This window comes from Thermoflexibacter ruber, from assembly GCF_900113045.1.
In the GTDB taxonomy this organism is placed as follows: Bacteria; Bacteroidota; Bacteroidia; order Cytophagales; family Thermoflexibacteraceae; genus Thermoflexibacter; species Thermoflexibacter ruber.
Map to the genome: position 1 here is coordinate 1 of NZ_FONY01000044.1, position 41090 is coordinate 41090.

Consider the following 41090-nt stretch of genomic DNA (forward strand, 5'->3'; position numbering starts at 1 on the left):
ATATTACTGCACTAAAAGAAGAATTTGCAGAAAGAAACTTGCACTTAATCACTAAGTTAAGAGCTAATATGAAGAAAAATCAAGTATTAACAGAACCACAAGCCTATTATTTAAGGCATAGAGGATTGATAGAAACTGCTTTCGATGTACTTAAAAATCAACTAAATATAGAACATTCAAGGCACAGAAGCCCTAAAAATTTTCTTATTAATTTGCTGGCAGGCTTAATTGCTTATACATTTTTGGAAAAAACACCAAACATAAAAGCATATCCACAAAAATTAGAGGACAAACAAATTGTATTTATTCAAGAAAATGTAAAATAATTCACGTTAATATTAGTAAAGCAAGAGGGAAATACAGTGGCAGTAGAGGTACTTCCAAGACGCAAAGCGGTGTTATTTGCCATAGTAAAAGTTCCTGTGGCGTTTCCTCTGATTTGAAATCCATTATCAACTACATCTCCATTGAGAATGGTAAAGTTTCCAGCAATACTAATTCCTGAGTTGAGCGTAAGGAGTTTCCCGGGAGTTGTTGTGGATTTGTCAATTATAAGATGATAAAAAGGGCTGGTACTACAGCTACACTCCGTACAACTCGCTGCTGGGGGTTCAGGAACTCTAATGACTTGATTATTGCCTTTACCGTCAAAAGTTACTGTTCCTGTACCAGCAATAAAAGTAGCTTGGGGCAGACTGGAACTTGGGGCTGGAGTACTGATTAGCCAGTCCCCTTCTATATTGATGTTTCTGTTGTTTGCATTCAAAGTACCGTATTGCAAAGTCAATCTTCCATTGGCACCATTGTCAATATTAGCATCATCTTGCAAGACCCAAGTGTCGTTATTATTGAATAATAAATTGCCAAAAAAGCGAGTTCCTTTGGTGGTAATGGTTTTAGTAGTCGTAACAGAAGAACCCAAAAACTCTAACCTTCCTGCAAAGTTGTTCGTAGTTTGCATCCCATTCCATTCCAAAGAGCCATATATTTGGATAATAGTGTTTGTATTCCCAGCAATTGTTCCTGCTCTTGTATTATTTTGCCAAGTCATATTCCTACAAAAAACAACATATCTATTTACCGTACAAATCCCACCAGAAGGGAAAGAATTATCTGTAAAAAAAACATTGTCATTGGGTGTAGGAATGCAGCCAGAGGCAGGTCCCCCATCACTAAAAGACCACTTAGCACCGTCTGTCCAGTTTCCACTTCCCCCAATCCAATAAAAATCTCTTGGCATGATAGCACTCGGAAAACTTATATTCAGGTTGTTACCAATATCAGAACTAAACTCTGCAGTTACAGCACCTGTACCTGTGGCATTAATGTCTTTTATTATTACATATTGCCAAAGTTGATTTTGAGTAAAGTTCAGGTTAGCTCTTACTCCATTGATGTTGGAGCTAAGACTTATCCAAGATTGGCAGTCCACAATTGCATTTAAAAGATTATTAATTACTGTAGTCTGACCACCTGCAAATCTGATTATGTCGTATCTATTTAAAGTCAAATTATCAAAAGTACTGTTATTATCGCTAAAAGTAACAAGTGTGTTTTCATCTACCTCTACATTTTTAAATGTATTCACTCCTGCAAAAGTAAATACACCATTTCTGCCTATGAAAAGCAAAGTTCCTGCTGAGGCAGTAGAAAAATCTACATCTCCGTTAAAGGCAACAGAGGCATTAATACCCGCTCCTGCATTGTCCCCAAAAGTTACATTCTGGTTAAAGTTTGCACCACAATTAAAATTCACATTGTTATTGAGCCAAAAACTTACTAAACCATCAAATCTATTATTGCTGGTAACTGCACTACCATTAAAAGTTGCATTGACATTATTTTCAAAAGTAAGATTACCACTAAAAATTTTGGGAGAAGTCCCATTGAATACTATACTCTGTTTTTTTACCGTAATTTCTTTGAAAGTAATTGTTTCGGTTCCTGTTGAGCTATTTACTGTAACTGTACGTGCCGTCGGGTCTATATTAGAAAATAAAAAATTAGGAATAGTTTTAGTCGTTGTTCCTACTTCTATGGTGATATTTCCGTTATTGCTAAAATCCAGCGTAGAGGTGCCTTCATTGATAGTAATATTTGTCCCTCTCAAATCAAGGGTAGTTCCCCCTAAAGTCAGCGTAACATTTGAGCCTGTAAAGTTAATATTCCTTGCCACGTCAGCAGGATTATTTGCGTTGATTCGCCCACATACTACATTTTGATTGTTCATATTCCATGTACCTGCAAAGGCTTCAATGTTGTTGATGACATTCATCGCATCATTGAGTTGCCACTCTCCACCAATACCTGCAAATCGAATAGTATTAAAGGCTTTACCTGCCATAGTGATAGTATTGCCGGGGGCAGTAGAAGTAAAAAATACACTGCCCGAGAAATCTCCTGCTGTTCCTGTTTGTATCATAGCAGGCGAAAGCACGAGGGAACCTGCAATATTTAGGCGATTAGTACCTCCCATTTTAGGGTTATTGGTTACACCCGTCCAGTCCATATTTCTGCAAAATGCTTCTAAATTGATAGTAACTGTTTGTCCTGCTGCAGTAAAGGAGTTAGCATCAAAAAATACATTGTCAATAGAAGTAGGCGGGCATGCACCGCCAGCCCCTCCTGAAGATAGCGACCAATTAGCCGCACTATTCCAATTTCCGCTCCCCCCAACCCAATACAAGTTGCGGCTGGCTGTAGGGAAAGAGATATTCAGATTATTACCCAAGTTAGCACCTGTTACTGTAAGTATCCCTACGCCTGTTTTATTTATATCTCTCACAGATGTAAAATTCCACGTCTGAGTAGTAGCCAAATTCACATTAGCTCGCACTCCTGCAATATTGGAACTTACAATGATGGGATTGGCACAGGAAGCACTCATCGTAAAAACGCCACTGACTACAGACGGTGCAGTAGTACTAAAACGCCAATTTACTCCTGCATCAATGGTTACGTTTGTAAAATTGTTAATCCCTGTATTGGAGAAAGTAATAGTAGAAGAAGCACCTACGTTAATTGTATTGGCAAAGGTTTTATTGGAGGCACCTGAAAAGTTAATGATACTATTCGTTCCGATATTTAATGTATTATTAAAAATAACTACCCCTGTAAAGTTAGCGGCTGTGGTATTATTTCCAAAAGTAACTGATTGATTAAAAGTATTGGTATTATTAAAAGTAGCTGTCGCTCCCGTACCAAAAGTAACCGTTCCATTAAAGACGGAGGCAGTAGCCCCTCCATTGAAAACAGCAGTTATGTTATTTGCAAAAGTGAGATTACCATAGTTTTTCTGACCATTGCCAGTTACTGTAAAAGTCGCATTATTCTGATTCACGCTAATATTTCTGTATGTAATCAACTCTGCCCCGTCTTCACCAGCAAGAGTAATATTATTAGAAGAATTAAAAATAAGTGAAGGAATTGTTTTTGCTCTTAGTCCAGGGATAACAGACACTGCTCCAGTGTTGGTAAAAGTGATATTGGCAGCTACATTAGAAACTACAGTCAAAGAGTCATCATTCCCTCCTAAACTCAATACCTCTCCTGAGCCAGTAATAGTAACTGCGGAGCCTGACAGATTGAGAGTTCGTTTCTTGTTATGGCTTTCATCTGTAATAAGCCTACTACATGTTACCCCCACATTATTAGTATTCAATATACCTTCTAACAAACTCAATGTACTATTGACCATAAAATTATCCTGTAAAACATACCCTACATTAGGCACACCTGTACTCACGGTAAAGCCCACATTAGTAAAGCTCTGCCCCGCAGAGGTAATAGTTTGTCCTGCATTAAGAGCCGAGAAAATAACTTTGCCTGCAAAAGCATTACTCATTGCAGCGATAAATGTCAAGTTACCATAAATGGTCAGCGTCAAAGAGGCACTACCCGTCAGAATAGGGCTATTGGCTGCCCCTACCCAAGACATATTCCTGCACTGCGCATTGATATTAATAGTTACTGTTTTACTTGCAGGCGAAGGGAAAGAATTGGCATCAAAAAATACATCATCACCGATAGTAGGTGGAGTAAGATGAAAAATACCACCTCCCGAAGTAGTAGCCCAATGACTTACATCGCTCCAATTTCCACTACCACCTACCCAATAATAATTTGCACCTATTACGCTATGGACATTAATCAGTAAAATAAGTAGCGACAAGGAATATTTTGAAAAACAATATCTTCTTTTTTTATTAGCCGTAAACATTAACATAGGCGTATATTTTTAAAAACACTTTACTTTTAAAGCATCTCTACTAACATGTTGTATAATAAAGTAAAAGGATAGTTTGTTAGGTTTGTGTAAAAAGCAAAGGCATTTATATACTTATACCTTTGTTACAAATATAACGAAATTTTTGCTAAGTAGATATGCCCTAATAGGGACTAAATGATAGAAAACAATAAAATCTTGAATATTTCCTAATAAAATCACAAAAAAGTACAAAGCTATGCCAAACCATTTATGTCCCAAATAGAAATACTCTTATCATCGGAACAGGCAAGCAAAAGACTATCCACCCAGAGCAATTTATTTACTGAAGTACTATGCCCTGCATGCCTTGCTTTGTCTATGACTTTCAAAAGTTTAAACTGCTGAGCATCCCATAGTTTGATAGACTTGTCTTTGCTACAAGTGGCAAAATATGGCAAGGTAGGGTGGTAGGCAATATGATTAATGGTGAACAAATGAGCCACAATAGATTCTGTGAGTGAATAGTTGTTATTCACTGCCCATACTTTCAAATGTGCATCTCTACTACCACTTAGCAAATATTGATAATCAGGAGAATATATAAGAGAAAAAACAGAATTTTGATGGGCGAGGATTTCATGTTTTAAAGCTAAGGTACTCAAATCCAATATCCTAATAAAGCAATCGCTATAACCCACAGCAAGTTCCCGCAAAATAGGGTTGATAGCTATACACCTAATACTTTTCTCGGAAAATTTTATATGAATATTAGTAGTCAAATTATTGACATTCAAGACTGAAAGCGTACCATCTCCACAACCTACAAATAATGTTTCTTCATAAAGCTGAACATCAAATATTGCTGATTGAGTAATAGACGCAGAGGTAATCTCTTTATTATTCTCTAAGTCAATCAAATGCACCCCTGCATAGTTTTGTCCTACAATGAGCCTGTTAGTTCCCTTTATGAAATATATGCCATAAACAGAATTAGGAAATCTTGCAATTAAAAAACCATTTTCTGTATCTTTCAAATCCCATTTCACTACGAATCCATCGCTACCCGCTGAGAATACCTCCTTGGTAGTATTACCTTGTACTAAAGCGTAAATACTATCTCGATGTCCCGTAAGCAAATGATGTTTTCGTACAGCGATTTTACTCATTATTCATCTATAAGATTCTTCCCAAAAATTTCTAAATGTAATTGCAAAGTTATGACTTGCATGTTAAAATAGCATCGCATTTTTTTATACTTTATTTACATATTTCTCCTATTTTTTTTAACTTAGTAAATTCTTTAAGAAACATTTTGAAAACCAAAGCTAAACATCTCTATTTACACGACTTAAAACTTACTTAGCACATAAATATTATGAAACCGATAAAGTTTTTATTAGCTTTTCTCCTACTTTTTATTGTTTGTATCATTGCTGAGCCTTTGTCTTTTGCCAAAAAGCGTGAGCCTATCCCTATGAAGCAGTTTGACGCTACTCTGGCAATTTGTGAAAGATACTACGATGATGGGGAGTACGAAAAAGCCTTAGACCAATGCACACGCATGGTCAATAAACTGAAAAGACAATCCTTAGGCTATGCAGTGGCATATATCCAACTCTACCAAGCCAAATACTATGAGGCAATGGGCAACTATCTCAAATTTGAGGAAACCATACGCGACTTATTAAAAAATAAAAAACTTATCGGGGGGCAGAACGCAGAGTTTGCCTACGGCTTGGCGCAGTTAGATGTAGCTGGCTTGTATGCCGAATATTCTTACATCAATCGGGCTGAATTATTTTTAGACAGCGCAATTACCGCCTTGAAACTCAAAGTAGATGCTAACGGCAAGGTAGGTATGCCAAGCAATGACGACAATATCAAAGCCAATGTGCTTACTACCTATGCCAAGATTTACTACGAGAGAGGACAGATAGACAAGTTGCTCAGAATCATGCCTGAACTCATCAAGGCTAAAGAAGCACTGATTTCTGACCAAGACCAACGCTACTATGATGTTGTCAATCAGGAATATACTACCAAGGTCTTAGACCCTATAGAGATAGATCGCCGAAAAAATGAAGCAGCAGAGATGATGACACTTTGGGGAGATGTTTTGCGACTAAGAGGCGATTACAAAGGAGCAGAAAAGCAATTGGAAAAAACTGATGAATGGATAAAACAGAACCTAAACAAACGGTCTATTGCTTACATTCGCAATCAGCACATTATGAATCTATTGAAAATCGACATGGGAGAGCGAAAAGAAGTTACTCAAAAAATGATGGAAAAAAACTTCTTTACTGCGGAAAAGCGAGTGAGTACGGTGCATAAGCTATACTTGCAAATCCATGAAAGTATGATAGACAACTACATAGACAGTAGATACATCAAAAGAAGTAAAAAACAACGATGGGAACTACGCCAAAATACAAAAATGTACTATGGGGTGGATAGAACTCAGCATGCTGTTTCTCAAAGATTAGATGCCAAAGCAGATTTTAGGTCACAAGACTATAAAAATGCCTATAACGACTTATTAGCACTCTACCAAAATGCAATCAAAGTCCCAACAAACCATATAGAAAGAGTACATCTCTTGCAGCTACTTTACGAAGTTGCCTTAGCCTACGATAAATACCAAGAAGCCCTTGTTTACCTAACCGAGCAGATAGAAACCATAGAAAGAGTCTTAGGTAAGCAATCTCTGCGCTATTACTATGCCCAAATGGAGTTAGCAAAATATAATGCCACTTACACTAATAAGTTTGAGGAAACTAAGAAAATTATAGACATGAATTTCTTTGGAAAAATTGCCCAACAAATCACTAAAGAGCATAAGGATTACACAAAGTTTTTAAATCAATTAGCTGATTATCATATTCTTACCAATAGGTATGATTCCTCAGATTATTGGCAAAAGCAGGCAGTACAAATTGTAGAGAAAAAGTTTGGCAAAGAGCATATAGAGTATGGAACGCAGTTAGCCCGTCTTGTAAAAATACAAATGCTCAGAGGCAACTATACCGAAGCAGACAAAAATGCAAACATGGCTTTAGAGATTTATCGGGCAGAAGAAAGAAGAAACAATAAAAACGTACTCAATAAAATCTTCACAGGCAACCAAGACCGCCTTTTCAATGCTATGTACGCAGAAGTATTGCAAACTGCTGCTTCTTACTATGCTACTGTGGGGCTTTTTGGGAATGCCCAAAGTGCTTTGACTTTGGCGAACCGCTTATTTAGCAAATCTAATACCTCTATTGCTAACTCCTCTGCCTTAGACGAACTGGCTTACCTCTATATCAAAATGGAGCAAACCGAAAAAGCAAAAGATATTTTAGAAAAAGCAGAAAGTTTTAGAAAACAGCGATACGGCGAAAATAGCCGTTTTCTTATCAAGCCCTATAACCAATTAGCAAGGGTATATCTCTTTGAGGGGGATTATATCAAGGCAGATGAATACGTAAATAAGGCTTTGACCATTGCTGTTAAAGAGTTTGGGGAGAATGGACTGCAAACTACTGAAAGTATTACTATATTAGCAGAAATCGGGGCAGCAGCAGGCGATTACGAAAAAGCCAAAGTAGAAATCACTCGCGCCCTTGATATTTTGACTAAGGAATTTGGCAGAGATAATATCATCATTGCTAATCCACTGAACGAGTTAGCTATTATTCGCTTCTTGAACGGTGAAAATCTAAATGATATTGAAAAACAGCTGGCAGAAGTCAAAGGCATCATTTCCAAGACTTTAGGAACTACTAACCCGCTCTACGCCAAGGCAGCAGTAACTTTGGCAAGTGCCTACATAGAAAACAAAAAATTTGATGAAGCCCGCAAAGAATTGGACGAGGCAAGCAAGATTTGGGTACGCATTTTTAAAAATAACCGCAATACAAACAATGCAGAAATTTTTGAACTTTTAGGGGACATAGAATCCAAAAAAGCAAACTATAAACAAGCCGAGTACAGATATTTGGAGGCAAGAAAAATTTACGCCACTGTCTTGAATACCCGCCACCCACTTTATACTCGCTCCTTGAGTAGATTGGCGCGCTCCTCTTTCAGTGCAGGCGACTTACTTAAATCTCAAAGATACATAGATGAAGCCATTACCCAATACAAGTATTACATTACCAACTTCTTTCCTGCCCTTAGCGATAGAGAAAAAGTTAAATATTGGGGGGCTATCAGACGAGATTTTGAGTTTTACGACAACCTTTTGGCGAAACGGGCTAAAACAGACCCAGGCGCTATTGCAATCATGTATAACAATAAGTTATTGACTAAACCCTTGTTAGCAGGTTCTACCCAAAAGATTCGCAATGCCATTGACCAAACTAAAGATAGCACCTTGATAAAAAGCTATGACAGGTGGATTGAGCAAAAAACTTACTTGACTAAGGTGCTGGCAATGAGCAATGAACAGCAAAAAGAAGCCAATGCTGACCCCAAGAAAATTCAAAAAGAAATAGAAGATTTAGAAAAAGTCCTCAGCCGTAAGTCAGATATTTTTAAGTCCAAAGAGAAAGAAATTACGTGGACAGAAGTACGTAATGCTTTGAAAGCAGGAGAAGTTGCTGTAGAAATAGTGCGATATAATTATTTCGATAAAGCCTTTACCGACTCAGTAGTGTATGCCGCTTTGGTACTTTTCCCTAATGAACCCAAAGCCCCTAAGCTTGTGCCTATTCCAGAAAGTAATAAGCTGGAAACCAATTATATCAAACTCTATCGCAATGCAGTCAAGTTTGGTATCCAAGACAAGCAATCCTACTTGCGTTATTGGAAAGCTGTAGATGATGTCATTCCCCCTAACTCGAGAGTTTATCTGTCAAGCGAAGGTGTTTATCCTCAAATCAATATAGAAGCAATGCTCAAAGAAGACGGAAAGTATGTAATTGATGACGAGAATATACTCTTGCTGACGAGTACACGCGATTTGGCAGAGGCAAATAAAGCAGGCAAGGTAGCCAATGATATTATCATCGTAGGAAGCCCTATTTTTTACTCTGATTTAAAGCCAGAAGACTATTTGAAAATTAATAATAGAAAAATTCCACAACTTCCCGGTACATACACAGAAATTCAGGGATTAGCAGACTTGCTTAAGCAGTCTAATAAAATGCCTAAGGTCATGCTTACTACCCAAGCCAATGAGGATTCACTGAAAACACTACTCAAAACTCCTCCTAAAGTATTGCATATTGCCACACATGGATTTTTCGAGCCAGACTTGGTAGATAATAGTTCTGAAAATTTGTTAAGTTCACAAAGAGCAGTAAACAGCCCTTATTTGCGTTCAGGTATTCTCCTTTCCAATGCAGGCGAACTCATGGCAGAAGGCAATGTATATCAGTACAATAGAGCCGCAGGTGTATTTACTTCGTATGAGTGGAGAGATATGAACTTAGACGGTACTCAGTTAGTCGTCATGAGTGCTTGTGAAACAGGGCGTAGCGATGGCAAAATTGGGGAAGGGGTGTACGGATTGCAACGTGCCTTGCAAGAGGCTGGTGCAGAAAGCCTGATTATGAGTTTGTTCAAAGTAGATGATGATGCTACCCAAAAACTCATGCAAATCTTTTACAAAAATTGGCTTGTCCTCAACCAAGATGTAAGAGTTGCCTTTGTTAATGCAAAAAAAGAATTGCGTGAAGATAAGAAATTTGCTGACCCGCGATTCTGGGGAGCATTTGTCATGATAGGAAAGAGCTAATTTTCATACTTAGAGCATGGTTAGTACAGTTCCAATAGCTGACCATGCTCTAAGTTTATTCTGTTAAAAAATTTTCCATTTGTGCTTCCCAGTTATACTCCTTGAAACTGATAGTATAATCTTTCAAGTTTTGATTGAACAAGTTACCTAATATATTTTTAATCCCTTTTTTGCCACCAAAATCTCCCTTGAACCAACCCAATATCTTTGAAGTATATATTTGCTTTTTTACTTGGTCTATTTCTGTTTCAGCAAGTAAAAAAGAGCGAGTAACTTTTTCCAATTGTTCATTGATTTTTTCATATCGGTAAAAAGCAATAGGCGGACAACTTTTCGCCCCACAGTTCAAAGCAAAGTGAATGCGGTAATCAATCGTTTCTACAGCCAATTTTTTTATGAGCGAAGAAGCAAAAATATTTTTCACATATCCTAAACCATACTTCCATGAGTATTTTCGCAAAATACCATGCTCAACGTCGTCAAGGCTAAAATGCGTATTGGCAATAGGAATCAGCTTTGCTGTAAAAATTTCAGGTTTGCGTTTTTGTTCTCTTGTATAAAGTAGCTGATAATAAGCATTATAAATATTTATCCAAAATGTCTTTTTGGCATTATCATCAGAAAGTCCATCTTTGAGTATATCAGTTGAAAGGTTAAATATTTCTTTTTCAATAGGTTGTGTTTCTTTTTTTGTTTTTACAAACAGTAAGAGCTGCTCGGAAAGCTCGACAAGTCGTAGATTGGTAGGTTGCATTGCAATATTTTTTTGTTGAAATTGGGGACAGAAAGCTATGTACCAATGAATAGATAAACTAAAAATTATCTGTATAGTTCCCATTTTGTATTTTTACATAGCGTACTCATATATCAGTTTTGATACTTCAGAAAGCATTTTCGTTCCTTTGTCAAAGTCCTCCATTTTTCGTGAGAGCAGGACTAACACATACTTTTTTCCGTTCGGTAAGTAAACAATAGCAGAGTCGTGATGCACGCCTGTAATCGTACCTGTTTTGTGAGCAACTTTGACCTCTTGGGGCAAAAGTGCGGGAATTACATCGTTGAATTTTTGATTTAAGAGAATTTTTCGCATTTCTTCACACGCCTTTACATTCAGTACCTGATTCATTGCTATTTTCTCCAGCAGCAAAGCCAAATCGTAGGCAGTAACTGTATTATTCATGCCTTTTCCAAAAGCTTTGCTATCTTCCACACCTCTAAGCACTTTCATTTGATTAATACCTAAGGAATGTAAGGTTTGTGTTACATTTTCTGCCCCCACTATTTCTATGAGCATATTGGTAGCAAGATTGCTACTCACTGTAATCATCTCATAAACAAGCTGATAAATAGTGCGTTTCTGTCCCAAGCTGCTATAAAGCACCTCCTCGCTGTCATCAGCTACATCTAAGCTATAAGCACTGCTATCTACAATGCTTTTAAATTCATTTTTTAGTGTTAAGGAATCTGTCAAAGCAAACTTTCCCTCCTGTGCCTGCTTGAATACTTCTAACATCACTGCCGTTTTCATGGTACTTGCGGCATGAAAATCGGTAAAAGCGTTAATAAAAAGTGTATCTGAGGGATTATCTAAGTCTTTGTAAGCTAAGGCAAATTCGCCTTTAATGCTGGCAAACTTGGCTTGTATTTGTTTTTTTAGGTCGTTCATTTTGCTATGCTTTGGCTCGCATGAAGTAATAAGAAATAACAGCGAAAGCAATATTTTAGTAAGAGCAGGAAAATTATTTGGCATTTTTCGATTTTCTAATTTTTATTACTTTACATAGCGTAATCCCCTGTTTTTGAATTTGATGCGATAAATGCTTGTGTTACAGGTAGCATACAGAGTTTTTCCATCAGTATCTCCCCAACCAACATTGGCAGCAGTTTCTGCGAACTGTACAGCACCGAGATATTTCCCTTTGGGGGAAAAAATCATCACTCCGTCGGGACCTGTGGCATATACATTACCTTTGACATCTACTTTCATTCCGTCCATGTGTCCTTTGCCATTAATAGCAGAAGCATCAAAAAACAATTTCTTACTTTTTACCGAGCCGTCTTTATTGAGAGTATAGCTAAACCATTTTTTGCTGATGTCTGCTACATAAAGCGTATTGCCATCTGGGGAAAGCACAATTCCATTAGGTTTTGCCAAAGTACTATCTATTACATAAAGTTGTCCATTGGCATAGCGATATACTCCATTAAAACTGATTTCTCGCTGAGGTTTATTGCTATTTTTTTCCAAGCCCCATGAAGGGTCGGTAAAGTAAATGGTTCCGTCTTTTCTACAAACAATATCATTCGGGCTGTTTAGTTTTTTCCCTTGATAAGCATTGGCTAATACAGTTTGGGATCCGTCTTTCTCTACCCTTACTACTTGCCTGTTTCCATGCTGACAGAGCAGCAATCTGCCTTCTTGGTCATACGCTAAGCCATTCGTTCCTATCTCGCCTGTGGGAGAGTCTGTGCCAGAATAGCCACTTTTTTCCATAAAGACTTCTGATTTACCATTTGCATCTATTTTATAGATGCGATTGGCAGGAATATCGCTAAAAATCAGGAATCCATCTCTATGCCACAAAGGCCCCTCGACAAATATAAAACCGCTTGCTACTTTTTCAGCTTGAGCATCAGCACTGATGATTTTATCAAAGTCTTTGTCTATTTTTTTTACCGTTCCTGACTGGGCGTACAAGGAAGCCAAACTAAACAAGTGGAGTAGAAAATAAGTGGTCAGTTTTTTCATTTTCATTATTTCAGATTAATATAACAAATAGGAAAGACGTAACTTATTACAATTCCTTTCGCAAGCGAGCCACAGGAATATTCATCTGTTCGCGATACTTGGCTACTGTCCTGCGTGCAATGTTATAGCCTTTGTCATTGAGCATTTTTTCCAATTTATCATCAGAGTATGGCTTGCGTTTGTTCTCATTATCAATGATTTCCTTCAAAATGTACTTGACTTCTTTACTACTTACGTCTTCGCCTGAATCGGTCGTGATGCTTTCAGAGAAAAAGTATTTGAGTGGATAGATACCAAAGTCTGTTTGCACTGTTTTGCTATTAGCTACCCTTGATACCGTAGAAATATCCATATTAATTTTGTTAGCAATGTCTTTCAAAATCATAGGGCGCAGTTTGCTCTCATCGCCTTCCAAAAAATAATCATATTGATATTCTACAATCGCATTCATCGTTTTTAGCAATGTCTGCTGTCTTTGTTTGATAGCATCTATGAACCACTTTGCTGCATCTAATTTTTGCTTGACAAAGGTTACAGCCTGCTTCATAGACTTATCTTTCTTGCTACTTTTCTCATACGTATCGAGCATTTCTGCAAACGAACGGCTAATACGTAGGTCTGGGGCGTTCCTTGCATTGAGCGAGAGTTCGAGCTTCCCACTATTATTTTTCAAAATAAAGTCTGGTACTACGTATTGGGTTTTAGTATAAGTAGTTCCACTCTCTCCCGGCTTGGGATTCAGTTTGATAATGACATTGACAGCTTCTTTAAGTTCTTCTTCTGTAATATCCAAGCGTTTTTCTATTTTTGGATAGTGTTTTTTAGTGAACTCCTCAAAACACAAGGCAATAATTCTTAGTGCATTGTGTACAGCAGGGTTATTTTGGTCTTTGCGTTTGAGTTGGAGTTCTAAGCACTCTTGGAGGTTGCGTGCTGCGATGCCTGGTGGGTCAAAAGTCTGGATTTGCCTTAATACTTGTTCTACCTCTAACTCATCGGTTTCTATGTTTTGAGTAAAAGCTAAGTCATTGACAATGCCTTCCAATTCTCTACGAATGTAACCTTCATTGTCTATGCTTCCGATGAGTTGAGTACCGATGATGAACCTACGCTCATCTAAATCCAGATATTCCAACTGCTCCATGAGCGAATCTATCAAAGAATCTTCCATGCGGATAGGCATTTCCTTATCCTCTTCCATGCTTGGACCGTCACCTTGCATTTTGTAGCCTGCATCATCATCATTGAGATACTCCCCTACGCTGATTTCCTCTATGCTTTCTGTATCTTTGGAAAAGTCATCTTCGTTGTCTAAGACTTCATTATCTATATCCCCCAAATCATCGTCAAACTCATCGGTAGTATCATCAGTGCTATCCACTTCATTTTCTCCAAATTCCTCATCGTTTCTGCCTTCCTCCAAGGCAGGATTGCTGGAGAGTTCTTCTTCTATACGTGTTTGCAACTCAGCAGTAGGAATCTGTAACAGTTTAATAAACTGTATCTGCTGAGGAGATAGCTTTTGGGTAAGTGTTTGTATTTGACCTAACTTCTGCATACTACGCCATGAGTGAAAATCGTTAATGGTTCAAGTTTTAATCCTTCGTTTTTATTTTTAAAGGATGGATTATGATAATTTCTATTTTACAAACTTAGTAGTTAAGTTTTAAAAAATCAACTTATTGGCTTGATTTTTGTTAAAAGAAGATTTCTATTTTTGTTAAAAAATCTTATATTTTTAAAAAATTTTAGCCTTCCTTCTAAAAATCTTATCAAAAGAAAGGGAAATATTGCTGGAGTTGTCTATGATATTTCCTTGTGTAAAAGTCTGTTTTTGAAGTGTATTGCCTGTAAATACCTCAACAATTTCTAAGTTAGGAATCACTAACCAGCAGGATTTGACCCCTGCATTAAAATATTCTTCAAACTTGTCTATGAGTTCTTGTACCCCTTGGGTCGGGGATAATATCTCTATAATCGTAATTGGGGCTGACTTGACCGTAATCTCATCATGCCGCCAATTTTCCTCACTAATTGGGTAGATAGCAATATCAGGCTCGTAATTTTTATCATTCATTTGGATAGAGAGTTCAGTAAAAACATCATAAACTTGCTCATAGCCAATATTAAGCAAAGTTGTAATTCGCCCTTGAAGTTTTGAATGATTTTTGCTCGGCATATCTATACTGACCTCTATATTTTCCTTGACTATACTCATTTTGTAGCTTTTTCACCAAAGATAAGTAATTATACAGATTAATCTAAGAAGTAAAGCCTATTTTTTTCCTACTGTTTGTGATAGGTTGTATGTGTACTTCATTTTGATTATAAATCTCAGTAAGTAAGGTATCTTTCTCTATCTCACTATTGTAGCCCAGAGAATCTGCTAATTTTTTAGCTTTATCTTTTTGCAATTCCTTAAACTCATAAATCGCTATCAATCTCCCTTTACGCATGAGTGCCTTGTCTATGCGGGTAATGTGCGTATTGAAAGTACACAAAATCTGAATGTTAAGGCAGTCAGAGAGTAAACCATCAGTAATATTGAGCAAGTTAGAAATAGCCGCACTGCGCGAACTTCCTCTGTCCTCTATGATATTTTCCGCATCTTCTATTATCAAGATAGAATTGGAGTTAGAAATGAGCAAGGGCAAAAAATCTGGCGAAGCAATCTTAGGAGCAAACTCTGGTGGAATATAAATCATTTTCTTGTTAATCAAGGAAGTAAGATAGCGAATATAGCTGGTTTTACCTGTTCCGGGTAGCCCGTGCAGTAGTACCAAACCCTTGTCATCTTGGGTTTGCAAACGTTTGAGTATAACCTCATGGATAGGTAGGAAATCATCATTATAATTCATAGCAAGGTCTATGTTGCTCTTTCGTACTTCAAAATCTCGCAAAGCCAAGTAACCATGACTTTCGTAAAGCAAAAATATCTTGCTCTCTGCTTTGGGAATCTCACTACAGTCTTTGATGACTCGTGTAATTTTTTGTAAATCTTCCTCATTGACCCTATCATCATACAAAACTTTAGTTGTATCGGCATTATCATCATAGCCAAAATAAACTAATAAATTAGGGTGGATAGTAACTAAAAAAGAACGCAGATGGCGTTTGTCTTCTTCTTTGCTGTAGCGACGATACGTCCAAATCTGTTCATGAGAAAGTTGATAGGTTTCTTTGAGGGTAGCTAATAGTTTTTCTCCATCTATGTCCTCTGCAAAAGATAAAATATTGGGGAGAAATTCATTAGTGCTAATAAAAAGCTGACCCGGATTAAGTTGGGAATTGTAATCTATGATGTCTTGCAGGTGGTACTGAACAGCTACGTTTGGGTGTATTTTCTTTAAAATATGATTTTTCATCAGGTTCTAATATGGGTTAAAAAAATAGCCAGCTACAAATTTAGTATTTTTCAAAACTTTAACAATTTACCTCAACCAAAATCAGTAAATTTCGTAACTTTGAAAGACCTAACTAAAATAAACATACGCATTATTGATTTAGTTAATCGTTCAAAGTGTGTTAAAAATCCGTATAAGATGAAATATTTAGGCGTAATAGTTTTTTTTCTTGCTCATCTATTTTCTTCTTTCACCTTCGCCCAAGACCACCAAAGGATAGAATTTGAAGCAAAATACCAAGCAGATAAATTTAACAATTTTCAGCTTGTTCCTCTCAAAAAACAAGGTTTTGTCTTGTTCAGAGAACATACCAAACAAAAGGGTAATTGGGTTTTTAGTCTGTATGATACCTGCTTGAATAAACAATGGGAGAAAAATATCCAAGTAAATCCCAAGTTTGTCTTCCAAGCTAAGCAAAGAGATGGAGAAAATATTTATCTGCTCTTTACTAAATATCAAAAAAGTGATTTTCAAATAGTTCAGTTCAATACGCTTACGCTTCAGCTCAGTTTGCATACTATACAAGGTTTGAAAAAATTTGGTTTTACAGGTTTTAGAGCGATGAACAATGCCTTTTTTGTCAGTGGGGTCATTGGACAAACTGCTTTGGTCTTGTATTTTGATTTGTTAGAGAAAAAAACAAGGGTGTTACCTGCTTCTTTGACAAAGGATTTGGAAATAGACAGCATAGAAAAAGACAGCCTCAACAATGTGCTGCATTTTACTATTGCAAGTGAAAAACGCACAGACTATGAGTTACTTATCAAATCCTTTGACACCCAAGGTAACTTAGTCAATGAAATCAAAGTAGGCAATACTAATGAAAATAAACTGATTTCAGGAAAACTCTCCGTCTTGGACAACGGGCAAAAAATTGTTATAGGAACTTACTCTGACGGTTCTTCTTCTTTGGCTGATGGAATTTATATTGCTGGTTTCCAAGAAAATAATACCCAAGAATACATACAGTTTTATCCTTTTTCTCAATTTGAGCATTTTTTTGATTTTATTCCCAAAGACTTTCAAAGGAAAGTTTCTAAGAAAAAACAAAAAAATAACACCCTCAAAGGCAAAGATGTACGCCTGCAATATCGCCTTTTAGTCCACAGTCCTATTTTGCGGAAAGAGGATATTCTGCTCATTGCAGAGGCTTACTTCCCTTTGTACCGCTACAATCCCAAAGTAGATTGGCAGGGAAGGCGCGAGGGGGTAACTTCTGAAATTGTTTTTGATAGCTACCAACATACTCACGCTTTGGCGTTGAGTTTTAATAGAAAAGGAAAATTGCTCTGGGACAATATTTTTAAAATAGAACAAGTCAAAAACAAGGATTTACAAAAAATTATCCAAGTGCGTGTCCGTAAAGATAGTTTGGTTTTGCTCTATGGAGCAGAGGGCTTTATCAAATCCAAAACCATTGAAAAACAATCAGTAAAAGACAGCGAAACCAAAGTGCCTATTCCTATCAACTCTCCACACGACCAAATCAAAAAAACGTACAGCAATGAAATTGCTTTTTGGTATGAAAAGCATTTTTTGGCTTGGGGATACCAAGCTATTGGCAATGAAAAAGGTACACCTAATGCTAAGAACCGGAAAGTATTTTTTGTGGCGAAGGTATTGTACTAAAATACGGAGTATATGCGAATGGTTAGGTTTCAATAGAGCTTTTATTATTTGATTTTCAATGAATTACTTTCTTAGGCTTAGATGGTTAATTTATCTAAATTGTTACTAACTACTTATGGAACACAGATAATACTAATTTTGCAGATAAAACACTGATTTTTGCGTAATTTATTAGTGAAAATCCATATAATCTGTAAAATCTATGCTCTGAGGTTATTATGCAAAAAAGTTATTCAATTAACTTACTGATTATACGTAAGTAAAAACTCTAATAAATATCTGTTCCTACTTTACTCTCCGCCTTCGTTGGTCTTTTGACCAGCGAAAAGGCTACAAAGCGCAGAGATATGTTTGTTGGTGAAAACATCAACAAAGGAATTAGAAATAAGTAATCAGCCCAATACACTTACACAAATGTATTAACTTTTCTTACAATCCTATATGTTTTATGTTAAAATAGAAACTTAGTTTGGGATTGAGCGAACTTTGTATCATAAATTGCCTCTATACGCATTTGGGCATAACCAGCACTTGTAGTCATGCCCTTGCCACCTATACCCGTGCAGATAAATATTTTATCTGAAATAGTGTGTTCAAAAATTCCCTCAGGGTGCGAGGCATAATAGCCTACCCAATAGCTTTGCATCTGCCAAGTAGGGAGGTCTAAAATCTGCTTCGCTTCGTCTATCATCAAATCGTTCAAATAAGTATTGATGCCAAAATCCAATGATTCTGTGTCTTTTACCCCGGCGTACTCGTGTGTATCGCCTATGATGATAGAACTGTCTATTCCTTGCTTAAATAAAATATGGATTCCGTATCTTTGGAGTTCAGGTTTAGGATTTTCTGCCAAAACTTTTTCGTAAGAGGGGCAAGCATGAAAAGCCTCATACCTGCGAATAGTAAGCCCCGTAAGAATAGCCCCTTGCAGATTGACCTCGGGCATAGGAACGGTTCGCATCATTTGTAACTTGCACAATTTGATGCCACTATTGGCAAAAAGTTCGGGAAAAAGGATTTTAAATTCGCTTCCATTACAGATAATGACTTTTTCTGCTGTGTATTTTTGCCCTTTGCTATCTATGACTTCGCAAAGCCCGTCTTGAATGTCGCAGTGTTTGACAAGTGTAGTATGCAAAAAATCTAAGTGATAGTCATGTATCAGAAAATCAATTACTTTTTGAATCATCTCTCTTGGCTCAACGGTGAGTTCTTGTGGGAAATACAAGCCTCCTACGCAATAGCTTTCTTTTAATCGGTCTATTTTAGCTAAACATTCCTCTTTGTCCAACAAATAAGAGGCATATTCTTTTTCTTGGTAAATTTGATGCAACTCATTGATTAACTGCCACTCTCCTTCGTTGGAGGCGATATAAGTTGCCCCATTTTCTCTGACGGTAATATTGGTTTTTCTTTGAATTTCTTTATAAACCTCTAAACCTATCTTTCCATACTTCCACCAAGGTTCCTCTTGCCCAGAGGGGACAACCTGCCCAAAATTACGAACACTGGCAGAGGAAGGGGTATTGTCTTTTTCTATCAGCAAAACAGAAAGCCCTTTTTTAAGGGCATGGTAGGCATGAAAAGTCCCTAATGCTCCCCCGCCAATAATGATGAGATGGTATTTTTTTGAATACATAAACGGTAAATTTTTAGCTAAAATTAAAATACTTGGCTTAGATAAAAAGGCATAAATGAGTATATTTAACAAAAAGTTCTTATTGAGAGGCAAAGATTCTTTTTAAGGCTTCCCTTCCTTCAAATTCAGTTCAAATAAGGTGCTTACATTGCGATTGAAAGATTATAAAAAACAAATACATTGAAACTTATCAAGCAATTCCTTTCTAAATCATCTACTTATGCTTTTGTCATCTATGCAAGTTTGGCGGCATTTAGCACCTATTCTTGTATGTATGCCTATCGCAAGTCATTTTCTGTCGGAATTTTTGAGGGAATGGAGTTTGGGGGCATAGACTATAAAAGTTTGCTCATTATCGCCCAAGTATTGGGTTATATGTCCTCTAAGTTTTTGGGAATCAAGATTATTTCCGAAATGAAATCCAGCAGTAGAATGTGGGCAATTCTTTTACTCATAGGTTTTTCAGAGTTAGCATTGGTGGGTTTTGCTTATATCCCTACTCCTTATAATATTATTTGTTTGTTTCTGAATGGCTTGCCTTTGGGAATGATTTGGGGCTTGGTATTCAGTTACTTAGAAGGGCGAAAAACTACAGAAATCTTGGGAGCAGTCTTGTCTTTGAGTTTTATAGTGGCTAATAATATTGCTAAATCGCTTGCTCAAACCCTGCTCCAACAAGGGATTTCAGAGTTTGCTATGCCGTATTTGGTAGGGCTAATCTTTGCTGTGCCTTTGTGCATTTCTGTCTTTTTGCTTAACCAAGTCCCCCCCCCAACTCAAGGAGATGAAGCAGAAAGAGTAAAAAGAGTGCCTATGAACGCACAAGCACGTTGGCAGAGTTTCCAATCTTTTGCTTTTGGGCTTACCTTGCTGATAATCAACTATATGTTTTTAACTGCTTATCGAGATTTGCAAAGCAATTTTGCCTCTAATATTTGGCTTGCTTTGGGCTATGCAGAAGTTCCCTCTATTTACATTACTACTACCTTGCCTATTACCTTGATAGTGTTGGCAATGATGGGTTTGCTTTACTTGGTCAAAGACAATTTCAAAGCCCTTTTGTCCATTCAAGGCATGATTATTTTGGGCTTACTCATGATTGGTTTGGGAACTTTTGCTTTTGAGCAAGGATTTATTTCAGGGGCATCATGGGTAATTATCACAGGTACAGGGACTTATCTTTGTTACATTCCTTTTAACTGCTTTTTGTTTGAGCGCACTATTGCTTCTTTTAAAATTGTAGGAAATGCAGGTTTTTTTATCTATCTGGCAGATTCTTTTGGCTACTTGGCGAGCGTAGGAACTTTGCTTTACAAAAACTTTTTTGAAACCCAATTAAGCTGGTATCGCTTTATTATCAACAGCAGTTATGCGCTTACTTTTGTTGGCTTAATAATTTCAATATCAACAATTTTATATTACTTGCATAAGCAGAGAACGTTAGTAAATAAAATAATTTTATCTTCTGAAATTCAACTAAACTAATTGATATGAGCATAAAATTAGCGGTCTTTGACATAGCGGGTACTACCGTTAAAGACTCCAACAATGTGCATGAAGCGCTACAAAAAGCCTTGCAAAGAGCGGGTTTTCATTTTACAGTAGAGGAGATTAATCCTTACATGGGTATTCCTAAGCCTTTGGCTATCAAATATCTATTAGAACAACGCCCTACAGCTAAACACTTGGTGGAGGACGAGGATTTTATTCAGGAGGTACACAAAGATTTTGTAGCAGAAATGTTACTTTTTTACCAACAAGCGGCAGAAGTAATAGAAAAGCCTTTTGCCTCAGAAGTTTTTAAAACATTGAAAAGCAAAGGCATCAAAGTAGCCTTAGATACAGGATTCTCAAGAGAAATTACTGATGCTATCATTCAGAGATTAGGCTGGGACAAGGGCGGTTTGATAGACTTTTCAGTAACGAGCGATGAGGTAGCGAATGGCAGACCATATCCTGACCTTATTTTTAAAGCCATGCAGATAGCAGGTATTGATGACAGTCAAGAAGTTGCCAAAATAGGTGATACATCTTCCGATTTGCAAGAAGGCACTACGGCGGGTTGCAAGTATGTGATTGGCGTTATTACAGGAGCATTTAGTAGAGAAGCTCTTGAAAAAGAACCACATACGCATTTGGTAGCTGATTTGAGGGAAGTTTTGACTATTGTATTAGCATAGATAAATGTTATACTCAAAATAAAATGATTTTTCAATCCCCTTCTCTTGCTGAGAAAGGGACTTTGGTTCTCTGACATTTTTTCCAATGAACAATACTATATCTAACTTTAAGCCCGTAGGGCTGTCATCTTGGTAGAAAAAGGTAAGCCCAACCTCCAGCAACTCCGTAGGCGTGAAATATGCCACCGCTACGCGGTTTTATTCATTATTTTCTACAAAAATAGCACACCTACGGTGTTAGTCAAAGGCAGATGAAAGTCCAATGCTTATATAAGTTTTACACAGAAAGTGTCAGAGAACCGGGACTTTGGAGTAAAGAAAATTTCAAAACCACTTTTGATTGAGTATAAAAGCACATTTGTCCAATTCTAAGTATTTACAAAACAACACACATCACCCAAAAATTGTACCTTTATAAAAGTTAAAACTTCATAAAGGTACAGTGTTTTTATTTACCTTCTTCGCTCGCTTTCAATAATTTGCTGATATAATTTTTCAAAAGAATCATTGTATTTTTTATACAAACCCTCGTAGAGTTTAAGGCGTTCCTTAGCAGTTTGCAGTTCTTTTTCATCAAAATCGCCTTGACTTACGCTTCCCTTCTCCAAAGAGGCTTTCTCCGCTTCTAACTTCTCTACTCTTCCTTCTTGCCTTTGCACCAGCCTACCGTAAAGCACAGATAATTGGTTCAATATCAACAAACTTCTATCTTTAAGGCTGCTATTGCCAAAGTTGCTAATTCTGTTTTTAGCCAAATATTCCAATACTTCCATTGACCTCCTGCCAAGTGTATCGGCTAAGTCCTGAGCGCGTTTGTCCTCTCCAAGTAAGTGGAAAAGCTCGACATAGCGAGGGATATAGTAATCATAAGGAATACTCTTATCTGGGATTTGTGCTAAACTCCACTCTAATACTTCTTTTGCCTTGTCTTCTTTTCTTTCTACATAAAACTGATACGCTAAGCGATAAAAAGCATTGCGTTCATTTGCTCCAAACTTTTTGTATTCCTCATCATGGTAAACATTAGGGTCGTCAAAACCTCTAAATTGGAATTTCTTGATATTTTCATACATAATGCCTGTATCTACTTCTCCTAAATCCCCTCCATCAGTTCTGTAAGGCACGATGCGGTATGCCAAACCTTCCATTTGCAGGTAGTTTCTTAGCTCTATTGCTGTGGTATTAGCAGAGGTATTATTAAAGTAAAGAGGTCTTTTCCAATCGCTTGTAGCTAACATGTCCAAAATCATCAAGTCGCTTTTGAACAAAGCCCCGCTTCCTTGACGCAAGCCAAAACGCATTTGACGGACTATTCGCGATTTCTTATTCTCCGGAACAACATTCATTTGAGCCACTGCCGCACTATCCACATTCAGCACAAAGTTCTTAGAAGGCAAACTTGCTGTACTTCCCCCACCTTGCAATTCTACCATAATGTTTGGATTAGATTCTTTTACCCACTTCATGTAAGTCTTTAAGTCTATGCCCGCAGCCAACTGCTTGTATTCTGTTCTATCTAAATAAGGCACATAGTCATTTGTTCCTGATTTGTACTGGTCATATTCCAAAGAAATAGGCAGAGGTTCAGATTCATACATCTGACGTTTCAATTGGTTAATGTACCAGTCTGTACTCAAATAGCTCAATACCACTACCCTCACGTCTGTCCTAAATCCTTCTACATCTTGCACATACCAAAGAGGGAAGGTATCGTTGTCCCCGCCTGTAAACAAGACAGCATTGGGCGCGCAACTTGCTAAGGTATTTCTCGCTTGGTCTATGGAATGGTAGCGATTGGAGCGGTTATGGTTATCCCACCCTTTGGCACCCATGATAGTAGGTACAACCATGCAAAGTGCAGTAGCTATCGCAGGGCGGATAGTATCATTTTTTATCAACTTTTTAAGCCACTCACTAATGCCAATGACCCCAAAGCCAATCCACATTGCAAAGGCATAAAAAGAACCTACATAAATATAATCTCTTTCTCTTGGCTCCACGGGCGGCGAGTTCATGTAAAGCACCAAAGCAATGCCCGTAAGGAAAAATAGCATCATGACTACGGCAAAATTTTTCTCGTCTTTGCTCAATTGGAAAAACAAGCCTAACAAGCCCAAGACCAAAGGAAGCATATAAAAATTATCTCTTGCTTTGCTTCTTGCCGCTTCGGGAGTTTTGTCATTGCTTGGGTCAAAAGGCGTCAACCAGCCAGCCTCTTTGTCGTCCCCATCTCTGCCCGCAAAGTTCCAAAGGAAATAGCGGAAATACATGTGTCCAAGTTGATACCTAAACAAATAAGTCAAGTTGTCTATAAAATTTGGTTTTTTCCTACTTTCTGGAATATTTGCCCATTCTCTGTATAGTTGCGGGTGGTCTTCGCCTTGGCTGTGCATACGTGGCAAAAGCATTTCGTTAGAATACACTGCTTCTGTTTTGTAATCATAAATTTCGTACTTGTCTTTTCCCTTGCGGTACAAAGGCTCTTTTTGTACGACTTCTAATCTTTCAGAGGCAAAAGTACGTCCGTAAAGCAAAGGTCTATCGCCGTATTGCTCTCTTTTCAAGTAAGATACGAAAGACATCACGTCTTCTGGATTGTTTTCGTCTATAGGAGGGTTGTAGTTAGAGCGAATCAGCACTAAGCCATAAGAGGCATACCCTATCAGCACAAAAGCAAAACCCAACAAAGCAGTATTTAAAATTTCATTTTGTTTTTTAATGGAATAAATAATGCCGTAAACCACCGCACCTAAAAATAAGATAGCAAAGAATAAAGCCCCAGAACCAAAAGGCAAGCCAATGCCATTGACAAAGAAAACTTCAAACTTCCCTGCAATAGTCGGCAAACCGGGAATGACAAAATACATAATAAGGATAATGATGCCCCCACTAATTGCCATAGTGCTTATCAAGCCCCAAAGGGTGATGGTAGGATATTTTTTATAGTAATAGACCAAACCTAAAGCAGGAATAGTTACCAAGTTGAGCAAGTGAACCCCAATGGAAAGTCCCATCATATAAGCAATGAGAATCAGCCACTTATTTGCCAATATAGGATTGTCTATGGTTTCCCATTTGAGCATCGCCCATACTACGAAGGCAGTAAAGAAAGACGACATACCGTACACCTCTGCTTCTACGGCAGAAAACCAAAAAGAATCAGAGAAGGTATAAGCCAACCCGCCTACTACCCCTGCACCTATCAAAGTAATCTGCTGTCCTAAGCTATATTCTCCATCATTTTCAGGAGCGGGAATTAGCTTTTTCCCTAATAAAACAATAGACCAATAAAGGAAAAGAATAGTAAAGCTACTTGACAAGACAGAAATCATATTTATCCAAAACGCTACTCTTTCCACCTCTCCCATAGCTAAAAAGGAGAACATTCTGCCCATGAGCAAGAAAAAAGGCGCACCGGGGGGGTGAGGCACCATGAGTTTGTAAGAAACAGCGATAAACTCCCCACAATCCCAGAAACTTGCTGTTTCCTCGACAGTTAATACATATACAGTAGTGGCAACAATACATACAAGCCAGCCGACTATGTCATTTAGTTTTTTGAAACTCATTGAGTTAAGTAATTATATAATAAGATAAGATGCTACAACTTTTGCACAAAGCTATAAAAGTTTCTGTAAAAGAAAAAATATAGTACATTTACATTCAGATTCACACTAATTATAAAACAATAGCGAAACAGACGAACAGTAGGCAAGTAATGGGTGATGATTACAATTGTATGATGGTATTTTATCTACCTGTTATTAATTTGATGAGAAAAGTGTTTTTTGAATAAAAATCTGTATTTATCAGCCCAATCCGTATTATCGGTGTTCTGTTTTGGAACACTGATGACACAGATTGTACCGATGAAAACGGATTTTTTTAACACATAAAATTATCATACATTTAAAAGCACCACCCTTTTACTTTTTAGTATAAATAGTTACTAAGATTGTAAGAAAAGTTAATACATTTGTGTAAACGTATTGAACTGATTACTTATTTCTCCTGAAAAATAGTAAATAGGCAATGATGAGAAAAAATCATAGTATTATCAGGGCATTGCAAAATTGCGAGCTTTTTAAGCACTTGCCAGAAAATGAATTAGAGGTGATTGCCTCAAAGGTAAAAATGCGCCAATTTTTTCCTGATGAGGTCATCGTTTGGCAAGGTAATCCCAGCGATAGTTTATTTTTAGTTACCAATGGTATCGTAACGGTCAAGCGCATTATCAACGAGAATGAGGAGCAGATTCTCAACTACCTGATGGCAGGCAATACTTTTGGAGAAATTGGGATTTTAGAAAATAAGCCTCGTTCTGCAACAGTTGCCGCTTTGAGTGATGTTGATGTAGTGGTTATTAGGAGGGCTGATTTTATAGATATTTTATACCAATTCCCATCTGTAGCGATTGAGTTGGCAAAAATGTTGGGCAGATACTTGGTAGATTCCAACCGCCGCCGTAGCAGAGGCAATTCCAATATCAAACTTATTTTACTTTTTGATGTCTTTGGTAGCTTAGGAGCAACCAGTGTGGGCATAAGCTTAGCCAAAGTATTGCACCAACGCACCAAGCATAAAACAGTTTATACGGAATACCCTGTCCCTCAAAAGCTCATCGCAGACTTGCACATAAGCAGAAAAGAAAAAATCTACCAGCACCCCGCAGGTTTTGATATTTTGCTTTCTCAAGAAGAAAGATTCTTTTCTGACAAAGTCAAAACTACCATGATGCTCGACACGCTTATCAATGATTATGAGAATATTATCATTACCCTGAATGAAAATATAGACGAAAACCAAGATGGGATAGTCGACCAGGATATAGCTATGATGCTCGATTATGCCAAACAAATTATTATGTTCTGCCCTCCCGAACCAAGTGTTTGGGGACATGTCGAGGAGATTCAGAAGAAACTACGCAAACGCATACGCACTAACGAAACAAATATTTTTACTCTTATCAATTATTGTAGTAAGGAGTACAAGGACGTAGCCTTTCCTTACCCTGTAGATTTTCAACTACCCTATCTTACTGCTTTCCCCCCGCTGCGCGATATGCACGCTAAGGAAGTATCTATTCCTACCCCTTTGTTGGATATTTTTGGTACTTTGGCGGATAGGCTGGAGCGAACCAACAATATTGCTATGTATATCCCTACTACGGTAGATGTGGACAAGCAAATAGATACTACGCTTTATGTAGAAAAAACTTTGAAGTTTTTTGGAGAAAGGTTTGGCGGCGCTACCAGCAAGCAAGCGCAAGGCGTTTGGAATAGCGAACAGGTAGGACTGGTTGGGGAAACTGTTTTTATTGTCAATTCGTATGTTACCCAAGCTGATTTGAACAAATATTTGGACGAGGTCATAGATTACGTCAAAGAGATTAAGGTAGAGTTGAAACAAGAAGCTATGGCATTAGAAGTAAACCAGAAACTTACATTGATTTAATATGCAAAAAATCAATCTTATAGATGTGGGTGCTTTAGACGGTTTTGACTTGCCATGGAAAAGACACCAAGACAAAATCGGTTTTGCCCTTACTTTTGAGCCAAACGAACAGCCCGTTTTTGGAGAAAAAATTATCAAATACAACTCTGCGATTTGGGATTATGATGGCGAAGGTAAGTTCTACATTATTGGGAGCATTGGACAAGGCTCATCACTTTTAGAACCTAACTATGAGTGGGTGAGAGAAAACTTTGACCAAATCAGAAAAGAAGGTAACATCAAATTTAATGATACTTGGTGGGAAAGAACAGTAATAAAAAAAACTGAAATGCTCAAAGTCAAGCGATTGGATACTGTTTTAACAGAAGTAAATGAAAAGCTACAAAGCGAAGGCAAATCTCCTATCCGATTTCACTTCCTTAAAAGTGATACACAAAGCGGGGAATACTATGTACTAAAAGGGGCAGAGAGTTTTCTCAAAAATGATTGTATAGGTTTAGAAATAGAGGCTTTTCGCTACCCTATGTATAAGGGCGTGGTCATTGATACAGAAGTAAAAAAATATTTGGAAGATTTGGGCTTTGAGCAAATCGGTTGGACAGGCTATATGTATTCCTTTCATGCTGCTTGCGATTACCTTTTTGTGAAAAAGAATCCTAAAAATACCGAGGAGAAAGTCCTAATTGAACTTGTCAAGTCAGTTTATCAGCCTAAAGGCAAAGATGGTATCATTAAAAAAGCCTCTCTATATGAAAAAATACACCATAGAGTAGATAAGTTGAGCCACTTCTTAAAAAAGTTCGTCTAATACATGTGAAGTAACTTTAAACAAACTTTCAATGCTTTATCACAAGCTATTCCCTATCATTACAAAGCCGTTCCAGTAATAAGGCATGGCATACTTCTTATCTTTGAGCAATCTTAACTTGGAGCGACGCAAGGCTTCTGACTTGCTCATTTTTCTGTTTCTTGAAAGTTGAGTGTAAAAATCTACAACCAATTCTTTGGTAGCCGTATCAGTAACTTTCCAAAGAGAAACCATGATGTTTTTTGCTCCTGCATAGAGAAAACTGCGCGCCAAGCCAACTATACCTTCTCCTTTGATTACTTTGCCAAGCCCTGTTTCACAAGCACTTAGCACTACCAAGTCTGCATTGAGTTGGAGGTTATATACTTCGCTTGAGTGAAGAATTCCGTCCTCTTTATCATTATTTTGCTTGTAAAGAATGATACCTGAAAGTGCAGGATTTTGTGTATTGACAAAGCCGTGGGTGGCAAAGTGAATGTATCTATAATCTTTTAAGTCCAATCTTTTTAATGCCCCTTCTGTGGCTTTCTCCCCTTTAAAAATTTCTCTTTTATTTTTATCAAAAAGTTGGGCTATTTCATCTACTTCCTGCTCGGTAGCGGGCAAGGGATTGAGAAACTCCTCTTGGTAATCTCGGCGAGCATTTTCGTTCAAATCTATTGGCAATACTTCTAAATCAGATTCTGATACTTGTTTAGTGCTTTTCTTAGCACTCATGGGCGTAGCCAAAAGATTTCTTGTTCTGTTTTTAAAAATAGGAGCAAATGCCAAATAATCATGCTGAGGTGTTTGGGTTTGCTCAGACTTATTGAGCAAAAGTAAAGAAGAATACGAATAAGCAAAATTGTACTTTTTTAATAAGTAAGGCATCTCAGCAAAGTTGTCTATGGCTATATTCTTCTTTTCGAGTTTCTTTGCATCTATCAATGCCTCTAAGGAAACAATGCCCAAAACTGCATCAGGAATAATGAGCAAGTTTTTTCCAACTATCAAATTTTCAATAGGTTCTATCAGTTTTCTGTAAAGTTTTATCCCATAGTCATACGCAGGCTTTTCCAATTTATAGTACAAACTGCCTCTAAAAGCTCTCAAATCTTTCTCAAAAGTAGGCTCTTTGGTAAGTTGGGTTACATGATACCCTTTTTCTGAAAGTGTGAAAATATAAATAGATTCATTCCCAACGAAATACTCTACTAAGGTAAGTTTTTCTTTTTTCTTGTCTTTCTTGAGGGTATTTTCTAACTCATGGAAATCCACATCGCTTACTTTGTATTTCAAATCGTAGTATTTGGGGTAGGTTTTTTCCAAGTGGGCGATGAGTTGGTCATACTTGGTCTTATACTCAAAAATCTTTGCTTTCAAAGTCTTGACTTTGTGTTTATCTGCACTTTCTTTGCTGACTTCTTCTTTGGTCAGTGCCTTATCTAAGCGATGCAGTTCTTCCCTTAGCTCATATTCTTTGCTTAGGAGGCTGTCTGGGATTCCTGCTATTTTGCGTGCTTGAACATCAGCTATGGCACTTCTGAGGACACCTGCCTTACTTTTTTCAGAAAAGATAAATGCCTCTTGGTAAAATCTCTTGTCATTGAGCATATTGGAGAGTTGCAAGCACAGTTTAATTCCCTCTTCGTAGATAGGTACGGTATATTCTGCCAAAAGAATCTTTGAACCTTCGGACTTGTAGCTATTACGCATTTTTTCAATCAAGTCCGTAGCAAGTTCGTAATGTGCTAAAGCATGATTCAAGCAATTCACTTTGGTTTCGTTAGGTACAGCACATTTCTTGAGCAAGCGAGCCTTGCTGTCCAAGACTTTAAGCAATAAGGGTTCTGAGAGCGTTTTTTCTATGGAAGGCAAAGCAAGGAAGTTAGTATCCTCAAAGTCAGGAATAAGAGCTGTCATAGCCTTTTGCAAATAGTGCAATGCTTCCATGTCTTGGTTCATCTGCTCCCTAATTCTGGCTAAGTGGTAGTAGTCTTCGGCTACCGCAGGGTGTTTCTTACCTAAGACTTTTTCATAGACTTTGATGGACTTCAAAGTATAGTCTATGGCGAGTTCCCAGTTGTGGGCTTTCTGTGCTAACGCTCCTAACTGGCTATAAATCTTTCCTATATATGGGTGTTCCTTGCTTTTTAGTACATTGCTGTAAATGGCTAAGGCTTTCAAAAGATGCTCTTTTGCCAAAGAATCCTGCCCTATTTCCTTAAAAAGAGACCCCAAACTGCTATAAATAGAGGCTGTAGTAGGGTGATTTTCTTTCAAAGATTTTTGAGCAATATTTAAAGCCTCTTCATAATATTTCTTCGCCTTTTCGTACTCTTTTTTCGTGAAATGTGTATCTCCTAAGTGTAATAGATTTTCTGCCTTCTCGGGGTGATGGGTATGGAGTTTTTCTTGGCGAATTGCTAAGGCTTTTTCCTGATAATGAATAGCTTGGTCTATATCTCCTTTGGAAGCATACGTAACTCCTAAGTGGTCAAGCACACTTGCATATTGCTCTGAGGGTATATCTTCTAAGGTTTGTAAGGCTTTCTGCTCATATTCCAGTGCCGCATCAAACAATCCGCTCTTTTGCTTGCTAATACCAATGTTCAGGTTTGCTTTGGCGATGTGGCTAAGATTATTCAAAGAATCCTTACGCCAGAAATTCAGTGCTTTTTCTTGGTAAACTGTAGCAGAGTCGTATTCTCCTTTGGCATCAGCAATGAGTCCTGTAATGTGCCAATTTAAAGCTATCATCGCACTGTCTTTGCTGTATTGAGTAGCTTTTCGCAGATATTCAAGGGCTTTTTCGTAATCTCCTATTTTTTGGTAGTTGTCTGCAAGGGTTTGAATAATGGAGGCAAGGGTAACTACGTCTTTGGATTTGTTCTTTTGCAGTATTTTCAAAGTCCTGTCCATACTTTCTGCGGCTTGGTAGTAATAGCCCGAAGCTAATAGTATTTTACCTTCATTTAAGTAGGCATCTGCCAATTTTTTCCATGAAGGCTTAGATTTATCTACTTGCAAGCGTAAAGCAACTGCTTTATTTGCATATTGCATGGCTAAGTCGTAGAGGTGGAGTTTTTCTACGATTTTGGATTTCCAAAGGTAAGCATCAGCCGAGAGGTCTAAGGCAAGGGGACGCATAGACATTCCCACTTTGGCTAATTTTCTACGTTCTATGGTTGCTAAAACACTGTCAATAAAAAACTTAGCAGGTTCGTAATTTCCTTTTTCAAAATAATTTTTTGCCAAATTACTTAAACATACCGCATGCAGGGTGTAGCGCCCTCTCTTAGCAAACTCGGGAGCAGCTTGCAAAAAGTAGGTATTGGCACTATCAGTGCGTTGTTTATTTTGGAAGTGGAGTGCTTTGTAATAAAGATGATATGCTCTGTCCAACTTGTTAGGCTTTACCTCTTGCCCATACACATCTAAACAAAGTACAACCCACAAAAACAGTAGCAGTTTTAATTTCATCTTAGCTTTTGGTTTAAAGAACCTAAAAATCTATCCGAATAAACGCAAATATGATGACTAAGGACTATTTAAGTCATAAAAAAAGTGTAAGTATAATGTAAGATTTTTATTTTTTATAAAATGTAAATTACACAAAATACTTAGGCAAGAAACTAAAAATAGTGATATTTCTTGGAATAGTACAAATTAAAATTTTTTTAATCTAAAAATTAGTCGCAAAAAATGTGTTTAGGATAATTCCTTTTGACAACTTACTATGGTAGCTTTTAAAGGGAAATTAAATCAATTTGCTTGCGCTTAGATTTGCCTATTTTTAGTAAAGAGGGAACTTTTATATTTGTAAAAAGTCCCTTTATTTTTGAGTCATTGTTAAGTAATTCAACTTTCTCAAACGTTCTTTAAAATTAATTAGACATTTTTGAATATTTGTATTAAAATAAATTGTTATGTCAAAGTAAAAAGATACATCAAACCTCTAACAGAATCCCGACTTGCAGAGTTGTAATAAGGTTATAAATACAGGGAAAATAATCTTTTACGCAGACCTGTCAGGCGATTATTTTAAGTAGTCAAGGGTAAGTAAGTAATTCAACAAAAATAATCGTTCTTTCAAAATTTGTAACTAATTTATAACTAATACTTTATAATTTTAAAAAGAACGCATAAAAAAGTTGACTTAAGTATGACCATTTATATTTTAAATCGTGCCATTACGCTAAATTTCTTTTGGACAGCAAGTTTAGTACTATCTATGCACTTCTTTGGCTTTTTCTTGATGAATTGGGAAGTAACAAGGTCTTTTTTTGAGGCACTTACTCCCGCTAACTTACTTGTTTCTGGCTTTGTATTGTTGGCATTCCACCCATCTTGGAGTAGAAAGTTTACTCTTGCTTGCTTATTAGTATTTTTGGGTGGTTTCTTTATCGAGGTAGTAGGGGTACATTCAGGGCTTATTTTTGGAGAATACGTCTATGGAGAAGCCTTAGGAATTAAGATATTAGGTGTGCCTCTTACTATTGGGTTAAATTGGTTAGTGCTGATTTATGCTACGGCATCTTTAGTAGCAGATTGGCAAGTCCCTATCATCTTTAAAGCATTCATTCCTGCTGTCTTAATGACCACCTTAGATTATTTGATTGAGCCTGTGGCTATTGTACATGATTTTTGGCATTGGTTTGGACACCCCGTCCCACTGAAAAACTATGTAGGCTGGTTTATCTCTGCTTATGTATTAGCATGGGTATTTTTCTATCTCGACGCACCTAAAAAAAACCGAATGGCTTATGTTATTCTTTTGGCTCAACTATTTTTCTTTGGTATGCACTGGCTTTGGGCATTTGACTAAATAAATATTTTTATTGCTCATTCCCTTTAAATTCATATTTTTACGTTGCAGAGATAGCTATACAAATTTCATGTTACCTTTTATGTATCCTTATCAACCCATCATTAATATCGCCGAAATCTGTTCTCAACATGGTTTGAAGCAGGTAGTTCTTTCTCCAGGTTCCAGATGCGCCCCACTTACTATTGCTTTTGCTCGCCATCCTGAAATTAGTACTTATATTATTCCTGATGAGCGCAGTGCCGCTTTTATTGCTTTGGGCATGGCACAGCAACTCAACCAACCCCTTGCTTTGCTCTGTACCTCTGGTTCGGCAGGTTTGAACTACTACCCTGCTATTGCAGAAGCTTATTACCAACAAATTCCGCTTTTAGTATTGACTGCGGATAGACCCCCAGAGTGGATAGACCAAGCCGATGGGCAGACGATTCGCCAAAAAAATATGTATGCCAATCACATCAAGGCAAGTTACGAACTGCCTGTGGATTACTCGCATCCTGACGCAGTTTGGCAGATAGAACGCACAATGAATGAGGCAATTAATCTATGTAAGGCTTACCCTCCAGCCCCTGTGCATGTCAATTTGCCCTTTAGAGAACCCCTCTACCCACCTGAAAACTTTGAAATGAAATTTGATAAAAGTGTAAAGATTTTTAAAGAAACAAAGAGCGTTCCTACTTTGCCACAAAATGCCTGGGAGGAGATTTTAGAAGTATGGAATCTGGCAGAGAAAGTATTGGTAGTGGGTGGGCAGAATAGATTGGATACTGAATTGTGCGATGGCTTGCAAAGTAAATTGGGCATCGTACTTATTGCAGATGTTATTTCAAACTTGCACCCTTGCCCGATAGATAAAATCCATTTCCAAGATATTTTTTTAGCTAACAAAGAAATCCAACAAAAATTGGGACAAGCCGATTTGCTGATTACTTTTGGGAAATCTGTGATTTCTAAAAACTTAAAATTGTATCTAAGGAATCAAAAACCGAAACATCATTGGCACATACAAGAGGCGGGAAATGTCCCTGATACTTTTAAAAGTCTGAGCAGGGTGATTAGAACTACACCTACTTATTTTTTTAATAATCTTGCTCAAAAGCAAAAAACTAAACCTCACATTATGGGAAGAAGACTTGCATACCTCAATTCATGGACAGAGCAAGAAGTTTCGTTCATCAATCGTCTAATACTTCCCATAGATTTCTCAAAAAATATTGCTGATATTTTTGAAACATCAGCTTTTAATGAGAAACCTTTGTCTGAGCTGGAGGTAGTGAGTGCAATCATGAAAAATATTCACCATGCAAATTTGCATTTGGCTAATAGCATGACGGTTCGCTATGCCAACTACTTGCAACTGCCCTCCAATAGCAGCGTAGAAGTATTTGCTAATCGTGGGACAAGCGGCATAGACGGTTGCCTTAGTACAGCAGTAGGTCATGCCTTAGCCCAACCTGACAGAATGAATGTGCTAATTATAGGAGATTTAGCATTTTTTTATGACCGCAACGGACTATGGCACAACTACCTGCCTAAAAACCTAAAAATTGTTGTCCTGAACAATCACGGGGGGGGTATTTTCAAAATGATAGATGCTGGTAGAGTCCCCGAGGCTGATGAGTATTTTGTAACCAAACAATCCCTTAAAGCAGAACGCACTGCGATTGATGCAGGCATAGAATACTTTTACGCTAATAGTAGGTCTGATTTTCAAAAAGTTTTAAAAATATTTTTGCAAACCAATGAAAAGGCTCAGCTATTAGAAATCGAAACCTATATAGAGGAGAATATGCAAATTTTAAATGAATACAAGAAAATATAGAAACTACTTTCTCTTATTTTATTTGCTTTAACTCTGCTAACAGACTTTCTAAAATTTTGGCTCTGTCAAACTCCTCCAATGCAAGCTGTCGACTGCGACTGCCTATAGCCTGCTTTTCTGAAAGTGTCATTTTTGAAAGTGTTAAGATATTTTTTTTCAATGAGTTAAAATCATTGGGAAGGCTAACAAAACCTAATTGGTGTTGTTCAACGAGAGAGGCACCTTCGCCTCCCCCACAAAACAAAATAGGTAAACCAGTGGCCATCGCCTCGTAAATCTTGGAGGGTACTGTCCCTAAAACCACTGCCTTCTGAGCAATGAGCATCGCATCAAAGGTAGGTAAAAGCTTGGCAACTTCTTCATGCTTGACAGCCTCATGTAGGGAAATCCCTACCTCAGGATTTGATGCCACAAACTTAGCGATTTGATTTTTCTCATACCCATCACCAAAAATATGTAGTTCAGCATTTAATTCCTTAAAATTCAGGTTTTTACAAATAGATAGAATACCCTGAGCAATTCCAAGCAAACCTGCATATACTATTTTCAAAGGAACATTTCTCTGCTCAATGAAAGTTAGTGGTTGGAAAAGTTGGCAATCTACCCCCGTTCTATATAGAAAAGTAGGAGTTTGAGGCGCAAACTGTCCAACATACGTCAAAATTTCTTGTGATTGACCTATGCAAAGTTTTGCACTACGATATAAAAATTTTTCAATGGCATGGGCTATACGGTAAAGACCATTTTTAGAGATTTTTCCTAAATCTAATAAGGCACGAGGCCATAAGTCAGAGATGTTCAGAACAAATCTTGCTTTGTAAAAATTTGATAAAAAGTACGCCGACAAGGCTAAGAGCAAAGGAGGTGATTGGACGATGACTATATCAGGCTTTTTTTGCCTTTTAAAAAAAATAGAAAACAATACAGAAAAAGAAAGGCTTGCCATACTTAGCAAGCGAGTTGTTAAATTATTGGCATTGGACGGGTAAAGTGGGAAATGCCTTACTAAGACCCTTTCATCATAGACTTGATAAAAAAAATAAGAGGAATAAGTTGGGAAAATCTTTCCCGTTGGATAGTTAGGCATAGCAGTCAAAACCTCTATTTGATACCCTGCTTTGGAAAGCCCCTGTGCCATATACCTCATGCGAGAAGCACATGCCCCCTGCTCAGGTGGATAGTTAGGAGATATAATAAGAATATAACGGCTATTAGACACTGAAAAGTTGCTAAAATACTGATTAGGCTACAAAAATGAGAAAAATATAAAAAAAGATAGAGCTATGACTGACAAATTTGTTTGGAAAGTATCATAAACCTATTACTTAATATACATAAAAAAAATTATTACTATCTTGCTAAGCAAGTTTTTACAAACATCTTAGTTCTCGAATTAACTATTTGATTTATGAAAAAATTACTATTTATTTTACTCCTACTTTATTGCTTTGCTGCCTCAGCACAGCAAAAAGGTGGCAAGCAGACTGCACTCGTCAGCACTAAAAAGCCACTGACCCACAGCGTATATGACTCTTGGAAAGAAATTGGCTTTCGTGCAGTTTCTAATGATGGGAGTTGGGCAGTTTATACCGTCAATCCCCAAGAGGGAGACGGGAAGGTAATTTTTTATAACCTGAAAACCAATCAGATAGACTCTGTCCAAAGAGCTTCTCAAGTAGAGATTTCCCAAGACAATCAGTTTGTTGTTTTCAAGATTGCTCCCCCTTTGAAGATTATGAAGGACTTGAGACGACAAAAAAAGAAAAAAGAAGACTTACCCAGAGATACTTTGGGGATTTATAACTTGCAGACTAAGCAGTTGGCAAAAGTAGCGAACTTAAAATCTTTTAAACTTCCCGAAAAAGCAGGGGCTTGGCTTGCCTACCAAATAGAGCAAATAGAAAAAAAGGAAACGCCTAAAAAAGACACTGCCAAAGAAGTAAAAAAAGAAGAAGCTAAGAAACCTGCTAAACCCAAGAAAAAGGAAAGCGAAGAGAATGGTTATCGCCTTGTAATGAGGAAGTTAGCCAATGCTAAGGAAACAACTTTTGACTTTGTGAAGGAATATAAGTTTGACAAATTTGGAAAAAATCTAATTTTCAGCACTACGGGCAATGACAGCACCTTGTTGGCAGGGGTGTATGTCTATGACCTGCAAAGTGAAAAACTGAAACCGCTTTTCAGGGCTAAAAAAGGTAATTTCAAGAACTTAGCCTTTGATGAGAGTGGCAGTCAAGTGGCTTTTGTCGCAGACTTGGATACGACTAAGACGCAAGTTCGCTATTTCAAACTCTATCATTGGAAAAATGGACAAGATTCTGCTTTGGCAATTGCTGATACTACAAATATTACCAAAGGTCTGTTGGTTAGTGAACACTACGTGCCTAATTTCTCCCAAAACGGGGCAAAGCTATTTTTTGGTATGGCGAATAAACCTGTGGTGCAGGATACGACCTTGCTTCCAGAGGAAATAGTAAACTTAGATATTTGGCATTGGCAGGACGATTACATCCAGCCACAACAAGGCAGAAGATTGGAGCAGGACAAAAAACGCTCCTATCTTTCTGTTTATCATGTAGATAGTAAGAGAATAGTGCAGTTAGCCACCAATGAAGTTCCCTCTATTAGTTTAGCCAATGAGGGCAATGCCAACCTTGCTTTGGCAAGTTCAGATGTCCCATATCGCCGCCTGACCAATTGGGACATCTCGGGTTTTGAAGACTTGTATTTACTTGATTTGCAAACAGGTAATAAAAAACTGATTCAACAAAAAATCAAAGGCGATGCGGCAATTTCTCCGCAAGGAAACTATGTGTATTGGTTTAGCTTGCCTGATACGGCTTGGTTTACCTATTCAGTGAAAAGTGGGCAAATTTTCAAACTCAATCAAGGATTAAAAGAAAAATTTGCAGATGAAGAAGACGACCACCCCGACTATCCTCTCGAGTATGGCTTTGCAGGTTGGACAGAAAACGACCAAACTTTTTTAGTCTATGACCGCTATGACATTTGGGCTTTTGACCCCGAAAATCGCAAAGCCCCAGTGAATCTGACCCAAACAGGTAGGAAAGAAAAACTCGTTTTCCGCAACATTCGCCTTGACCAAGAGGAAAAATTTTTCAAAGCAGACCAAACGCTTTTACTTTCAGTTTTTGATGAAACTACCAAGCAGTCAGGTTATTACAGCTTAAATCTGAAAGACAATAGCAAGCAAAAACTGCTTATGGACAACTATCGCTTTTCTACTTTCCAAACTCGCAAGGCAAAAGATGCCAGCGTATTGCTATTCACCAGAGAGAGTTTTAAAGACTATCCAGATTTGTATGCTACTGATTTGACTTTCAAAAACATAAAGAAAATTTCAGAAGCAAATCCACAGCAAAAAGACTATGCTTGGGGCAGTGTAGAAATGTACTCTTGGCTTTCCTTAGACGGTATTCCTTTGCAAGGTTTGCTTTACAAGCCAGAGAATTTTGACCCGAAAAAGCAGTATCCAATGATGGTGTATTACTACGAAAAAAACTCAGACAATATTCATAATCACATCGTTCCTGCGCCTATTCGCTCTGCCATTAACTACACTTACTTTGTAAGCAATGGTTATCTTGTTTTTGTTCCAGACGTAGTTTATCGCATTGGCTATCCTGGGGAAAGTGCCTATAACTGCATCATGCCTGCCGTTACCAGCCTGATAGAAAAAGGTTTTGTAAATAAAGAACGTATTGGTATTCAGGGGCATAGCTGGGGAGGCTACCAAAATGCCTATCTCATTACCAAGACCAACTTGTTCAGAGCCGCAGAGGCAGGCGCGCCTGTGAGCAATATGGTTAGTGCTTATGGTGGAATCCGTTGGGAATCAGGGTATAGCCGTATGTTCCAATATGAAAAAAGTCAAAGTAGGATAGGTGGAACTTTGTGGGAAAAACCTTTGAGATTTTTAGAAAACTCTCCTATTTTCTTTGCAGACAAGGTAAATACGCCCCTTTTGATGATGCACAATGACGAAGACGGGGCTGTGCCTTGGTATCAGGGTATTGAGTATTTCATGGCATTGCGAAGGTTGGGAAAACCTGTATGGATGCTGAACTATAACAAAGAAGCACATGGACTTACCCAACGTCAAAACCGCAAGGATTTTGCGATTCGTATGTACCAATTTTTTGACTATTACCTCAAAGATGCCCCCATGCCCGAATGGATGAAAAAAGGCGTGCCGATGCTTGAAAAAGGTGTAAACAAGGGTTTGACCCTGATGAATGAAGAAAAAGAATAATGAAAATCAAAAAAAGTTTTAGCCTTTGCAAGTTCTGATATTGCTTTGCAAAGGCTAAATGATTTGATAAGTAGTCGAGCAAAAATAAAAGTCTTTAATCAGCGTACAATCTATGATTCCCGCCACCTTAAAAACAACTTATATAAATGATAAACAGATATTTTGTATTTTGATAGCAAAATAAAAAATCTATCTTTCCAACTCAATAATTGCATTTTTTGCAATATTTCTGCAAATTTGAAAACCAAGTCAAAATTTTCGGTAAAAAAGCTCAGCCGCAAATGATAACGTACAGAAATAGCTAAGGCAAGGTTTTCTTCTTGGGTTTGATTTTGAGCGAGGGCTTTTTCATGGATTTTGAGCGTAGAAAGCAAGTGTTTGTTATTTCTTTTTAGATAAAATGCCTTGCCGTGAGAATGTTTTAAAATTCGTTTTTTTACCAATATATCATTGATAAAGAAGTACTTGTATTTTTTTGATGTTCGTGCCCAAAAGTCATAGTCTTCATAACTTAGGCTTTGGTCATAGCCTCCTATTTCCTCTAAGACTTTTTTTCTTATCATCATGCTTGGCGCACTGATGAAAGATTTTGCTAAAACCTTTGTATAAACTTCCCCTGATGGCACTTTTTGCAGTAATTTTCCTGTTTTATCTCTTTTGTAAAACTGACCTATTACTTTTGATTTTTCATCTATCAAATGTACATCAGAGAATACTACGCCATACTCCTCTCCTAACTTTTCAAAATGATTTACTTGGCTTTCAATACAATGCGGAAGTAGCACGTCATCACTTGCCAAATCAATTACGTATTTTCCCTCTGCCTGTGCCAAACCAATATTAAAAGCCTTACAGTTGCCTACATTTTCAGTTAAACGAATAAACTTAACTTCTTCATTATTATTTTGATTATTAACAAATTGTTGAATAATTTTTACACTTTCATCATTACTTGCATCATCTACAACAATCAGTTGGATAGGCTGGTAGGTTTGAGCCAACACTGAAGCCAAACTTTCCTCTACGTAGGGTGCATGATTATAGCAAAGTGCAATGACGGAAACTAAGGGCTTGTCCATTTTTTCTTTTTCTTTCAAAAAAATGCTATTTTTGCTAAAATTAGAGATTTTATTCTTCAAGACGAGTTTTGAAATTAAATAATGTATGAAAGAACAGCAAGAGCAATGGACGGAAATTATTAGTGGAGAGCATTATTGGTTAGATTTGAAGTTGAAAGAAGTTTGGAGGTATAGAGATTTGATTCGTCTATTTGTTTGGCGTGATTTTGTTGCCGCTTACAAGCAAACCTTGTTAGGTCCTCTTTGGCACTTTATCAACCCCTTGATAAGCACCTTGATATATACCATTATTTTTGGGGTGATAGCCAATATTGACATGGGAGGCGTTCCTCCTTTTCTTTTTCAGTTAGCAAGCGTTACTTTTTGGGGATATTTTGCTCGCTGTTTCAGTGTTACTCAGATTACTTTTCTGGGCAATGCGGGTATTTTTGGCAAGGTGTATTTCCCTCGCTTGACTGTACCTATTGCGGGTGTTATCTCTGCTCTTATCCAGTTGGGTATTATGCTATTGATTTTTTTTACTGCTTGGCTGTATTATAAGTTTACGGGTAGGAGTGTGCATGTTGAACCTTTGGGCTTGATGCTGCTTCCTGTCCTATTGCTAATTACTTCACTCATGGGCATGGGCTTAGGGGCAATCGTAGCGGCTCTTACTACCAAATACCGCGACCTCAACTTATTTGTAAGCTACGGCATATCCTTGCTGATGTATGCCTCCGCTGTGGTCTATCCCCTTTCTGCCGTTCCTGAGAGTTTCAGAATTTATGTTACTATCAATCCTATTTCGTATTTGATGGAGGGCTTTCGCTATACTTTTTTAGGATTTGGGATATTGGATACTTGGGGGCTATTGTATAGTGCGTGTTTTGCCATAGTGATTTTCTTTATTGGAATTGTAGCTTTTAACCAAACAGAAAAAGACTTCATTGATACTGTTTAAAAATTCTTGCAGTGGTGTTTTGTTAAAATACATTAAAAATAACGTGAGTTATTGAGGTAATTGCTTAAAAGTCAATTTTTTATGATAAAAAATGTTCAATATTAATAAATATAGTATATTTGAAAATTACACTAATCAAAGAATACTATGTACTTAATATTGAACACAACAAAACTAATAGAAATTTACATTACTTGTGATGACTTTGCTAAAAAATTTCAACAGTATCAATTAAGTCAAGGACAAGTTGTACCACAAGAAAAAATGTCTTGTTCAGAAATCATGGCAATTGTGATTTATTATCATATATCAGGCATGAAATGTTTCAAATATTACTATCAAAGTATTATTAAAGGCTATCTAAAATCTTATTTTCC

The 41090-nt window shown here is 37.3% G+C and carries 25 protein-coding genes and 1 pseudogene; 12 read left to right on the forward strand and 14 right to left on the reverse strand.

Going from position 1 to position 41090, the window contains the following annotated elements; all coding sequences use genetic code 11:
* The coding region (locus BM141_RS18845) for a transposase (RefSeq protein ID WP_177217393.1) at positions 1-326 on the forward strand (326 nt) is incomplete at its 5' end.
* Here the strand turns inward: BM141_RS18845 and BM141_RS18850 are convergent.
* Positions 308-4171: a beta strand repeat-containing protein gene (locus BM141_RS18850; RefSeq protein ID WP_221407711.1), complete on the reverse strand. Its 3864-nt coding sequence runs from the start codon at positions 4169-4171 to the stop codon at positions 308-310. The two genes, BM141_RS18845 and BM141_RS18850, sit on opposite strands and share 19 nt — an antisense overlap.
* A gap of 290 nt (positions 4172-4461) precedes the next feature.
* On the reverse strand, positions 4462-5373 hold the full coding sequence (locus BM141_RS18855) for a WD40 repeat domain-containing protein (RefSeq protein WP_091549022.1): 912 nt from the start codon (positions 5371-5373) through the stop codon (positions 4462-4464).
* Between the two features lie 209 nt (positions 5374-5582).
* Between BM141_RS18855 and BM141_RS18860 the strand changes: the two genes are divergently transcribed.
* Positions 5583-9929: a CHAT domain-containing protein gene (locus BM141_RS18860; RefSeq protein WP_091549023.1), complete on the forward strand. Its 4347-nt coding sequence runs from the start codon at positions 5583-5585 to the stop codon at positions 9927-9929.
* 55 nt (positions 9930-9984) lie between these two features.
* On the opposite strand, the gene BM141_RS18865 is transcribed toward BM141_RS18860, so the two are convergent.
* From BM141_RS18865 to BM141_RS18890, 6 genes are all read right to left on the reverse strand, one after another.
* Entirely contained in the window at positions 9985-10683 is a 699-nt protein-coding gene (locus BM141_RS18865) for a DUF547 domain-containing protein (RefSeq protein ID WP_177217457.1), read from the reverse strand.
* Between the two features lie 93 nt (positions 10684-10776).
* Positions 10777-11595, reverse strand: a complete 819-nt coding sequence (locus tag BM141_RS18870; protein WP_245764114.1) for a serine hydrolase — start codon at positions 11593-11595, stop codon at positions 10777-10779.
* 105 nt (positions 11596-11700) lie between these two features.
* Positions 11701-12684 carry an SMP-30/gluconolactonase/LRE family protein gene (locus tag BM141_RS18875; protein WP_091549026.1) on the reverse strand — a complete coding sequence of 328 codons (984 nt, stop codon included), beginning with the start codon at positions 12682-12684 and terminating at the stop codon, positions 11701-11703.
* Between the two features lie 40 nt (positions 12685-12724).
* Positions 12725-14236 carry an RNA polymerase factor sigma-54 gene (gene rpoN / locus BM141_RS18880; RefSeq protein WP_091549027.1) on the reverse strand — a complete coding sequence of 504 codons (1512 nt, stop codon included), beginning with the start codon at positions 14234-14236 and terminating at the stop codon, positions 12725-12727.
* Between the two features lie 180 nt (positions 14237-14416).
* Positions 14417-14896 carry a Uma2 family endonuclease gene (locus tag BM141_RS18885; protein WP_091549028.1) on the reverse strand — a complete coding sequence of 160 codons (480 nt, stop codon included), beginning with the start codon at positions 14894-14896 and terminating at the stop codon, positions 14417-14419.
* A gap of 43 nt (positions 14897-14939) precedes the next feature.
* Positions 14940-16043, reverse strand: coding sequence for an AAA family ATPase (locus BM141_RS18890; RefSeq protein ID WP_091549029.1), 1104 nt, complete (start codon positions 16041-16043; stop codon positions 14940-14942).
* Positions 16044-16220: 177 nt separating this feature from the next.
* Here BM141_RS18890 and BM141_RS18895 point away from each other — a divergent pair, with 177 nt between their 5' ends.
* Positions 16221-17711 (forward strand): hypothetical protein, encoded by a 1491-nt coding sequence (locus BM141_RS18895; protein ID WP_143090993.1) that lies wholly within the window; start codon positions 16221-16223, stop codon positions 17709-17711.
* A gap of 451 nt (positions 17712-18162) precedes the next feature.
* Here the strand turns inward: BM141_RS18895 and BM141_RS18900 are convergent, their stop codons facing one another.
* Positions 18163-19350: a TIGR03364 family FAD-dependent oxidoreductase gene (locus BM141_RS18900; RefSeq protein ID WP_091549042.1), complete on the reverse strand. Its 1188-nt coding sequence runs from the start codon at positions 19348-19350 to the stop codon at positions 18163-18165.
* Between the two features lie 180 nt (positions 19351-19530).
* Here BM141_RS18900 and BM141_RS18905 point away from each other — a divergent pair, with 180 nt between their 5' ends.
* Together BM141_RS18905 and BM141_RS18910 are read left to right on the forward strand one after the other, a co-directional pair.
* Positions 19531-20835 (forward strand): DUF5690 family protein, encoded by a 1305-nt coding sequence (locus BM141_RS18905; protein WP_221407712.1) that lies wholly within the window; start codon positions 19531-19533, stop codon positions 20833-20835.
* 5 nt (positions 20836-20840) lie between these two features.
* Positions 20841-21530, forward strand: coding sequence for an HAD hydrolase-like protein (locus BM141_RS18910; RefSeq protein ID WP_091549031.1), 690 nt, complete (start codon positions 20841-20843; stop codon positions 21528-21530).
* Here the strand turns inward: BM141_RS18910 and BM141_RS18915 are convergent.
* On the reverse strand, positions 21522-21716 hold the full coding sequence (locus tag BM141_RS18915) for a hypothetical protein (protein WP_091549032.1): 195 nt from the start codon (positions 21714-21716) through the stop codon (positions 21522-21524). The two genes, BM141_RS18910 and BM141_RS18915, sit on opposite strands and share 9 nt — an antisense overlap.
* Positions 21717-21982: 266 nt before the next feature.
* Positions 21983-25099, reverse strand: a complete 3117-nt coding sequence (locus BM141_RS18920) for a glycosyltransferase family 117 protein (RefSeq protein ID WP_091549033.1) — start codon at positions 25097-25099, stop codon at positions 21983-21985.
* Positions 25100-25562: 463 nt separating this feature from the next.
* Here BM141_RS18920 and BM141_RS18925 point away from each other — a divergent pair, with 463 nt between their 5' ends.
* Complete coding sequence (locus BM141_RS18925) at positions 25563-26984, forward strand: Crp/Fnr family transcriptional regulator (RefSeq protein WP_091549034.1); 1422 nt, start codon at positions 25563-25565, stop codon at positions 26982-26984.
* Between the two features lies 1 nt (position 26985).
* Positions 26986-27792 carry an FkbM family methyltransferase gene (locus BM141_RS22635; RefSeq protein ID WP_143090994.1) on the forward strand — a complete coding sequence of 269 codons (807 nt, stop codon included), beginning with the start codon at positions 26986-26988 and terminating at the stop codon, positions 27790-27792.
* Positions 27793-27831: 39 nt separating this feature from the next.
* Here BM141_RS22635 and BM141_RS18935 read toward each other — a convergent pair whose 3' ends face one another.
* A complete protein-coding gene (locus tag BM141_RS18935; protein ID WP_091549035.1) occupies positions 27832-31254 on the reverse strand; it encodes a CHAT domain-containing protein in 3423 nt (1140 codons plus the stop codon).
* Between the two features lie 682 nt (positions 31255-31936).
* Between BM141_RS18935 and BM141_RS18940 the strand changes: the two genes are divergently transcribed.
* Together BM141_RS18940 and menD are read left to right on the forward strand one after the other, a co-directional pair.
* On the forward strand, positions 31937-32599 hold the full coding sequence (locus BM141_RS18940; RefSeq protein ID WP_091549036.1) for a carotenoid biosynthesis protein: 663 nt from the start codon (positions 31937-31939) through the stop codon (positions 32597-32599).
* A gap of 82 nt (positions 32600-32681) precedes the next feature.
* Positions 32682-34421 (forward strand): 2-succinyl-5-enolpyruvyl-6-hydroxy-3-cyclohexene-1-carboxylic-acid synthase, encoded by a 1740-nt coding sequence (gene menD, locus BM141_RS18945; RefSeq protein ID WP_245764115.1) that lies wholly within the window; start codon positions 32682-32684, stop codon positions 34419-34421.
* A gap of 13 nt (positions 34422-34434) precedes the next feature.
* On the opposite strand, the gene BM141_RS18950 is transcribed toward menD, so the two are convergent.
* The gene (locus BM141_RS18950; RefSeq protein ID WP_091549038.1) at positions 34435-35640 is read right to left on the reverse strand and encodes a glycosyltransferase family 4 protein; all 1206 of its coding nucleotides are present in this window, start codon (positions 35638-35640) and stop codon (positions 34435-34437) included.
* Positions 35641-35829: 189 nt separating this feature from the next.
* Here BM141_RS18950 and BM141_RS18955 point away from each other — a divergent pair, with 189 nt between their 5' ends.
* Positions 35830-38694 (forward strand): S9 family peptidase, encoded by a 2865-nt coding sequence (locus BM141_RS18955; protein WP_091549039.1) that lies wholly within the window; start codon positions 35830-35832, stop codon positions 38692-38694.
* A gap of 110 nt (positions 38695-38804) precedes the next feature.
* Here the strand turns inward: BM141_RS18955 and BM141_RS18960 are convergent, their stop codons facing one another.
* Positions 38805-39791: a glycosyltransferase family 2 protein gene (locus BM141_RS18960; RefSeq protein WP_143090995.1), complete on the reverse strand. Its 987-nt coding sequence runs from the start codon at positions 39789-39791 to the stop codon at positions 38805-38807.
* A 67-nt stretch (positions 39792-39858) separates the two neighbouring features.
* Between BM141_RS18960 and BM141_RS18965 the strand changes: the two genes are divergently transcribed.
* Together BM141_RS18965 and BM141_RS23110 are read left to right on the forward strand one after the other, a co-directional pair.
* Positions 39859-40713: an ABC transporter permease gene (locus BM141_RS18965; protein WP_091549041.1), complete on the forward strand. Its 855-nt coding sequence runs from the start codon at positions 39859-39861 to the stop codon at positions 40711-40713.
* 147 nt (positions 40714-40860) lie between these two features.
* Positions 40861-41090 (forward strand): annotated as a pseudogene (locus BM141_RS23110) (IS982 family transposase); the annotation flags it as partial.

What these genes read in the sequence shown, in the direction of transcription:
- BM141_RS18855 (WP_091549022.1), bottom strand. Translation starts at nt 5,373, where the DNA reads ATGAGTAAAATCGCTGTACGAAAACATCATTTGCTTACGGGACATCGA.
- BM141_RS18860 (WP_091549023.1), top strand. Translation starts at nt 5,583, where the DNA reads ATGAAACCGATAAAGTTTTTATTAGCTTTTCTCCTACTTTTTATTGTT.
- BM141_RS18865 (WP_177217457.1), bottom strand. Translation starts at nt 10,683, where the DNA reads ATGCAACCTACCAATCTACGACTTGTCGAGCTTTCCGAGCAGCTCTTA.
- BM141_RS18870 (WP_245764114.1), bottom strand. Translation starts at nt 11,595, where the DNA reads ATGAACGACCTAAAAAAACAAATACAAGCCAAGTTTGCCAGCATTAAA.
- BM141_RS18875 (WP_091549026.1), bottom strand. Translation starts at nt 12,684, where the DNA reads ATGAAAATGAAAAAACTGACCACTTATTTTCTACTCCACTTGTTTAGT.
- rpoN (WP_091549027.1), bottom strand. Translation starts at nt 14,236, where the DNA reads ATGCAGAAGTTAGGTCAAATACAAACACTTACCCAAAAGCTATCTCCT.
- BM141_RS18885 (WP_091549028.1), bottom strand. Translation starts at nt 14,896, where the DNA reads ATGAGTATAGTCAAGGAAAATATAGAGGTCAGTATAGATATGCCGAGC.
- BM141_RS18890 (WP_091549029.1), bottom strand. Translation starts at nt 16,043, where the DNA reads ATGAAAAATCATATTTTAAAGAAAATACACCCAAACGTAGCTGTTCAG.
- BM141_RS18895 (WP_143090993.1), top strand. Translation starts at nt 16,221, where the DNA reads ATGAAATATTTAGGCGTAATAGTTTTTTTTCTTGCTCATCTATTTTCT.
- BM141_RS18900 (WP_091549042.1), bottom strand. Translation starts at nt 19,350, where the DNA reads ATGTATTCAAAAAAATACCATCTCATCATTATTGGCGGGGGAGCATTA.
- BM141_RS18910 (WP_091549031.1), top strand. Translation starts at nt 20,841, where the DNA reads ATGAGCATAAAATTAGCGGTCTTTGACATAGCGGGTACTACCGTTAAA.
- BM141_RS18920 (WP_091549033.1), bottom strand. Translation starts at nt 25,099, where the DNA reads ATGAGTTTCAAAAAACTAAATGACATAGTCGGCTGGCTTGTATGTATT.
- BM141_RS18925 (WP_091549034.1), top strand. Translation starts at nt 25,563, where the DNA reads ATGATGAGAAAAAATCATAGTATTATCAGGGCATTGCAAAATTGCGAG.
- BM141_RS22635 (WP_143090994.1), top strand. Translation starts at nt 26,986, where the DNA reads ATGCAAAAAATCAATCTTATAGATGTGGGTGCTTTAGACGGTTTTGAC.
- BM141_RS18935 (WP_091549035.1), bottom strand. Translation starts at nt 31,254, where the DNA reads ATGAAATTAAAACTGCTACTGTTTTTGTGGGTTGTACTTTGTTTAGAT.
- BM141_RS18940 (WP_091549036.1), top strand. Translation starts at nt 31,937, where the DNA reads ATGACCATTTATATTTTAAATCGTGCCATTACGCTAAATTTCTTTTGG.
- menD (WP_245764115.1), top strand. Translation starts at nt 32,682, where the DNA reads ATGTATCCTTATCAACCCATCATTAATATCGCCGAAATCTGTTCTCAA.
- BM141_RS18955 (WP_091549039.1), top strand. Translation starts at nt 35,830, where the DNA reads ATGAAAAAATTACTATTTATTTTACTCCTACTTTATTGCTTTGCTGCC.
- BM141_RS18965 (WP_091549041.1), top strand. Translation starts at nt 39,859, where the DNA reads ATGAAAGAACAGCAAGAGCAATGGACGGAAATTATTAGTGGAGAGCAT.